Source organism: Methylicorpusculum oleiharenae (genome assembly GCF_009828925.2).
Classification (GTDB): domain Bacteria; phylum Pseudomonadota; class Gammaproteobacteria; order Methylococcales; family Methylomonadaceae; genus Methylicorpusculum; species Methylicorpusculum oleiharenae.
The window spans coordinates 4,554,564-4,612,234 of record NZ_WUTY02000001.1 but is presented as its reverse complement, the minus strand read 5'-3'; the positions used below and the strand labels follow the sequence as shown (position 1 = coordinate 4,612,234).

Below are 57,671 nucleotides of genomic sequence, written 5' to 3'. Positions count from 1 at the left end.
CTGGAAAAGTCACTTTCATCCAGTACACGGTGCTGATAAATGAATCCATGGTCGGCAGTGATCAGTAAATTATTGGCGTTGGCCGCGGCAAGTTTTTTCACCAAACGAACCAGATCATCAAGCGTTTGCTCTGCGGCTTCAAATGCCTGCCCTTCGGAATGCATCTTATCGCTGGTGTGATCAATCCGATTGTGGTAGATGTATACCACATCGTTAGCCTTGAGTAGCTCGCGTGCATCATCACGGTTCATGGACATAAAGTCTTCAGCGGTTACAGCCTGTCCTCGACCTTTGAGTGCGGCCTGCAAAATCTTGTTACGACTGGCCGTCCCTTGGGAACTTTGACCATCGACCAGCACCGTGCCGGTATCATTGTCGGTAATCGCTAGCGTTTTATTGGGTAACAGCGCTGCCATACCCAATTGGGTGTAACTCGGCAGCATAGCTAATGCGACCTCAATCTCTGCGCTATAGCGGTCTTCCTGACGGATAAGACTGAGCAGTTCATCGCCAATTTCATAACGCATGGCGTCGGAAATGATCACGCAAACCTTGTTATCCTTCCGCAAAAACGGCCGTACCCAGTGTTCGAAGAAATTTCGTTGCAAAGTAATCGGGCGGGCGTTCCAAACCTGGACCTCATCGACACAGGCCTGAAAGCAATCGTTGATCTTCAGCAAATAATTATTGGTGTAAAGATTTTCGATTTGTTCAGTCAGGATGCTCATCAGCGACGCTTGACCTGACATCCGCACATGAAAGGTGAACTTACGGTAAAGTTGATCTAGTTGGTACCAAAAGCGGCTGTAACGTTGCACACCGTCCACCAGACCATCCATCGTAAGATTGGCTTCTCCGAGTGTATTGATAAATTGCGCGGCGTAATCGATTGCTTCGTATAAATGCCGAAACTCTCTGTACCAGTGTCCCTGCCGACGCCGACGCACCCATAACGCCACATCCCCCCCGGAAACGGTCCGTTCAACCACCACTTTTACCAGATCACTGATAATTTTTTGGTCGATGAGGCGAAAGTAATCCAGCTCGATCAGCTGCCGAAAATCCCGCTTGGCAAGATCCTGCTCAATCCCGAGCAATTCAGCTACTTCAGCAGAAAGTTTTTCAAACCCCGTTTCAAATTGTCGGCTATCTTTCCAGCGTTTGATAAAAACCTGTATGTCTTGAGACATCCGTGAAGGTAAGTTCTCACTCCCGTGGACTTGTTTTCTCAGGTCGGCGTATTTTCCGGGTTCAAGTTCCATTTCGTAGCAGTCATGAAACAGCTTGATCAGAAAATCTTTAAGACTTTTCTCTGGAGAATGGTAATCGTAGATTCTTAACAACTGTTCCCACAAAAAAGCATCCAGTCCACAGCGTTCGATCAGTTTGCTTTTATCGTTGCGGCCATCCGCCAATTCCTGAAATAAGTTTTCAATGACGGCGTCTATGCGCGCCTCGCAGCCCGCACAGACCGCTAGCATTTTCACGCGAATCAGCCCATTGGTGTCGTCAGGCTTCAGCCACTTTTTGAGGGCCTCTCTACGCTTAATGGCTTGAAAGAATTCGGCATGCGTTTGGACCAAATCGACAAACTGGAAGCCAAGTTCCAGCTCGGACAGCCACAATGCCGCTTGATCGGTACGAAACTCACCGTGAGCCAACTGCACATCCAGTAGCCAATTGTCTAAGTCGACCGGTTGCGGACCCTCCCGATACAGCAGGAATTTTTGTTCAGGCTGCTCGCGCAATATCCGGTATTTGATTTCGTACTCATTGTTGAGTAGTTCAAGCTTCTCAACGCCGGGTAATGCTAGGGACTCAAAATCGTTGCGTAATTCCTGCTTGGCATCGTACCAAAACACAATCCGATGCTTATCAAACAAACGCTCCAATGCGAGCGCAATCTTGTTTTCACTCATTAGATAACCAACTCCGGTAGATCAATGAATTCGGGGGACACTGTCCCCCGAATTTCGGGATACGTCAGATAAAACGCACGGCAGTGGCGCAGTTCGCGTGCGTGATAGCCAGCTTCCCGGTTTCCGCCAATGTTTGACTGAGGCGTTCCAGCAAAGCTTCGCCGAATGGGACCCGATCAGAGCCTTTTTGTCCATACTCACGGATATAAACGCCTATCAACCAATTTCGTAAAGTCAGGCTGATATTGACAGCACGCGCGGCTTGCTCGGCCAAGGAATGGTGAATCCCGGCAATAGTGGCTACCAGCGCGGAGAAATCCGCCGCTACAAAAGGCTTAGTCATGCCTTAATCCTCCGGTGCATCCAAACCAACAATCTTTTTCAATGCGGAACCGAATTTGACATAGTTGACCTTAACACCATCATCCAGATTAATTTCTTTCTGTTGAGTAGCCAGTGGGTATAGGATTTCGCGCTCATACTCTTCCAGCTCCGCGATGATTTTATTGATCTTCTCGATTTCCTTCAGGGCCTTGGTTTTCTCAACTGGGGCGGCACTGGCACTGATGCTGACCGCTTCCAGATGGCTTTTATGGGCTGTGAGTTTGGTGCGGAATTCGCGCAGATAGTCGTTGAGAACTACGCTGACTGTATCCGGGCGGTAACGGTGCATATAAATCAGGGCATTGAAGCTGCCTTTAGGGCTGGAAAACAGCCAGTAGATGGGCCGCTTTTTGTAGCGTTTGACATGGTCGATATAGAACTCACCTAGGAAATAGTCACGAATGCTGTATTCACGTTTACCTTTGACGTTAAGCGCCTGCTCGACGAACTTCAAGTTTTCCTCGTAGTGTTCCTCGCCAAAGGCCACGCGCAGAAACTGGCGGAAACGTTCAGTGATGTCGTCGGTGAACCAATCGCCATCGAGCATGGGGATGACGTTATCGTCATCGGCTGGGAAGCTTGGCTCTGGAATCTGTTTCAGGTAGTTAGAGAGGGTTTCACCTTGGTTTGCCAGAATCAATCCAGACTTATCCAACGCATAGCGACCGAACATGCAGCCCACTGCATAGGAGACCAGTTCGCGAAGGGTATCGGCCAGTAGCAGCGCTTCCAGCTCTTCCTCGGATTTGCCATTGCTGTAGCGGTAGTGCGGGTTGCAGGTCAGGGTGATTACATTGAGCGGCACCACCGACGTTAACTCATTCTGAAGACCGTAGGCATCGATGAAGATGCGATTGTTCTCTTTCTCCAGCCGCTGCATCTCCAGCGTCATTTCGCGCCAATGTGCGCGGAGCTTCTGATAGGTGGCTTTCAGAGTTGGCTGGAAATGGTTGGGATTAAGCAGGGGCAGGTTGGTGAAGTCCCAGGAGGTTTCGTATGAGTCCCAATCCGAGCGAGAAAGTGTGATCAACTTTTCTACTTCAGAAAGAACAGATTTATTGACTTCAATTATTGGTAATTTTCCAATAGCACCTTCGCTGTAATCAACTGTGGGCGAAAGAGCAGAAATAAGCCGATCTACTACAACGGAGTTCATGAAGCCCAAAATGCTTAACGCAGTATCGTTGTCCTGTATTGGCGATGCAGATCCCTTGCTTTCAAATGCAAAATTCTTCGGCAAACGCCGAGCGGAAAATGAACCAATCGTGAGACTAGACCATGTTATTCCTCCAAAAAAGAAATACTGTGTATTTTGAGGTCGGGAACGTAATTTACCGTTTTCATCCTTATAATTTCGGATTTCATAACCGTCATTCTCCCAATTGAGGAGGTATTCAAAATTACCATACCATCGACGAAACGAGCCACCCTTAGTACATGGAAACCATTTCTTTTGGCCAGTAAGGGCTTCAATTTTCTGCTCATCCAGCGCAGCTCTCGAAACATCAACTTCTTGCCAAAACCTCAAGAATCTATCGTTGTTACCAGTCTTGATACCCTGTTTTGCAGGCGCAATTTCTAAGAGTGGAGTTCCATCTGAAAATGATCTAATGGCATTTTCGCTCAACCAATATGCAATCGGTTCATCTGGAATTGCCATCAATGAACCTTGCTTAATGTTGAATCTGCCATAATTTTTGTCGAGAAATAGCTTCTCTAATTCTTCGTTGGTACGAACGATAGAAAATTTTTCAAAGAGCTTCCTTGCAATCATTCTAGTTTCCGAAAATGGTTGGCTATTCGATACTGAGAATGCGACCGCACCAAAATCTGCTCCAAAGGTGCCTCGCCCAAGGTGAATTAATGAAATGATTTTCTGTGAATTCAAAAGATGTGTGCGAAGTTTTCGGTAAGATCCAAGAAACATCCAAGAAGGAAGATTGATCATGCTCCAAGTTCCATGTTGAATAACAAGCAGCCGACATCTTTCCATAAATGCAGTCATTAGGTCTGAGCAAGCGGAAGGGAATTGCTCACTCAGCCAAACCGCAAGTCTATTATTTAATCCCTTAACACCGGCATACGGTGGGTTTGCGACTACCACATGGTATTTGGGACTCAGGTAATCGGCCTGCCGCAGGGCTTGCAGTACCTTATGGTGAGTTAGACTGAGGAACAGATGCCCGGAGACGTTCTTTGACGCCAAGGTTTTGAGTATTTTGTCTACATCAGTGACATCGGGGCGAATCAGAGAGCCGAAGTTGTCGGCTTCTTCGAATTGACTCAGAGCCATTTGCAGCGGAGCAGTAAACAATTCACGCCCGACAAAAGTCATATACTCACTCAGTTCAGTCTCGTCGAAACGGACATTTTCCAGCACGCAAATGTTCGGCTTGATCCCTTTGTTGAAGAATCGGCGCTGCTTTGCACGAGCTTTCATGGTTAGCGCGAATGCTGCCAGCTCGCCAGCGCGTTCGTCGATCTCGATGCCGAACAGATTATGGGTGAGAATTTTCTCCGGGATCTCAGCAGGCTCGTAGCCTTCCTCCTCATAGATGGCGTAAAGCAGGTCGAAGGCGTAGGTCAGCATGTGGCCGGAGCCGCAGGCCGGATCACAAACTTTGATCTCTTCTGGTTTGCTGATGCGCAGGAAGTCCGTCTCTGCTTGTTCGGGTTTGATGTAGTAGTCCATCTGCTTAGCCAACTTCGAGCCTGGGCGGTTGAGCAGCCAAAGGCGACCGAGTGAATTTTCTACCAAGTAGCGCACGATCCAGTGCGGGGTAAACAGCTGGGTGGCGGCGGGGATGTTTTCGGGCGTGATCTTCTTGTTTTTCTTCAGCCCGTCGAACACCTCGTCCTTTTTCTCGGAGATGTAGAACTGGTAAAGCCAGCCGATAACTTCGACTTCCAAGCCCTCAGTATTCAGTGTGCAGTTATCAGCAGGTTCGTGTTCATTACTGATAACTGATAACTGATAACTGATTGCTTCGCGCATGTGCGCGAGAATGGAGTTGCTCGAAAGCAGGTCATCGGGCATTAACAGCTCGGTGTAGTCTTCGATACGCTGGAACAGGAACGGCATGGCCTTGTTCCAGTAGTTACACGCAGCGACGACCAATAGCCGATAGGCCTCGCCTTGCGGATCGCGACTGGGCGCTTTGCCATCGAGTAGCGCAAAGACTTGCTGCCGAATCTTGATAGGCACCATCTCGTCATCGATATGGCCCATCTTGGCTTCGGCCAGGATCTCGGGCTGGAATTGCCCAGGGTCAGCCGGAGAAACAATGCCGACTCGATTGTAGCGGTTCACGTCCATGAAGCGCAGTGCACAGAAACGGTTAAACCAGATGTAGGCTACCCGTTCAATCACCTGGTCTTTACCCTGGTTATGGATAGCCTCTTCGAGCTTTCTGATTGCAGCTGCACTTTCACGTCTGGCGGCACTTTCCTCAACTAATACTTGATTGAGTTTGGTTTCGACTTGATCCTTGAGACTGCGGCGAGCGTATTGGGCAAAACGCTTGAGCTTGGTGGTTTCCATTGTTAGCCAATTATATGAAGTTGAGTATGTCTAATTGTTCGAGTAAATCGCCCCTTCTAAATGTTGCTGACAATTGTTGTAATGAAACGTCTCTATTTCCATAGCAATAATTCAGAGCGTCTCTTAATTCTTGGATGGCTTTTTGGTGATATTCGATTTGTTTTGCTTCAAACGCTTCCAGTAATTGTTTGAAATTTCGATGGGAAACATCTTGTAAACTGATACCTTGCTCGGCGAGCAATTGTTTACCAATCAACATGCTGATGTAATGGGACGCATAGGGTAAGAAATCAGCGGGATTCTGCTGGGAGGGCCGTTTACGCTCATTCTCTACCGTTCGGAAAATCAAGACGGATAACAACGCTTGTGCTGCGTTCAGCCCCTGAAAAATATCTTGGTATAACTTGCCGAAGTGTTCTTTACGCCGAAATTTGGCTTGATGGGGTTTATCTCGCCAAATTGCTAACACCGATTCGGCAACAATTGTGCTGGTAATTACACTGGAACCACCACCACCTTCTTCCCGCTGACGTTTGTAACTGTAACCCAAATCCTCAATGCCCATTTCCAGTTGCTTTTGTATCTCGTCATTGGAACGTAAATCGCGCAGATCGACTGGATTTTGGCTATTGGTGGCATAAGTAATATCCCTGACAAAATCTTTTTTCGATTCGGCTAACTGATAGATGCGGATCATCACATACGCCGATTGCGGCACTGAGAATAAATCCTTTTGCGAGTTATTTAAGGTCTCCTGAATGGTACGGCAGGTTTGCCCACCATTGATAATCTGCATGTTTTTGATTTGAACTTGGTAGTCTTCCTTTTGAAAGGCGTTGTAATCAAATTTGTCGCAAACGACGGTTATACCATTGTTATAGAAGTAAAACTTATCGGATTTACTGGGATCAGTCAGCGTTTCATGAATAGCCAGATTAACCCGATTGGCGTGCAAGCCTAAATAACGGCGAATGTTTCTTTCGAGTAATTTGTCGCCATGCTGATTAAACAGTCTTTGTATTTCCTGTACAGATACTCTGCCAACCAATACTCGAAGAAAATTCATGTCTTCCACAATGGCCTTGCCATTTAAGATCAATTGGGTATCGACTGATTTGCTGCGCTGTAAAACGTTAACAATAGAGTCGTGATTGAAATGAGTGAAACTGACTTTGTCACCATAGTCCTTTTCAGCCGCATTAAGCCACTGCTGGGCCTCTTCTTTCCAAGCAGCCCCGTTATTGCACAAGACCACGCGGACAGTCGGAATATAGGCGTCTCTGATCAGTGAGCGTATCTCTTCGATTTTAGGCTCGATTTTTTTATTTAAAGCCACTTTGCGCGAGGGATCGAATAATACTTGCACCGTGTTGATGGCTTTTTGTACGCCATTTTCAGGAAAATTGGCTTCGCCCGATAAATCTCTTTTGTATTTTCCTTGAAAGATAGTCACTCTAAATTCGCCGTCTTCTACTTCACCGACATGCAAACCATCTACACCCGCATCTTGTCCACCATCGGTCAAAAGCTCTGCCGCTTCATCTAAATCCATATCTAATGTCGTGGACATACACAATAAAACAAAGGCCGCTGATTTTTTCTTATCCAGATCATTGCCTTCTGGTAGCCATTCAGGATGACCATCAATGATCCCGCTTATTCGCTGGTCTATGATACTTGCGTTGATGTTCATGATGTTTACCTTGCCTTATATTTGAATTCTTTTTCCATTGCGGATTTCATTAATCAGAGCCTCGCGCATCGATTCCAGATAACGATCCACATCGCTCTCGTCAGCCAGCCACGGTTTATCGAATCGAATACTGATTTGACGTGACGTAATATATTGCGGTTGTGGCTCTAAAATTTGTTCAGCGGGATCAGCTTCTGAGACATCCGTTGACTTCCCACCCGCAGCCGGTTTGGGCGCCGTTAACTCAATGAGTTTTGTCAAGAGTTTTTGATAACCCTGTTCTTCGAAATAGCGCAAACGGTCGTTGATCACTGCAATCAGGCTTTGCTGTTTGATATGTTCAATCAAGTCCTGATAAGGCGCATCAAGTTCTGCCATTCTGAAATCGGGTAACTTTTGAAACTCTTCCAGCCCGTGCATGCGTTGCTGCAAGGTTTTGAGTTTATCGATGGCCTGAGTGCGAACTTCTGCAACTTTTTGATCGATTTCCTGTGTTAAGCCATCCAGCTCATTTTTCATTTGCTGAATAAGATTACCTTTAAAACAGGAGGGACTACTAAGTAAAACTCGCAAGCCTTCAGCCGATTTTTGCTGATTACCGAGTACTGATGACTGATTACTTAAATAGGCAAAATTAGGTTCTTGAGATTGCACAAATTTACGCGCGTCATCAAAGATGCCTTTTTGCGGGCCGCTCATGAACTTACGGATGGGATCGATCACGTCTTCCTTGATGGCAAGCAGACTGTCTTCTTGCCGGGCGAGCTCAGTCAGATACCAGATGTAAGGTTTACCATTCAGCTCTTTTAGCTTCTCAAGCACCGGATTGAGTGCGCTCAAGAAAGGATATTGAGAGACCAAAGCCATTAGGCTTGAGAGCTGCTGACTTAGCTGTTTGAATGCCTCAGCGGTTTCACTGCCAAGTGCTTTGGCTTCGCTCGCATGAGGTGGGGTATCGAAGAAATCTTCATAAAATGCTTTGAGCGCACGTATCTGTGAGGCGGTGAACTCAACCTGGGGTTCCAACACCAGATTGCCATGACCATGGGTATTGCGAAGCGCCCGTTCCAATTCGTATTCTTCGAGAAGATTACCATCAACGCGCATCTCAACCTTTCCACGCGCGCAAAGGCTAGCCAAGGTACAAAGTACGGCCGCAAAATACCAGCCGTAGGGCTTGCGTTCGAATTTTTCCAATAGGGATTTTACGGTAGTACGTACACCGCCCCGATTATTGCTTTGGATAAACGCCAGTAAATCTTGCTCTGACTCGGCTAAGGCAGCGACATCATTACCGAAAATCCCATCTTGAGAGGCTTTAAGGCATTGGGCGATGTCATTTTCGGTATAGGTAATGCCACGCAGCATCCGCAGATTTGGATAAGTGCGCGCTATCAGTTCATGGAAGCCCCGAACTATCCGAGACTGAGCACCTTCGACGCCTATTTCTATTTCGTTTCCCGCGACGTAGAGTTTGGATTTACCTAGGAGTGTTTGCACGCGCTTTTGTAAGGCGTCATAACGCTCTCGGTTTTGAAAACCCTTGTCGTTCAAAATCCGTTTGACTGCTTCCTGTTGAGTGATGGAGATATTTTGACGAATGTATTTCTCCGTTCGTTTGTACATCAAAATGTCACGAACCAAGCGGTCGTCGGGCGGCATAACGACCAATAACTCATCCCTGCCAAAAGAATGCATGACCAACGAAGTTTGGTTATCGGCGAATTCATGAAAAGGGCTGATGATATGAATACACAATTCGGATTCACGACCGAATAAGCGTTCATCCAATTTTCGGGTAAAGGGATAATCCTGGCCATTATCGTCGTAACGGATTTTTTTATTTTTTATGACATGGTCGAATACCAGTTTTTCGAGTTCGGCAGCGACATCATTAGACTCAACCTCGGTATTTTTAATTTCTTCCTCAACGTCTTTCTCTTCGTCCGTGAGGTATTCGTAAAGCTCGCCATTACGCTGAATATAAGTCTGTTGCTCCAGCAGGTTTAGAGCCTCTTCAACTTTTTTGCGAAGTCCGGGTAGATCTTGGTTGAAAGCCTCCAACATCAAAACACAAAGGTTGCGTAAGCTGGGTTTGAATGCTTTGACATACTTAACCAGAAAGAGGGCTTTTAGTAGGCGTATGGCTAATGTGTTTTCCAGCTGTTTTTCCGCCAAAAGAATCGCCCGCTGAGTATTGGCTTTAAGGGCTGTTCTGATACCTTCGAACATCAAGTCAAAGGTGGCAAGCTGGCCAATCTGATGATCACCAATCTGAATTGCTACTTGCTGAAACACCCCCAGCATCGACCGTTCACCCACCGAGCTGTGTTTACCTTCAAAGGCATTGTGCTGCGACAAGTTCTGAATGGCTGATTGGAATAGAGCGAACTGGTAAGGAATGAACGGGTAGCCGTGAATAAAGTGGTCCCGATCTTGGAAGTTACGGTAAGTTTGAGAGCCATCTGCAAAATCGAACAGGGTTTTGAAATTGTTCGCTTGCGCGTGGTAGATCTCACCTAGTAATTGAACACCTTCCTCATTCTTCATGAGTAGGCGCTTTTGGATAACTTCAGCCACGTCGGCGCTGGTCAGTTTCATGCGGTTGGCAAACCGAGCCTGAATCTTGGAAAAGTCGTTACTTTGCTGCTTACCCATCTCACCGACAACAGTCGCCATGTCCTCTTGGGCGGTGACGATGACCCAAGCTCGCCCACGACATTTAGTGGCTAAACTTTCTGCGATGGTTTGCAGGTTTGTCATGAGCTTCACATTGTCGGAGACATATTGCCCTACTTCATCGACGAAAAAGTTCAGCCTGAATTCTGGGGGTTGCCTTTCGATGTAGGCATTGACTTGCTCAGCAAAGTCCTCGATGGAGACACGGTATTGACTTCGGTATTTATCGAGAATGCCGAGTCCGGCAGTTTCATCGCCAGACGTAACTTCTGCATAAGCTTTGGCAATGTTTTTCGCCTCCAGCAGTGCTTGCTCGCGACCTTTGTGCCAGCTTTTATCTGCAAGAGTTTGGTAAGCCTTTTTAAATGGCTCATACAGGTCACGGCTGTCGAGATCGCGTTCGAATTGTGCGATATGCCCTTGTTTACCGTAGTAGCCGCAGGTTTCATCAAAGACTTTAACGAAAACAGCCAGGAGTGCATCAATTTGGGTTTTACTGATGACATCCGCTTTCTGGTCAATATTAAACAGAATACTTTTGGAAGGAATCTTTATGGCTCGGTTAAGGTCGCCGCGAAGAATTTCATTTTCCCCACACTTAGGTAAAAACAATTCAAGGGCGGTAACGCCATCTATTTGGCGATTCTCCAGCAGCAGTGCCAGCATTTTCAGTAAATGCGATTTACCCGATCCAAAAAAGCCTGATACCCAAACCCCGTTGGCCCCTTCGTAATTGTTATAGGCATCAAGAAAAGACTCTAGGCGTTTTTCAACCTCGTTGGTGAGGACGTACTCTTCGATTTCAAGGCGCAGGCTTGCTTCATCATCGGCTTTGATAACGCCCTCTATTGGACGGTCGACCGGCTTATGGAAAATGGTCTTAAGAGTCATTACGCTTCCTTCGTTTATGCTTCACAATGAAATAGGTTAAATGCGCGGTAATACTTGTCGTCATGGAGTTTGCCAAATAGATCGAGCGAGGCTCCTGATTCCAGCGAGTGGGTGTAGGCACCCGGAAAAAATAGGACGGTTGGCTTTTCTTTTGCGGTGCTCTGTAAGTTATTCAAGACATTATGTGAGCGAATATAAGGGAACACCTCGCCAACGCCTGAAAGGAATAGCACATCAAAATCACTGTCCCTTAGTTTGACGGCAATGGCCGGGGTAAGATGAGCCTCGGGATCAAGCACTCCTTGTAACAATTCCTTAAACTGATCCTTGGAAACTGATACTTCCATATCAAGAACCTGTTCCCAAATTTCCCGACTTTTGAGTATTTCGATAGAGAGGTCATACAGGTTGATCTCTAATATCCGGACCCCCGCCTGCTCTAGCCGATTAACTAATTGGCGCTGCAGCTTGTCCATCTCATTAGCTTCTTCGGGTTTAAAGGGGCAAATGAAAAAAGGCACCTCGTTTCCTAAGCCTTGTTTATTAAGAAATCGTTGTCCGGAGATCACCGCAAAGAGATGTTGAAATCTCTCCTGCATCGATTTTTTTGCACTATCTGTCCTCACCTTGTCATTCCTTTTAAGTCAGATTCGAACGCTGGAAAAAATAAGAGGTCATTACGCTTATCAGGCGGTATTGCTGCCAAAATCCTGTAACTCAGTATGGCCGCATTGATGCTAATTTTTGGCGTTAGGAGTTCTGCTTCTCTCAGAATCTTGAACAGAACCTGGCGAAGTTTATTTCTGGTAGTTAGGCTGATGTCATCAAGCTCGGTATGCCATTCCGATTTTTTGTTGAAAAAGAAATCAAAGTCTTCATAACTCAAATGGTTTTTTAGCGTGATGTATCGCTCTCGAAGAACTTCAATAGCAAAGTCACCAATAAACCGGTACCGACGACAAATTGCGAGCCACAAAAGATAGCCTTGCTCTTGCGAATTAGTTGTTACAAGCAAGTCCAGCTCAGTAGGGCAAAGATTTTTTAACCGGGAAATGATTTCTCGACAGACACGTTTAGAAGTACTGAGTGTTCTGGCTTGTAATAAATTTTCCGAGAGGACTTTATCTCGAACAATAGTCCAATCATTAAGCTCAAGGTACAGTACAGCAAATATCACCGATTCTCGGCGAAAAAGTCCGCCGGTCGTAAATGACATACTATACCTGTCGTGATTCATTCTGTATCCGGATGCCTTTTTGTCTGCTCAGCACCACCACCGGCCTCAACCCAGGCATCAACTTGCTCTTTCTTAAATTTCCAAAGCCGACCAACACGATGAGCAGGCATCGATTTGTCATTGATCCACTTGTAAACCGTATCCCGCTTTACGCCGAGATAATCACAAATTTCATCTACGGATAGCCATCTGTCTTCCATCGTCTTTGAACTCAGCGCTGAATGTTTTAATGGGACTCATTCTAAAAGAAATAGTATAGCAACGGAACCACATAAAACAGGTTAAATCATTAGTAATCGTTACAAATTGGCAGGATTTCAGAAAGGGGGAGATTGTTATGAAGACACCGGTCATGGTCCACTGCTTCATTACCTTGTAATCGGCTACCATTCGATCATCGTTGGGATAAAACTCCAGTTTTTGTCGCATCAATACCTTCATCATATGCGCCATCACCAGAGATACCGGTGGATGCTCTTGATCGTTGAGCGCCGTTTCCAAATCCCTTGCCATTTCCTCCTTTAACACCGGCATGCTCATAAGAAACTCAAGTGCCTGTTCGGCGCGCTGCTCTTCAGGCATATTGGCTATATTCCAGGCAGCAATAGACAGGATGATCAGCTTTTTATAGTCATCAAATGACAAATCGTCATAATCATAGGGCTCACTGATTTTCATCAGGGCTTCGAACAACTATCCTGATACAGGGGGAAACCGACGAAAACGAAAACAATAACGTGCTCAAGAACCACGGTTATCATTTCGACCATAACTTCGGTCACGGTCAACACCCTTTAGCGAATTTGATGGCCACACTGGTGCTACTCGCCTGTTTGCTTCATACCACGCTGGATTGGGTCGATGCCAATTACCCTGGTATGCGCGGTTTTCTACCCTCACGACGGACTTTTTTAAAACATCTTCGCGCTTTAATGCAGTATCTTCCATTCGATGGCTGGGATCATTTGGTGCAGTTTATGCCTAAAGGACTCAACGGCACAATTCCTCTCCGGGTAGGGTTTTAAAATGAGAATTGCTGAATTTTTGGAGACTAATGTAAATTTCGCTGGCATCCAGGGCCAATACGATAAAATTAATACCGAGACTATCAATGTCTATTAAACCAATCCGCAGTGACGAGGATTGTTTGAGGCGTTTCAACGACTTTAGTTTATTTTTCAAGAAGAGTGCAAACCGGAAACGGATGAAATGGAAATACGGGTGGCTTTGATTGAGGCTTATGAAAACTAGTATTACTAGATCACGCCGCTGGATCCTATTGATGAGAATCCTTTGGCCAATTAAAACCTCATCTTTGCCGGTCTGGAAAAACCACTTACCGATACGTTCGCTTAAAATATGTTTTGGAACGAGCAACCGCAATGTCAACGACAATAAATCAACAACCTATGAAATCGCTAAGTTACCTGGGCGGCTATCCGGAGCCGGTTATTGAGCGGGTCAAGTCATTGATCAATGCCGATCAGTTGGGTGAGCAAATTTTAAAGCGCTATCCTGCAGCCCATGAAATCAGGACTGACAAGGCTTTGTATCAATATGTCATGAGCCTTAAAAATGAACGTCTCAAAATGTCATCGCCGCTGAGCAAAGTGGCTTATGACGATAAAATTAGCGTGCTAAATGATGCATTGGGCCTGCATACCCAGATTTCGCGCGTTCAAGGTTCACGGCTTAAAGCTAAGAATGAAATCCGGGTGGCGGCTGTCTTTAAAAAAATGCCGGTTGAGTTTCTCAGAATGATTGTGGTCCACGAACTGGCCCATTTGCGTGAAAAAGACCATAACAAAGCGTTTTACCAACTGTGCGCGCACATGGAGCCGGATTATCATCAGCTGGAATTTGACACCCGTCTCTATTTGACGCATGTCGAGTTATCCGGCACGCTTTATTAACGATCTAGCGACATTTCAGCAAGGCTGACAGCCGTCATTTTTGAGTCTTGTTTACTCGTTGCTCATTACTTTGGGCTACTTTAAAACGCTCGAAAATGGTAGGATGGTCAGCTGAAAAATTGCCTGCGACTTAAGCCTTTTTATGATGTCAAAAGTCGGCGCAATCATGCAATTGACAAGCTTCGCTGTCGAGCCCATCTTTTTTTCTTCATCACCACTTTATCGACCACATTTCGGATACAACACCTTGATTTCTACTGCCAATATCACCATGCAATTCGGGGCTAAACCCCTCTTCGAAAATATTTCCGTCAAATTCGGCGAAGGCAACCGCTACGGCCTAATCGGCGCTAACGGATGCGGCAAATCCACCTTCATGAAAATCCTGAGCGGCGATCTCGATCCGACACAGGGCAATGTCAGTACGTCGCCAAACGAGCGTATCGGGAACCTGCGTCAGGATCAGTTTGCTTTTGAAAACTATACCGTTATCGATACCGTCATCATGGGCCACAAAGACCTGTGGCGGATCAAACTGGAACGTGATCGTATTTACGGTTTGCCGGAAATGACCGAAGAAGAGGGCATGCACGTTGCCGAACTGGAAGTGCAGTACGGTGAAATGGACGGTTATACCGCCGAATCCCGAGCCGGTGATTTGCTGTTGGGTCTCGATATCCCGATTGAGCAACACTATGGCTTGATGAGTGCCGTTGCACCGGGCTGGAAGTTGCGCGTGCTGCTGGCTCAAGCCTTGTTCGCCGATCCTGATATTTTGTTGCTGGATGAGCCGACCAACAACCTGGATATCAACACGATCCGCTGGCTGGAAGGTGTGTTGAGCCAGCGCAACAGCACGATGATTATCATCTCGCATGACCGGCATTTCTTGAACAGTATCTGCACCCACATGGCGGATATGGATTACGGCGAGTTGAGAGTTTATCCGGGTAATTACGACGAATACATGACCGCCGTTACGCAAGTACGCGATCGCTTGTTGTCGGAAAATGCCAAGAAAAAAGCCCAGATTGCTGAATTGCAAACATTCGTCAGCCGTTTTTCGGCGAATGCCTCCAAAGCCAAGCAGGCCACCTCGCGGGCTAAATTGATCGATAAAATCAAACTGGATGAAGTCAAACCATCCAGCCGGGTTAATCCGTTCATCCGTTTCGACCAGGATAAAAAACTGTTTCGATTGGCGGTGGAAGTTGACAATCTCACCAAAGGCTATGGCGCAGAGCCCTTATTCAAAAACCTGAATTTAATGGTCAGTGTCGGTGAGCGTGTTGCCGTAATCGGGCCCAACGGTATCGGCAAGTCCACGCTGTTACGCACACTGGTGGGCGATTTGACACCCGATGCCGGCGAAATCAAATGGTCGGAGAATTCCGATATAGGCTATTTTGCCCAGGATCATGCCTCCGATTTTGAAGAAGATCTAAGCTTGATCGAATGGATGGGGCAATGGCGCAAAGAAACGGATGATGACCAAACCATACGCGGCACACTGGGCCGGATGTTGTTCTCGCAAGATGATATCAACAAATCGGTCAAGGTGGTTTCGGGCGGAGAGCAGGGCCGGTTATTGTTCGGCAAGCTGATATTGCAAAAGCCCAACATCATGATCATGGATGAGCCGACCAACCATTTGGACATGGAATCGATAGAATCATTGAACAATGCCCTGGAAAATTATCCCGGTACGCTGATTTTCGTCAGTCACGACCGTGAGTTCGTCTCATCGCTAGCGACCCGCATCATTGAATTGACACCGGACGGCATTAACGACTTTAGTGGTAATTACGAAGATTATTTGTTGAGCCAGAATATCAGTTAGATCAAAAAAAAGTAGCCCGTATGCAGCGTAGCGTAATACGGGTTTCCTATTATTCACCATAATGTTCAGCATTTTTGGAGGACGAGATGGCCCAGTTTTCCGGAAGTAAGCCGAGCCTGACGTAATTATGGAAAGAAGAATGAGGCCAGTCTGTTGCACTTTGAGTCAATCCATGTTTTATGGGATTCCAGTGAATGTAATCGACATGCCGGTTAAAATCGTTGTCGTCACGGATGGTGTGTTCCCAAAACCGTCTTTGCCATAATTGATGCTCACCGCGTTTATCCTGAGTCAAAGTTAATCCGGTTTTTTTGAGTTGAAAAGTAAATTGGGCTTTGATGGCTCTCCATCGTCCTGAGTAATCGGCATCACCTTTGGGAAGTGTCCAAATTGTATGTAGATGATCCGGCAAAATCACAACTGCATCAATCGTAAAAGGATGTTGCTTCTTTACAGAACGAAAAGCCTCTCGCAAAAGTTCAACATGCCGTACCAGAATATCCGATTGACGATTTCTCAGTGTGACCGTGAAAAAATACGTTCCACCTTCAATTCGATTTCGTCGGTATAAAACCATTGCTAGGCCTCTACGTTTTTTGGGTGGACGTGGATTCGGCCCGGATTCCGCTTTGCTCCATCCAGGCTACGTTTGTTTAAACGGCAGCAGGGTTTGTGCGTAATCACGGTATTGTTCTATGTGTTTTTGCTCGCGATCAAGAAATCGTTTGATGGCCTGCGCAAAGTCCTGATTTTGCAGCCAGTGTGCGGAATGGGTCAAAACCGGCTCGAAACCTCGGGTGATTTTGTGTTCGCCCTGAGCACCGGAATCAAAATGGCTCAGCTTATTGAGAAGGCAATAATCGAGGCCTTGATAGTAGCACGCCTCGAAATGCAGGCTGTTAAACTCTTCGTAACATCCCCAATAACGGCCGTAAAGTGTCGTTTCGCTGAGTAGACTCAATGCTGCACCCACATAGCGCTCGTCTTTAACGGCCAGGATAAGTAATAAATTCTCCGGCATTGTAGCTGCAATGTTTAGAAAAAAATCCAGCGGCAAATAAGGCCGCATGCCGCGTTTGATGTAAGTCATTTGGTAAAACAGGTAAAAAGCGGTCCATTGTGATTCGGAAATCTCGCTTCCTCGCAGGTGCAGAAAGTGAATGCCTTGTTCGTCTACCCGGCGCCGTTCGCGTTTGACCTGCTTGCGTTTAGCGGAAGAAAAACGCGCCAGATAATCGGCAAAATCCCGGTAACCCAGGTTATGCCAATGAAACTGCACGTCAGATCTAAGCAGTAAACCGGCTCCCTCTAGCAATTCGGCTTGGTCGTTGACGGGAAACAGACAATGCCAGGATGAAATGCCTTGTATCGCGGACTGTTCCTGTATAAAAGCAATCAGTAACGCGACGACTTCTGATGAGTTGACTGTGTTCTGAATAATGATTCGGGGACCCTGACAAGGTGAATAAGGAACCGCGGTCAGCCATTTGGGATAATAGTCCTGGCCTTGTTGCTGATAAGCCTGAGCCCACTGATGGTCGAACACATACTCGCCTTGGGAGTGATGTTTAAGGTATAGCGGCATCAGTGCGATCAGTTCATTATTTTCATAGACCAGCAGATGTTTGGGTTCCCAGCCGGTTTGCGCGCAGACTGCACCGGATTGTTCCAATGCGTTCAGAAATTCGTGTCGCAGAAACGGGTAAGTGAAACCGGTCAGGCTGTTCCACTGGTCTTTATCGATTTCACTGAGGCTGGATAGCTGTTTTACAATCATCTTTAAAACTGACGGGTTAAATCGGAGTTAGTTAGAGATTATCACTTTTTGGAGCATTTGCGTTTGAATCAGCCTAAACCCTTCTCTCAGGCATGTGAGAATAACAAAGAACCTATTTTGCACGTATTGCGACAGATATTCGTCAAGCCGCTAACCGTATGGGAAATCGGCAGCGGGACAGGTCAGCATGCGTGCCATTTTGCCGGTCATCTGCCGCATGTGATCTGGCAGCCTGCTGACAGAGCGGAGTATTTGCCGGGTATCGAGCAATGGATAAGTGAAGCCGGCTTGAGTAACCTCAAGTCACCGGTGGCGCTGGATGTGAATGATGCGGTCTGGCCATGCACCCGTATTGAGGCGTTGTTTACCGCCAATACATTGCACATCATGTCATGGCAGGATGTGACGGTATTGTTTGCCCGCTTGAAATCCTTGTTGGCAGAGGATGCAACAGTCTGTATTTATGGGCCTTTTAACTATAACGGGCAATACACCAGCGCCAGTAATGAATTTTTTGACCAGTCGCTTAAAGCGCGGGATTTATTAAGTGGCATCCGTGATTTCGAGGCGGTTGCGGCTGAAGCGCAAAACGCGGGAATGAATCTTGTCGATGATCATGCGATGCCCGCTAACAACCGGCTGCTGGTGTTTCAGAAAATCCGTTTGGAAACAGGCTAACCGAACTTAAGCCGATCGGATTTGGAATCCCGGATGCCCCGGTCTTCGGGCTAAGATTTGTTTTCAGTTGATGTCTCGACGGCGCTGGGTTTGCGCCGTTTGCCGATATTTTTCTTATCGCGTAATCGCACTTTCTCTTTCTTGACCGGTTTTTTCTCTGGCGCCGACTCTTTTTTCTTGGTGCCGGCCGCTTTACCGGATGATTTGAGTTTTTTCGGACCGGTATAGTGGCCTTCCATGCCTTTAATGGTTCTTCGGGTCAAGCGTTGATTCAGATAGCGTTCAATTCCGGCAAGCTGATTCCATTCCCTTGAGTTGATCAGAGAAATGGCCACACCTTCATTTTCTGCGCGTCCTGTTCTGCCGATCCGGTGCACATAATCGGTGGCATTGCGAGCCAGATCGAAGTTGATTATCAGATCGACGCCTTCAATGTCCAGGCCCCGAGCAGCAATGTCGGTAGCAACCAGGATATTGATAACGCCATCCCTGAAGAAAGTCATCACCTTGTTTCTTTCACTCTGATCCATATCCCCATGCAGGCTGCCGACTCTTAATTTATGGCCGCGCAACGGTCCACGCAGTTTATCGACGTTGATTTTGGTGTTGGCAAACACCAGCGCTTTGCCGTAGGTTTCGTTGCTGAGCAGCCAGGTGAGTAATTTTTGTTTGTGTTCAAAATCATCGGCCAGTACCATTTGCTGATGAATCTGGCTGTGGACTTCCTGAATGCCGTTGAGATAAATCGGTTGAGGGTCGTTCAGGATGGTGCGGGCAACACCTTTTAAATTGGGATTGAGTGTCGCTGAAAAAAACAAGGTCTGACGCGTTTTGTTGCATTGCTCGACGATGCTGACAAGGTCATTGCCATAACCCATTTCCAGCATGCGATCGGCTTCATCAACAACCAGCACACTGATGTTATTGAGATTGGCAGAGCCCTCATTGATCAGTTCCAGCAAACGGCCCGGCGTCGAAATGACGATGTGCGTATCGTTACGGAACAGTCCGGATTGTTTTTTAAAATCTTCACCACCGGTGATCAGGCCGGATGTTATTGAAGTAAACTCGGCCAGCAGTTGGCATTGTTTATGGATTTGACGGGCCAACTCACGGGTAGGTGCAAGAATCAGGGCGCTGACGCCCGAAGCATTAAGACGTTCATCAAGAAGACGCTGCAACAGCGGCAGAAGGTAAGCTGCGGTTTTCCCGCTGCCGGTTTTGGCGGCTACCCAGAGGTCTTTACCTTCCAGCGCTGCCGGAATGCAATGCGCCTGGACTTCGGTCGCTTGTTTAAAACCCATTTGCTCAGTGGCTTTTAACAAGCAATCATCAAGATTGAAATTTATAAAGGTAACAGGCGATAACGCAGTATCGGAAAAGTTTGGCATAGATAGTTAGGGATTCGATTGAATGTGCGACTTTAAAACAGAAACAACAGCGATGTAGGGAGCCCCTGAGCTTAGGATATATTCCGTCCTGGCCTTGGCAGTGATCAGGTAAAGTGATAGACACGCGGCGCAAAAAAGTGTGCAACGAAAGCGGTATCTATTATCGACCGGGCAATTAACAACAAAAGCCGTGTAAAGGTTGTTACGTAAAAAATGCCCCATGGTACGCGTAGAAGCCTGAATTATCAACTTGTCTAAAGCGCTGAATTGTGCGTAATGGATTCAGTGATAAGCTACGTAACGTTTAATTTTGTTTTGGTCCTAAAAGCTTTGCCTTTTGATAAAAATAACGACAGGAGTGTCAATATGAAATTGTTAGCCGGCTTTGTCATGAAGGGCCCATTTCAGGCGATTGCCGTCGCCGGTATGCTGGGTGCTTTGTCTCAATATGTGTTGCCTTTGGGCTTGATCAGTAGCGGAGTCATCGCTCTTTGCGTACTGACGCGAAAAGACCTTGAATGGTTAATTGTTTTATCGGTGACCGTTTTGATCGTATTAATCAGTCAGCAATTTGTGGTTCCACGACCCGGGTTGGGCTATCCGTTGATCTTGTTTTTGCTGGGACCGGTCGTTGTTTGTGCCAAAACGCTTAAAGTGACCGAATCGCAGTCTGCAGCTATTTTTTTGGCCGTGATATTTGCAGCAATCACGGCTTTATTCGTTCAGTTTGCTTCCGGCAACGCCGTTCAATGGTGGTCGGACTGGCTAAAAATTGCCGTCGAAGGGGTTAAAGAAGCCGATTATGACGGCTTTGTAAAAAGCGGTACCTTGCTGTTAATGAACGGTCTGATCGGGATGCTGTTTGCTTTTGCGATCAGCGCATCCGTATTTATCGGACGGTGGCTGCAGGCCGGTCTTTATAACCCGGGCGGATTTGGCAAGGAATTCAATCAAATCAAATTTACCTGGACCCATGTGATATCGATGGGTGTGGTTGTTCTGTTAGCAATGTTAATTAAAGAGCGGCTGGCGAATGATCTGATTCTGATTTTTGCGGTTGCCTTCTTTTTTCAAGGAATGTCAGTTCTTCATTACACCGTAGCGGCTCAGGATAAAAATAAATACTACCTCTGGCCGCCTTATCTGTTATTTTTTGTCATGCCTCACTACGTTGTTTTTGGTATGGCTACGGTTGGAATTGTTGATGTTTTGTTGAATTTTAGAAAATCTATCAGAGTAATTAAACGATGATACCTATCAGAGATACCGCTCCCTGCAATTCAAGACCTTATGTCACATGGACGTTGATGGCGATATGCATCGTGATATTTATTGCGATGAAACTGATGCCCTTTGAGCAAAGTAATCGCTTGCTCTTCCTATACGGTATGGTGCCTTTGAGATATGGCAATCCGGAATGGGCTGTGCATTTTGGCTTGCCGAATGATTACCATTTTTCGTTTATAAGCAATCTGTTTCTGCACGGCGGGTGGTCACATCTGATTATCAATATGTGGTTTATGTGGATATTTGGCGATAACGTCGAAGATCGGATGGGCAAGTTCAATTACCTGTGCTTTTACCTGCTCTGCGGCTTGCTGGCTACTGCCATGCAATGGTATTTCGATCCCATGCTGGCGATTCCGGTAGTAGGGGCTTCCGGGGCGATTGCCGGTGTCTTGGCCGCTTACTTTTTTCTGTATCCGATGGAAAGAGTTATTTTGTGGGTGCCGATTTTCTTTTTGCCCATCATTATCCATGTGCCCGCTATCGGTTTTCTGGGTTTGTGGGTGATTATTCAGCTATACAAAGGAAGCACTTCTGTCATCTTTGAAGGCGGTGCGGCAGATGTTGCCTGGTGGGCGCACCTGGGCGGATTTATTGCCGGCGGGTTTTTGTACCGCTTCTTTCTTAAAAAAGAGCCTCCGCAATAATGCATGAAATAAAATCGCTTTTATGTATAATACACCCCTTTTAATTAGCGCCTTTCATGCAATGAAAGTCAGATTTGGCTGGCTTGTGAGGTTTCTCGATCCTGCCTGGGAATAGAAAAAATGAATAAATTAAATGTTGGGCTAGTAAGACTTTTTCAGTTTATTGTGTTTGTAGTATTTGTGTTTGTCGTCATCGTTTACTTTGGCGCGATGGTCTTGTTGCCTTTGGACGCCATTGTCATGTTAATCAAGTTGTTTAGCGTGATTGGTTTAAATGCCTTTATCTCCGCTTTTATTGCCATTCCCGCTATCGGCTACCTGGGCCTTATCGTCTATAAAACACCCGGTTTGTGCAAGTTGGTTGTGGACACGGGCGTTGAACTGATTACGCTGGGTAAAGCAAAAGTCGAAGCGTTTAACGCCATAGCCGATTCCGTCAAATCATAAACTGCGTTATTCAAAAAAACGTTTCAAATAGTAGCCTGTATGGGAGTGTTCCTGTCTGCATATCTCGGCAGGCGTCCCTTGGGCTACTAGCATTCCCCCCCCATCGCCACCCTCCGGTCCCATATCAATCACCCAATCTGCGGTTTTGATAACGTCAAGGTTATGTTCGATGACAACCAGTGTATTACCGTGATCCCGCAAGGTATGCAGTACTTTAAGTAATTGCTTGATGTCATGAAAGTGCAGGCCGGTCGTCGGTTCATCGAGTATATAAAGGGTTTTTCCGGTATCCCGTTTTGACAACTCCTTCGCTAATTTAACCCGTTGCGCTTCGCCGCCTGACAGCGTGACTGCATTTTGCCCCAAGGTGATGTAGTTCAAGCCCACTTCAGTCAACGTATCCAGTTTTCGTGCGAGCATCGGCACCGCGCTGAAAAAATGCGCAGCATCTTCTACCGTCATATTCAATATTTCGCTGATGGTTTTGCCTTTGTAACGAATTTCCAGTGTTTCGCGGTTATAACGTTTGCCCCCGCAATTGTCGCAATTGACAAAAATGTCGGGCAGAAAATGCATTTCCACTTTGATAACACCATCGCCTTTGCAGGCTTCGCAGCGGCCGCCTTTGACATTAAAACTGAACCGGCCGGGTGTGTAACCGCGTGAACGCGCTTCCTGTGTGGCGGCAAACAACTCGCGTATGGGAGTGAAAATACCGGTGTAAGTGGCCGGATTGGACCTGGGTGTGCGGCCGATGGGGCTTTGATCGATGTCGATGACTTTATCGAAAAAATCAAGTCCTTCCACATTGTCGCAAGGAGCCGGTAAAGTGCCGGCGCGGTTAATGGCGCGGGCCGCAAAGCGGTAGAGCGTGTCATTGATCAGTGTCGATTTGCCGGAACCGGAAACACCGGTTACGCAGGTCAGCAACCCGACCGGGATTTCGATGTTGACCTGCTTCAGGTTATTGCCGTGTGCGTTGCAAATAGTGATTTTTTTATCAGGATTGACCGGCGTCGTGGTTTCGGGAATGGCTATCGTTTGAATGCCGGCCAGATATTGACCGGTCAATGATGACGGATTGGCGATAATTTCATCCGGCGTACCTTGCGCAACAATTTGTCCTCCGTGGACACCCGCCCCCGGACCAATGTCCACAACATGCTGAGCGGCGCGGATCGCGTCTTCATCATGTTCGACCACAATCACGGTATTTCCCAGATCGCGCAGCCGGAATAAGGTTTTCAGCAGACGTTCGTTATCGCGCTGATGCAAGCCTATGGACGGTTCATCCAGTACATACATGACACCGACCAGACCTGCGCCAATCTGACTCGCCAGCCGGATGCGCTGCGCTTCTCCTCCGGAGAGGGTATCGGCACTGCGATCCAGCGTTAAGTAATCCAGTCCGACATTGACGAGAAATTCCAGTCTTTCGACGATTTCCTTGACGACTTTTGCGGCGACTTCGCCGCGTTTGCCGGGCAGATCAAGCGTTTCGAAAAAGCTGAGCGATTTGCGTATAGGGAAGCGGGTGGCTTCATGCAAGGGCAGTTCATTGATGAACACATTACGCGCTGCCAAATTCAGGCGTGCGCCGTTGCAGGTATTACAGGGTTTTTGCGAAAGGTATTTAGCCAGCTCTTCCCGTACCATTTGCGAATCGGTTTCATGATAGCGGCGTTCCATGTTGGCAATAATGCCTTCAAACGGGTATTTCCGGGTTTGGTGTCCATGGGGGCCGTTCATAAATTTAAAATGAATGACCTCCTGTCCGCTACCGAACAGCAAGATGTTTTGTAGGGTTTCCGGTAATTCCTGATAAGGCTGTTCCGGATCGAAGCCATAATGCTCGGCCAGCGAACAGATCATTTGGAAGTAATATCCGTTGCGCCTGTCCCAGCCTCGAATAGCACCGCCTGCCAGGCTGATTTCCGGATTATGAATCACCAATTGCGGATCAAAATGTTGCTTGACGCCCAAGCCATCGCAACTGGGACACGCGCCTTTCGGGTTGTTAAACGAGAATATGCGGGGCTCAAGTTCGGTCAGGCTGTAGCCGCAGTGAGGGCAGGCATAGCGTTCGGAAAAGAGCAGGGTGGTTGAATCGCCTTCTTCCATGCTGACTGCCAGAGCAATACCTTCCGAGATGCGTAACGCGGTTTCAAAGGACTCGGCCAGACGCAAGCTGATATCTTCGCGGACTTTAAACCGGTCAACGATGACTTCGATGGTGTGTTTCTTTTTCGGATCCAGCGTGGGGGAATCGTCCAGGTCGACAACGACGCCATCAATGCGGGCTCTGATAAAGCCTTGCGAGCGTAAGTCCTCGAATAATTGCAGATGTTCGCCTTTTCTGTCGTTAATTACCGGTGCCAGCAGCATCCAGCGCTGCCCTTCGGGCTGGGCCAAAACGGTATCGACCATTTGACTGATCGTTTGCGCGGCCAGCGAAACCTGATGCTCAGGGCAACGCGGGGTTCCGGCCCGGGCATACAGCAAGCGCAGATAATCATAAATTTCGGTGATGGTGCCGACGGTGGATCGCGGATTGTGCGACGTGGATTTTTGTTCGATGGAGATGGCCGGAGACAAGCCTTCAATATGATCGACATCCGGTTTTTCCATCATCGAAAGAAACTGACGGGCATAAGCAGAGAGCGATTCCACATAGCGCCGCTGGCCTTCAGCGTAAATCGTATCAAATGCCAGTGAAGATTTGCCGGAGCCCGAAAGGCCGGTAATCACTATGAGCTGATCACGAGGTAAATCCAGATCGATATTTTTGAGATTATGGGTTCTAGCGCCGCGTATGCTGATGGTGTCCATTAATTGTCCGTATATAAAACAGCCTTGTACTATAAGGCTTATCATCGCTTAATTCAAAACTAAGGACATAGCTTGAATAACTTAATGGGTATCTGATCACCCCGCACCTACGTTACAAGCCTATCGATTCATTACGATGGCCTTAACTAAAAGGTACCTCCCATTTTATAAGGTTCAGAAGCCATGGATGGTGTTGGACTTTCCCATCCTTGCAACCTGATTTTCTCGGCTCATACCAGCAAGAAAACGCTGCAATTCGTGCTAAATGCTCTTTTTCGGTTTGCATTTTACTATTGCCGATATACAGCGTTGCAGCAGTTTTCGCGTTTCTTCCAATACTAATACTGATGCCGCAATGCCCGTAGCCAAAAGCCAGTCGTTTAATGTCAACGGCACGGTATGAAAAATGAGTTGCGCGGGCGGCCAGTGTACAACCAGGATTTGCAATAACACGACGCAAACCAGAGCCAGCCAGAGCATGTGGTTCATGAAAAATTGCCGGTTAAATGCCGAACGTTTTTCCGAGCGGGCGTTAAACACGTTGAATATCTGAAACAGCACAAAAGTGGTGAAAGCCAGAGTGATGGCATGACTTTTATCGCTATTTTGCAGGCTGTAAGCCAAAATGCCCAATGTGCCGCAAGCCATGGTGAGACCATAACTGAACAAATTGCCAAAGCGCGGCAATGACAGAATTCGTGACTTGGGTGGGCGAGGGGGCTCGTTCATGCAGGCGGGACGCGATGGATCGATTCCCAAAGCAATGGCGGGCGGACCGTCCATAATGATATTGATCCACAATAACTGAATCGCCGAAAAAGGCACAGGCAGACTCAGTAGCGGCGCTGCGGCAACGGTCAATATAGCGCCAATATTGGTCGACAACTGATAGCGTATAAATTTAATCATGTTTTCGTACAGGCTGCGTCCTTCCTGAACAGCTCTGACAATGGTTGCAAAATTGTCGTCCGTCAGAATCATCGACGCTGATTCGCGGGCAACATCCGTACCGCTGATGCCCATGGCTACTCCGATATCGGCATGTTTGAGTGCGGGCGCGTCATTGACGCCATCTCCGGTCATTGCGACGACTTCGCCGTTTTCTTGTAAGGCAGTGACAATGCGTACTTTCTGTTCGGGAGCAGTGCGGGCAAATACTGCAATATGATCGATTTGTTCAGCTAACGCCTGATTATCCAGTTTCGCTAATTCATCACCGTCCATTACATTACCGCTTAGACCTAATTCATCAGCAATGGCGGTTGCCGTCACTTTTTGATCGCCGGTAATCATTTTGACCTTGATACCTGCCTTGCGGCACAAAGCAATTGCCTCTCTGGCTTCCTGTCTGGGCGGGTCCATTAAACCGATCAAGGCAATGAATCCGAGATTATTGATGTGGCTTAGCAAATCGCCTTGTGGATTAAAGTCTTCAGCGGCAATATCGGTCATGGCGACAGCGAGTATACGCAGCCCTGTCGCTGCCATACGTTCGTTTGCATTGATGATTTTGACATGCTCGACCGGGTTGTTGGAGCCTGAGGCATTCAGTTGATAGGTGCAATGCGATAACAGTATTTCGGGCGCGCCTTTGATAAATACCACGACCCGTTCACCTTGTTCGTGGAAAGTTGCCATAAACTTGTTTGCCGCATCGAATGGGATTTCAGCCAATCGTTTGAATTGCGATTTAACCGCCGCACTATCCAGTCCGCCTTTTGCCGCCAAGACCAGCAAAGCGGCTTCCATAGGGTCACCTATGACTTGACCCTCGCGCAATTGGCTGTCATTGCACAATATCAAGGCGTTTAACAGCGGTGCAAAGTCGATAGGAACGCTGTCGCTGTCCAGCTTGATTTCGCCCGTTAAACTGTAGCCTTGGCCACTCACGCCATAGTGATTGTCTTGATAGTGTAAGGCTCTTACCGTCATTTGATTATGGGTTAACGTACCGGTTTTATCGCTGCAAATAACCGTCGTGCAGCCCAGTGTTTCGACGGCCGCCAGGCGTTTAACGATGGCGTTTTGCCGGGCCATCCGGTGCATGCCCAAAGCCAGCGTGACGGTTACAACTGCAGGTAAACCCTCGGGAATTGCGGCCACTGCCAATGCAATGGCGGTAAAAGCGGTCTTGATTAAAGGTTCGCCGCGAAGCAGCGCACTTGCGAATAAAAGTAAAATAATCACAAATGCACTAAAAGCCAGCCGCTTGCCCAAACTGTCAAGCTGGACTTGCAAAGGGGTTGAGCTTTCGGATGAAGAAGCTAAAAGATCAGCTATTCGGCCGATTGCGGTCTGCATGCCGGTTTCGGTGACTATCATTTCTGCCCGGCCGTGAGTAACGACCGTATTCATGAACAGCCGATTGCTTTGTTCGGAAAGAGGACTATCCTTTTTTTCCAGCTTGCCGGCCCTTTTAGGGACAGGAATGGATTCACCGGTTAATGAAGATTCGTCAATTTCCAGGCTATGGGCATTGACGATAAGCCCGTCTGCTGGGAGTTTGTCCCCTGCTTCCAAAATCACTAGATCGCCGGGTACCAATTGAGTGACGAACAGTTCCTGAATATGCTCATCCCGTTTGACTTTGGCTTTTAACGCCAGCATTTTTTTGAGGGCGGCCAGGGATTGTTCGGCCCGGTATTCCTGATAAAACCCCAAAAATGCGTTGATCAGCACAACGGTTAATATGACGAGTCCATCCCGTATATCCCCTATCGCTGCTGCCAATAACGCCGCAAAAATCAGGATAACGATCAGAAAATTTTTAAATTGAGATAATAACAGGTAGCCAATCGAGGTCGGTGGCGCTTCCATCAATTGATTGGGGCCAAATTTAATCAAGCGTTCGTCTGCTGATTTTGACGACAAGCCCTGAGCAGAAGCATCCAGGCGCTTAAATACTTCGTTGATTGCCAGGGTATGCCAATCGAGAGATTTGGGTGGTGGCTGGGATGGTTGTTTTAGATGATGTTTACCTCGCCGGCGCCTGACTAGAAAAACAACTGAGAGTCCGACACCAAGGATTAATACCAGGATGGCGATAGCTTTTATTGTTGCCGGGTTTAGATCGTTAAAATAAACAAGCCATTTATTCATATATATTTATGCTGTATTGCCTTCACTGATAACTATGTACACTGCCGAGGTTAATGATTGAAGCTGGGATGCGCTGATAATGAAGGGGGGCATCAGATAAATCAATCGTCCGAATGGCCTTAACCATACTCCTAGCTCTACCAGTCTGGCCTGAATTTTGGCAACAGCGACCGATTCCCGCATTTCAACTACACCTATTGCGCCTAAGACCCTGACGTCATTGACTCCCGGTAAATCGCGGCAACGCGACAGACCTTTGTTTAAGCCGCGTTCAATCATCGCTGTATTGGCTTGCCAGTCTGATTCCAGTAACACATCGATGCTGGCCGAGGCGATACGGCAAGCCAAAGGGTTGCCCATAAAAGTAGGGCCATGCATGAAGCACCCGGCTTCACCATTCGATATGACTCGGGCAATAGCCTGGCTGGTCAGCGTCGCAGCTAAAGACAAATAGCCGCCGGTTAACGCTTTTCCGATACATAAAATATCCGGTGAAATATCGGCATGTTCACAAGCAAACAAACGGCCGGTGCGGCCAAATCCCGTGGCGATTTCATCAGCGATCAACAGCACTTGATAGCGGTCGCAGAGCTCGCGCGCTGCCTTCAGATAACCGGGATGATAAAACCACATCCCGCCTGCACCTTGAACAACAGGCTCCAGAATCAAGGCTGCACAGTTGTCGTGGTTGGCTTTTAACAGCGTTTCCAGTTGAACGGTATCATCAGGGTGCCAGACGGCGCCAAAACGGCAAGCAGGGCGAGGCGCAAATAACTGCTTGGGCATCACATCGCCAAATAAATGATGCATGCCGGTGACCGGGTCACACACCGACATTGCGCCAAAGGTATCGCCATGATACCCCCCGCGCAACGCAATAAACCGGTGCTTATGGCTTTTTCCCTGCGCCTGCCAGTATTGAATCGCCATTTTTTGAGCCACTTCTACACTGACTGAGCCGGAATCACAATAGAACACGGCATCAAGATTTTCAGGTGTCATCTCAATTAAACGCTGCGCAAGCTCAATCGCAGGAGAATGAGTTATGCCGCCGAACATGACATGCGACATTTTGTTTAATTGATCGCTGGCCGCCTGATTTAAACGCGGGTGGTTATAACCATGAATCGCGGCCCACCAGGAGGACATGCCGTCGATCAGCTCTCGCCCATCTGTTAATTTGAGCATAACGCCTGCAGCAGATTCGACCGCATAAACAGGATCCGGAGCAGTCAACGACGTGTAAGGGTGCCAAATATGCTGACGATCGAAAGCCAACATCGAGTTATCTGAAGTAAAAGTATCTGTCATGCGTTATGCGAAACCAGTGGAAAGCACGCTTAAAGGTCAACCATGTTGAGTGAGGTAATCATCTTACCGCTAATCAACGGGAAAGTGAGTGTCCAGACGCACAAAGGATCAGTTAATTAATTGTTCCCGGTTTGCAGTAGGGTTTTAGCATAGGCGAAATAGAAGACTCGCACTATACTCATGGCACTTTGAATTTAAGTAAACGGTTTAGGTTTGAGTTGTATTCTGTTGGCAACCTAACAAGAAACTGAATTGATATACGAACATCCCTTTAAATGGAAAAACAACACGAAATTATCACCGTCTATACACCCAATGCTCGCCGTCAGTCCGGTCTTTTAGTCTGGGTGATCATGGTTAGATCTGTCTGGCAAAGCAGGGAGCTCATCCTGAGGTTGATGAAAAGAGATTTTGCTGTCCGCTACCGGCAATCGATTTTGGGTTATGTCTGGGCCGTTCTTCCGCAAATTGTCACAGTAGCTCTATTTACCTTTTTGGCTAAACACAGGGTCTTTGACATGGGTGAAACCAGTTTGCCTTATGTCTTGCACGCATTATGGAGCTTATCCGTTTGGCAGCTATTTTCAAGTTGTTTGGTGGGTAGCACCAACAGCTTGGTTAATGCCGGTTCATTGGTGACAAAAATCAACTTTACCAAAGAAGCCCTGGTGTTTGCTTCAGTTGGGCAGGCAGGTATCGATTTTTTGATACGTTTGGTACCGATTGCTGCTGTATTCATCTGGTACGGTTATTTGCCTTCAATACATGCTTTGGCCATTCCTCTCATCTTGATTTTGGTCATTATGATGGCGCTCGGTATCGGTTTTTTCATGGCCATACTCAACTTGGTGTTTCGTGATGCGGGTAATGCAATCAGTATGATCCTGACGTTCGGCATGTTTTTAGCACCAATTCTCTATCCGCCCCCGATCAGAGAGCCCTTTGTATGGGTAAATACGTTAAATCCGTTCAGTCCTCTGGTCATCGCTACTCAGGAATTGTTGGCCGGCCAAACGTTAAGTCAAATGACAGCATTGCCGGTTGCAGCGGGAATAGCCATAATGGTTTTATTATTGGGCTGGCGGGTTTTTTATATTACCCTGCCCAGAATTGCCGAGCGGGCTTGAATACCATTTACACCTGAACGTATCAACGGGAGACTCAAATGAAAGGCACCTCAATCAATATAATCTCCGCAATGCAAATAGGAGAATTCCGCATCAGGCTCATTTTTGATGACAACACCTCACAAGAAATTGACTTCAAATTATTTCTTTCCCGCTCACATCATCCCGACATTCGAGCATACTTGGAACCGGCCCGTTTTGCGGGTTTTAGAGTGGAATATGGTGAATTAATTTGGGGCGATTACGAACTTTGCTTTCCAATCATTGATCTCTATCGCAATTCGATTGAACACAATCAAACCACAAACGTTTCTGCATGATGGGTATTGGAATCGAAACGGAATTAAAATGTGATTCAACCAATAACAAAATAGACAAGTCACTGATGACCATCGCCAATGACGTTGAAGAAACGATTATCGAATCAGAGGCCACTCCAACAAGACCTATGGCTCTGGAAAGCTCAATGATTGAGGATTAGTGAAATGGGGATGTTTGATTCGTTCCACATCGAACTGGATGGTCGGGACTTGGAAATCCAGACTAAACGTTTTGACTGTATACTGGAAACATACCGTCAGGGTGACTGGATCGCTGGCGCAACTTTTGGAATAGCAGTCTATTTCGATGTTTTGCACCTCGATGCCGATGGCAGACTGGTTTATAGCCCGGACGGCGTGCGAGTGCGTACGCTGACATTATTTGTCGTTATTGCGCATGGTGTCTTTGTGACTTATCAGTTATGCGATGGTGAATTGACATCTGAAGCGATAGCACAGAAGTTACGACAATTGAGGGAAGAATGGCGCAATTCGTCTCGCTTGCATAGCGTTCTGGTGGAGTCGCTGCAAACCAAACAGGAGCAGATTCGCTTATTGCAAGCGCGGCTCAATCGTGCCGCAGCGGTTATAGACAGCGCTAGGCGACTACGAAGCGGTGATCCGCTTAATGGGATTTTCGATCGCTTTAGAGAGGAAACGCAACGATTGATCAAAGGAGATGAGCCACTTGATGTGGTGGCCTGGGTATTGGCAAATGACGAGGCCGCCACAGGTTCGTTTCGCGATAATGCCGGTTCCGATCCATTGGCCGAATATCGGCTCTGAACTTAGCGAAAAGGGTGAGTTCCATTGTTGTGCTAGCAATTACAAAATCTCAAATAACCGAGAAACGCCATGCAAATCCTTATCAATGTGCCACCCAATCTGCCCGGTGCGATCCAATGCACACCTGAACAATTTGCTCGTGAAGCCAAAATAGCCATGGCTGTAAAGTTATTCGAAATGAAACGACTCTCATCAGGCATGGTGGCTACACTTGCGGACATGGAGCGTGTGTCTTTTTTAGCGGAACTACAACGCTACAATGTGGCCATGATCGATCTCAATACCAATGAACTCCATAGCGATATAAACAATGCATAAAAATGCGAAAGCAATACCGGGTCAGCCTCTGTTTCCGGCCGATACCCAGAGCTATAAGCATAATACAGTCTCATGGGGATAGGTTTAAGCCAGCGGGTTATTGATCATGCACTTGTTAGTTGAATACGCGAAATTTAATAAATTAATCCGACCAGTCATCCAAAATTCAGACGATGTCTTAATCAAAGTCGATAACGTCTTGAAAAAATGCTGCCGCTCGCTGAAACGGTCTATGCTTTATGGCATCGAAGACACCAATCACGACCTTCTGCATTTGCCGAACACCTCGGACAAATTACACAGAGATGAATTTTGGTCTATAAATTAAAAAAAAACACATGTCAACATCGTGCTGTACAAAGGCAAAGATGCAGCGTTGATTAGAGTTTGCGCGGGCTGTAACCTGATGTAGGCCATGCGCGCGCATATCTATGTCAATGCTACTATCCTTGATTGCTATTTAGGAACAAAGCCATGCTAAAAACCATACACGTTGAGATTGACCCAACTGGTCATATCCAAGCCTTAGAGCCGATCATGTTCAAGTTAGAAGGTAAGGCGCTGCTTACGCTATTGGAAAGTGATACGAACGAAGAATCCGATGCAACGATAACCGAAACTAAAGGAAGTGTGTCTCGCACACTAAGACTTTTGGCATCTCCTCGTTTCCAGCACCGTCCAAGAGCTAATCTAGAAGAAGTACAACGACGAATTTTTGCTATTCGGGATGAATGGAATAACGACTGATGCCCCGACTCATTTATCTTGACACGTGTTGTGTCATTTATTTGCTGGAAGAAGCACAGCCTTTCAGCGGCCTTATTCGACAACATTTTGCAAATAACCTAGATGCATATTTTATGCATTTCATCATTAGTCCGCCTTGAATGCCTGGTAAAGCCGTTGATTGAAGGTAATCAAATACTCGTTGAAGATTATGAGTTATTTTTGGCTGACCAACGATGGTTAACCATCAATGACACTGTAATTGCCAGAGCGTTAAACTTGAGAGTCAAACATAAAATAAAAACACCCGATGCGCTTCAGAATATCCATATGTCATAAGATTGGGAACACGCGGAAACCTTAGCTGATGAAAATCTATCTTGATATGTGTTGCTTTAATCGACCTTATGATGACCAAACTCAGTCTCGTATTCGAATTGAAACGGAAGCTAAAATTGTGATTCAACAAAAGCTCAAGGATCGTGAGCATGAACTTCTGTGGTCTTCAATTCTCGATTTTGAATGCTCGAATAACCCGTTCCAAGAACATCAAATCGCCATACTCAATTGGCGAACTATAGCATCTACCGTGATCATGATCGATGACAGCATTATTGCACGAGCCACAAACCTAATGACAATGGGCGTAGCTAAATATGATGCGTTCCATGTGGCTTGTTCCATTGCAGGCGGTGCAGAACTTTTCGTGACAACGGATGATAGATTACTAAAATATTTACGCGTGGTTGATGATACATTGGCACTGTTACCACAAAATGCCTTGGCTTATATAGAGAAATGGTATGAAAACTGAAACTGAAATTCGCATGGACGGAATGAATGCATTGATACAAGCATTGGGCTTGGTAGAAGCCGAACGCTTTTTAATGGCAATATCCCGTGAACGTTTTAATTACACTGAATGGCGGCGAACTAGATTACCGGATGTATCCATAGAGGAACTCGCCCGATTAGCGAACCTCGAAGCTGAAAAAAACAACCAACTATTCGGTGAAAAATAGCTTGTATTGCATGTCGCGTTCCGTATGGAAGCGTCTCATCAAATTAGCGCAGACCACTTTATGCAGTGTTTAATTTTTGCTAAAGCGCTTAAGCAGTGGGGTATAGAAAATCGATTAATTTGCCGCGTTTTGACGACAGATTACTTTGTTCCCACTTTTACGCATACTCTAAAGAGCATAAGTGGGGATATATACCGATCTTTGCGCAGTTGCCAAGGAATGGGATCTCACGCCGCACCATGGGAAGTTTAATATTTCAAATGATGATCCTATAACACGATACCTCCATGTCAAACTCAGACGACGTCTTAATCAAAGTCGAAAACGTCAGCAAAAAATTCTGCCGCTCGCTGAAACGGTCTATGCTTTATGGCATCGAAGACATCAGTCGCGACCTGCTGCATTTGCCGAACACCTCGGACAAGTTACGGGGGGATGAATTCTGGGCGGTGGACGATGTGTCGTTTGAAGTCAAACGCGGCGAATGCCTGGGTATTATTGGTCGTAACGGCGCAGGGAAGAGCACCTTATTAAAAATGCTTAACGGTATCATTCTGCCGGACAAAGGCAAGATCACCATCAAAGGTAAAGTTGGTGCTCTGATCGAAGTCGGCGCCGGATTTCACCCGATGTTGACAGGGCGGGAAAATATCTATGTCAACGGTGCGATTCTCGGCATGAGCAAACGTGAGATCGACAAGAAATTCGATGAAATTGTAGTGTTTGCTGAGTTGGAAGAGTTTATCGATATGCCGGTTAAGCATTATTCGAGTGGAATGTATGTGAGATTGGGGTTTGCTATTGCAAGCACTATCAGTCCCGATATTCTTATTCTTGATGAGGTTTTAGCTGTAGGTGATGTTTCGTTCCAGATTAAGTGTCTTAATAGAGTTAGGGAGCTAGCTAGCAGCAGCGCGGTCATTTTTGTTTCGCACAACATGCAACATATTGCCTTGTTATGCTCTTTAGTATTTAAGTTGATCAAAGGAGAACCATCATTACCTTCTGAAGATATTAATTCGGTAATAGCTGATTATCTTGCTAATAATCAAATAGGAGAAAATCGTTCAGGAACCCTAGAGGCAAAGGTTCATCAAATGAAAATAATAATTGATGAACAAGATATTGAGTCGGCTCATTCAAGTACAGTTAAATCGGGTGAATACGTGGTGATTGAAATGGTTGTTGAAATTTTTCAGCCGCTTAATAAATGTTACTTTCTTTGCGCAATAATGGATTCACAAAGAAACGCTCTAATTTCTATGCCTTTCCAGATCGTCCAATCGACTGATATTCAAGCTTTTGCTCATCATTCATTCTATCGTCTTCGTTTCAGCTTGGGTGAAATGCATTTAAACTCAGGATGTTATTCATTCATGTTTGCTGTAAAAATGAAGAAAACTCACCAAGTCCTCCTCCGCCATGAAGGCCTATCCCCATTTAAAGTAATTTCAACATATCCTGATCTCGCAGGAAAACTTATCAAGGAAACGGAGCTTCAAATTGACTGCATATCTGGTGCTCCTGGCAAGAGTTATGTGATATCCCGTGAAAATATAAGTTAACCATGTGATTATTCTGTAATTCAAAATATCTTTAATAAATTGAATTTTATCTTATGTCAAATCACCCAAAGACCAACAAAAAAATAAATATTTCACCTTATGAATAAAATAGCAAACGGTGCTATGGATTTGATGAAAAGATCAATATTAATGATAAAGAAGAAAGCCCTAGTGTTGGACTGGATTAGAAAATTAGCGCGATGGGCGTGTAATTTTATAAATATTGCGGAAACACTAAACAGTCTCTCAAAAAATCTAGAGGTACTGAAATTTAGCGTCGAGCGATTAGAAGATACTATCAACACTATCTCAAGCTCACGCAATTTTAACCAACCGGTACGCGTTGTTTTTCTCGTGCATCACGCTACCTCTTGGCTCGCAACAAAACCAGTGTTAGAGCATTTGACAAACGATATTCGCTTTGAAGTTATCGCCATTTCGCTCCCACACATAAAGTTGATGGCTGCTTCACACGAATTATGTGGTGAAGAAGAAATTCATAAAATGCTTGTCTCGCAGAATATTAAACACATACGGATTAGCGAGGGCGAAATATCGCATGCTTTGAGGGTCGTGAAAGCCATTAAGCCAGATGTGATCTTCAGGCAAACGCCATGGCCACACGATTTGCCTAGTTCGCTGGATGCTGAATCACTATCCTTTACCAGAATTTGTTATATACCTTATGGATATATGACTGCGGCAATCGAAGATAAGCAGTTTAATCAAGATTTTCACCAGCGCTGCTGGAAAATTTTCTGTCCAGATGAGGCGCATTTAAAGTTGGCAGAAAAATATTGCCTGATTAACGGGATTAATTGCGTCGTTACTGGTTATCCAAAGTTCGATTATCTTACCGACAAATCGACCAAAAAATGGCCGATTAATTATGCGAACGAAAGAAGCAATAACTTTAAACTTATTTGGGCTCCCCACTGGAGCTTTATGGATAATTGGCTAAAGTTCGGTGCATTTTCGCAAACGTCCGCTACGATATTCAACTTGGCAAAAGCCAAAACAAATCTACAAATTGTACTGAGACCTCATCCTGTTTTTCTCGAGTACATGGACGACGCCGAGACGGGGTCAGAGATTGAACAATTCATTAATGAATGGAACCTGTTGCCGAATACTTTCATCTCTCGAGAAGCAGATTACGCTCCCCTGTTCGCTGCATCCGATGCGCTATTGACTGATGGCTTGAGTTTTCTTTCTGAATATCAACTTTTTGACAAGCCTCTGATTTTTTTTGAACGGGAGGATACTATCGGATTTAATTCGGCAGGAAAAAATTTGCTTTCTGGACTTTATAGATTGCAAAAACCTGAACAAATCGAACCTCTGCTGAATAAACTTATGCAGGGGGAGGAGGATGATAGTATTGTCGATGCGCGTTGTCGTGTGGCGAAAACTATACACCCATACCCTCAACAAGCTGCATCGCGAATTGCAGAAATAATTAGTTCTGAAATTAGTTACTCAATGCAATCAGCCTCTTATCAAAGGGTTTAATAAGATGAAGGATAAAGTTTATCTGTTCGACCTGGATGGCACTTTGATCTCGACGGAATTACTGCCTGTGATAGGAGCAGAGCTTGGAGTTTTTGATGAAATTAATGAACTAACTAAGGCAACCATGGCGGGTGAAGTTCCATTCGATCAGAGTTTTCGTCATCGTGTGGAATTATTAGCGGATGTTCCTATCGAGAGGGTTGCGGAAATCATTCTCGCACAACCAGTACATGAAGAGTTAATGGAATGGGTTCTAGCTAAGCGAGATTCATGCTGTGTAGTTACAGGTAATCTAGACTGCTGGGTAAATCCATGGTTAAAAAAACATGGTCTCCGTGGTTTTACCAGCACGTCAGATATTACTTCCGGCAGATTGAAAGTAACAACAGTTCTGCACAAGGCTTCAGTATTGAGTTATTTCCCTGGATTTAAGTCGATATTCATAGGCGATGGTGCAAATGATTCTGAAATTATGCGTAGCGCCGATATCTCAATTGCCTGTTCGCTTATTCATCCAGCATCGCAGGTTTTGCTGGAAGTTGCCGACTATCTTGTTATGGAGGAATCCTCACTATGTCGTCTTCTCTCACGGTTGTAATTAGTGCTGCTGGCCTGGGGTCGCGTTTAGGACTCAACAGACCCAAAGCATTAGTTGAAGTTGGCGGTACACCTATACTAGCTCACCAACTTGAGCTATTACAGGATGTAGCAGAGGTTGTTGTTGTAGTCGGATTCAGGGCGGAGAGTGTCATAAGTCTTGTTAAAAAGCTTCGGCCAGATGCAATTATTGCTTTCAATCATGACTATAGAAATTCTGGAACAGCACTAAGCGTGTCATTGGCTGGGAAAATTTCTGCTGATTGGGTAGTATCTTTGGATGGTGATTTATTAATAGAAAAGCAGTCGCTCAATTCTATTCTTCAACATTCCAATGCTTGTCTTGGGCTTTCTTCTGTGGTTTCTCAAGCCCCTGTTTATGCTCAACTTAATAAGCATAATAAAGTAGTGTTACTCTCTCAATCAATTGAAATGAGATCAGCTTACGAATGGACCGGTATTGTCAAAATACCATCAAAGTCTGCTATTCAGTTGGGAAGAAACCATGTCTATCAAGGTCTAGTGAACATGCTTCCGATGGATTGGTTACCAGTAGAGACTGTTGAGATTGATGAACCAGATGATCTGATAAAAGCCTCTCATTGGCTAAAATGTAGGGAAAATAATCTATAGCATGCGAAATATGATCGACAAAGAAATTATTAAAAAGTTTTGGACAGAAAAATCTAAAGAAAAATCTAACAGGTGGTCCGGAAATACTATATTGGAATATGAACGCAATCTTCTTGCTCCATATGCAAAAAGGGCTAATAAAGTAATTGATCTTGGTTGCGGTCATGGAGAATTAAGTCGTAGCATTGTTGATAGACATACTTATCTTTTAGGTGTTGACTATATTCCAGATTATGCTAATTCATTTGATAAGCCTAATCAGAGTTTTGTCTGTAGTTCCCTGACCGACTACAAACCATTTAATGTTTTTGACCTCGCTCTATTGCTTGGTGTTGTAACTTATTTAGACTTGGAGGAGGAAAATAGCATTTATTGTTTACTATCAAAATGTATTTCTACAACGGGATTAGTTGTCGTAAAGAATCAATGTTCAAATGAAAAAGAATTTGTATTTAATGGGTATTCTAAATTTCTTAAAACAAGTTACTCTGCACGCTATCCAGAATATGATACACAAATTAATAGATTAAGTTATTGGTTTAATAATATTAACGCAGTTAAGTATCCTGAAGAATTTAATACATGGAAAAATACTTTTCACGTGGCTTTTTTTTGCTCAAATAAATCATAGCCATAAACACTTATTTCATATAGCAGCCTTATAAAAATTTTAATAAAAAAACCGTTTTTCTGCATCTATTTTTAAGATGAACTCATTTGCAAAACAAAATTGTTTAAAAATTAAAACTATTGCAATCGTTTTACCCCAATTTCACCCCATTCCCGAAAATAATGTGTGGTGGGGAGAAGGCTTTACTGAATGGACAAATGTTGTTAAAGGTAAACCACTATTTAAAGGGCATTATCAACCTCACTTACCAAAAAATCTCGGCTTTTATGATTTAAGGCTTGCAGAAACAAGAGCTGCACAGGCTGCATTAGCCAAAAAATATGGTATTTATGGTTTTTGTTATTATCATTATTGGTTTAACGGCAGAAGAATCCTCGAAACGCCAGTAGATGCAATATTTGAATCTAATACACCTGACTTTCCTTTTATGCTTTGTTGGGCAAATGAAAATTGGTCACGAAACTGGGATGGTGGATTTGAGAAAATACTTTTAGAGCAAAAACATTCTGTCGAAGATTTTGTGGCTCACGCACACCATCTTGTCAAATATTTTCAAGATCAACGGTATATTAAAATAAACAATAGGCCTGTATTTGCTATATATAAAGATTTATTGATTGAAGATATCGAAAATTGCATTAACGCATTTAGAAATACGCTGAAGGAATACGGCTTGGATGTCTTTATATGTCGTTTTGAGAGAGGTATAGGCACATCAAAGAATTTTAGTAAAGCATACAGGTTTTTTGATGCAGGGATCGAGTTCCAGCCACTTACAAGACAATTCTCTGATCTTACAAAGGCAAAAAAAAACAGCTTTGAAAAATATTTAAAATTATATAATTATTACAGAGGCATAAAAAAATTACTCGGCCTAAATGTTAATCCAAAAAATATAATTATTGAGTATAAAGATCTTATAAAAAATGATTTGAACCAACACTTTCAGAAGGGGTTGCCAATATTTCCTGGTGTATGTCCTAGCTGGGATAATTCAGTACGCAGAAGAAATGGGGGTGCTTTAATTGTCAACAACTCAACTCCTAGTCTTTTTCAAAAATGGGTGACTGAAAAGATAAAAAAAACCAACTGGAGCTTATTGCCGGAACGATTTATTTTTGTCAATGCATGGAATGAGTGGGCGGAAGGTAATCATCTTGAGCCATGTGAAAAATGGGGGGAGCAATATCTTGAGGCAATAAAACAAGGTATAGATGATGCTGATAACCTAAATAGCGAATCCAGTGAGTTGTTATGAATTAATATGACTATCCGCATTTCAATAGCACTCGCTACTTATAACGGCGAAAAATACCTTGTAGAACAACTTCGAAGTTTTTGTAATCAAACTCGAATGCCAGATGAACTTATCATTTGTGATGATTGTTCACAGGACTCAACTTTATCAATAGCATATGATTTTGCAGCTAAGGCCCCTTTCACAGTAAAAATTATTGTTAATCAGAGGAATTTGGGGTATGTGCAGAACTTTTCCAATGCGTTTTCATATTGTAATGGTGATATTGTATTTATTAGTGATCAGGACGATGTTTGGCTGCCAACAAAAATTGAAAAGATGTCTCAGTACCTCGATTTAAACCCTCATATACAATTAGTAATTCACGATCTTGATTACTGCAAAGAAGATTTGAGACCAATCGGTCAAACAAAAATCCAGAGGATGGAAAATAATTTCGATCTTAACTGGTATTATGTCGTAGGTATGGCCACTGCGATTCGAAACCCATTTCTTAAGCTGTGTATGCCGGTTCCCAATTCTGGATTGATTACACATGACATGTGGTTACACCATTGTTCGCATTCGATTAACCGTAAAGCCATAATTACGGATGTGCTAGCGCTTTATCGTCGGCATCAATCAAATGTTACAATCGAAGGTAAACTTAACGTTGATTTTGTAACTACAGCAAGTTATTTTAAAACTACTTTGTATAAAAAGATAAAAAATGTTAATAATCTCAAAATAATACTTAAAGAATTGCTTGATCAATCTTTAATTCAATGGTTAGTAGATAAAAGAGATTTACTTATCGAAAATAACTATGTTTCATCTGTGGAGTTGGAAATAGTTATTGAGCATTATAAAAATTACTTTGATAGTATTAAACAAAGGTGTCTAATACTTTCTTTGAAACGTAGGCAAAGATTTTTTCCAATTATTTATCATTACCGAAAAGGTGGTTATGATTATTTTGATGGTTTGCGTACAGCTTTTGGGGATTTTTTGCCTAAATAACAAAGTTTTCCTTGCTGAATGTGCAACAATTTAGAGGCCCTTAATGCAAATCGCCATCGATCTTCCCAATGACTTTGTCGAATTTCAAACCGAAAACGACATTAAGCAAGAAATCCGCACCTCCTATGCTGTTTGGCTATATCAACACGAGCGCGTAACGCTGGCAAAAGCGGCAGAACTGGCGGGGTTCGATCTTTATGAATTCATGTGCATTTGTAAAGCAAATAAGATTCCTATCATCAACATCACACATGATGAAATTCTTGAAGAACTGAGCTGTTTCAAAACACCATGATCTTGGTCGCCGACGCTTCTGCTTTGATTGCACTTGCTTTCCGTAATAGTCTGTCTTTACTCGATAAACTTTTTGGCGAAGTCCTTGCACCCAAACTGTTTATTCCGAAATTTCTAAAGTTGATAAAGCATACTCCTCTTGCTTGCAATCGTATCTGCAAGGCAGGGTACGAGTTGTAGATACACAGCGGTTTGTTTATTTGGATGCTTTCGCTGACGCGGGAGAAACAGAGGCTATGCTTCTTTACAAGGAGGTGTCTGCGGATTATTTGCTCATTGACGATAAGCGCGGCCGTAAAGTTGCAAAAATAAATCAAATCAAAACTATTGGATCACTTGGCGTCTTACTGCAAGCCAAACGCGCAGGACATATTCAATTAATTGCGCCCTTATTAAAGCTAATTGCCTCAAGCCCTGTATACATCAGCGAAAGTTTGATAAATACAGTACTCGAGTTGGCAGGAGTATCTCAATAACTTTAAAGTCTGTTTTAAAAATCCTGAAAACACTATTAAATCGACTCAAAAGACTCTTGCATTAAAAAATATTAACTTGTATGCACAATCCAAAACCGCTTGTTTCTGTCATCATCCCAACTTTCAACCGCCCACAATTCTTGGCAAGAGCAGTGAATAGTGCTTTGGCAGGAATGGATAGGAAGGATGTTGAAGTCATTGTTGTTCCGAATGGTCCTGATCAGTCTTGGAGCAAAGCGTTGCAGCCATTTAAAAACAACCTGGCCGTACGAGTTATACCGATACCGCAAGCCAGTGGAAATGCAGCTCGTAATGTAGGCATGCTAAATGCCCATGGTAAATATATAAGATTTCTTGATGACGACGATTATCTGATATTTGCCGGGTGTGTAAGGCAGTATGAATTGCTCGAAAGCGATAACTTTGATTTTTGTTCGGGTTTATTGCTCAATATCGATATGGAAAATAAAGATCTGGGGCAAGTTAATTTTCCTGTTTCACGCGACTTTGTCTGCGCAAGTCTTATCATTTCTGGATTCACATTGCCTATTGGTAATGTTTATTTACGATCCTCTCTTAAGGAAGCTAGGTGGAATGAAAATGTTGTGCGTATGCAGGATAATATATGGATGATTGATTTGGCCGGATTAAGAGAGTGGCGATGGGTACACCTTGATGAGATTGTTGGCGTATGGTTTCAACATGACCTAGCTAGAGTTTCAAGTATGAATTTCACAAAAGACATCCCTTTTGATCTTGTTACATCTATTTTTACGCTCCATAATTTACTTTTGGAGCAAAACAGATTATTGGACATTAGAAAGCAAGTCATAGTCAGAACTTTATGGTTTTTTATTCATACCTTTTTTCCTTATGCCCCTTATTATTGGCATCAAGTCGTAAAACAGACCAGAAAAATAGATAAAGACTATAAACCGGAAAATATCATTTTTTCTCGTCCTTTTTTGCGACATCTTGACCCATTAACTGTTGAATGGATGATATTTCTATTACGAAGAGTAAAAAACTTTTATATCAATAAAAAAAGAGTTGCTCTTAAAGACTATAGAAGAATATTGTGACCATCCAAAAATTGGTGGCTCCATGGCCTTCATATTACTTTCCATTTTTGGACTTTCGGAATCTATTTTCATGCCTTCCAACGTTTTTGCTGTAATCGTTACTTACAATCGCCTTCCCCTACTTCAGCTCTGTGTTGGGGCCATCCAATCACAGACCAAATCTCCAGATCACATATTAATTATCGATAATGCATCCACAGACGGCACTGATGCATGGATTCATGGAATCTCTTCAAACATTATTTACATTCGGTTGACTGACAATCGTGGAGGAGCAGGCGGTTTCGCGGAGGGTATCCAACAGGCACTTGTTCATGGGGCTGACTGGATTTGGATGATGGATGATGATGCCGAGCCGTTACCCAATGCATTGGAAGAATTATTGTTTGTTTCGAATAACCCAAGCCATATCTATGGTTCGGTCGCTATTAGCGGAGAATATACTTCTTGGGGTTTGAGCTTAGTTAACAAAGGTAATTTAGGCGTTGATCTGATTGAAGATATTCCTGATAGAGCTAGAGTACAATTCTTACCATTCCTTGGCTTCATGATTCATCGCGACTTGGTGAATAAAATGGGTTTGCCGGACGCAGGTTTTTTCATTGCTGCAGACGATGTTGAATATTGCATGAGGGCGGCGAGTTTTGGAGCCCAAGTCATCGTTGCTGGCAAAAGTCGTATTAAACACCCCAAAGCTATTACTTATACACTTCAACTGCCTGGTCGAAGTTTTACTTGTTTACAACTTCCTCCGTGGAAGCGTTATTACGATACTCGTAATCGCTTGTTTATTGCTCGACAATTCTATGGCTTGCGTTTCTGGACCCATACAATACCTGCATCATTTCTGAGATTATTCGGCGCGCTACGTTATGAACCTCGTAAGTTAGCGCAACTTTGGGCATTTTTTACAGGTTTTTATGATGGTTTATTAAACATAAAAGGAAAACGACATACTTTTTGGCATATTAACTAACTTTTTGCAATTGTATGGTTCTATTGAATATAGCTGATCCTAAATACGTTAATGGATGGCGAGCGCCGAACACATCCTTGTGCTCTGGATTCCGGCAATCCCTACCGGAAAGACGTTGTTGCTGAAGCAGCTTTATAATCAGGATAACATTTGAGCATAACGCTTTCTTTCGGGCATAATTTATTGTCTTTATAATTAATTTCTTGGCTCAATTGGCATTATCATGAAGATAGTTTTCCTAACCAAGCGCCAATACATGCATAAGGACGTCATAGACGATCGCTATGCCAGAGTCTATGAACTGCCGAATCAATTTGCACAACAAGGCCACCGGGTACGTGGAATTTGTCTCAGTTATAGTAAGCGTAAAGAGGGGCGCTTTGAACACTACCATGAAAATGGCGGCTTACTGGAATGGTATTCTTATAATTTGGGGCATTTAATAGCGCCTGGATTTTGGCGTTACTTACAAAATGCCGAAGTATTGCTACGTGATTTCAAGCCTGATGTCTTGCTGGGTTGCTCCGACTGCCCTCATGCTGTGATTACGGCCTATTTGGCGCACAGATTTAATATTCCTTATTTCATCGATCTTTACGACAATTACGAAAGTTTCGGTTTGGCAAGAATACCCGGCATGTTGCGGCTTTATCGAAGCGCACTCAAAAACGCAACCGGAGTCAGTTGCGTCAGTGAGCCTTTGTCAGGCTACATCAGGCAGCGTTACAGACATGCTAATGTACTGACGCTGGAAAGTACGATTAGCGGTGGTGATTTTTATCCACGGAATCGGTTCGAATCACGCAATCGATTCAATTTGCCCGAAAATGCCAAACTAATTGGTGTTGCCGGATCATTGCACCGAAACCGGGGTATCGATTTGCTCTATGACAGCTTTCTGCAACTGGCCGAATGTGATCCCGCATTGCATTTAGCTTTGGCCGGACCTAATGATGCCTCTTGCCCTATACCAGAACATCCTCGTATTCATTATTTGGGCTTGTTACCCCATCATGACGTTAACATTTTTTATAATGGGCTCGATTTAGCCGTGGTATGTATGCGCGATACCGAATTTGGGCGCTATGCTTTCCCCCAAAAAACGTATGAAATATTAGCCTGTAAAACGCCGATATTGACGGCACGTCTAGGTGCTCTTCAGCAAACCTTGAAAGATTACCCCCAATGTCTTTACGAACCTGAAAATCAGGCGGACTTATCAGAGAAGATAGTCAATTTACTTAATAACCCTTGTGCCGTGGATATTCCTATTCCTACCTGGAAAGATCAAGCTAAGCGTTTGGCCGAATGGCTTAATCCATGAAAAAAAACATTTTAGTTGTCGGAGCTGGATTTGCCGGTGCAACGGTAGCCCGAGAATTAGCGGACAGTGGACGATACAAAATTCATATCATTGATAAGCGCGATCATATTGCCGGTAATGCTTTTGATCCGGTTGACGACCAGTTAAAACTTCGAATACATCGTTATGGTCCGCATATTTTTCATACGAATGACCAACGCATTTTTGATTACTTATCGAGATTTACTCGATGGTTACCTTACTCACATCAAGTCCAAGCCTTAGTTGAGGGAACTGGATATGTGCCTTTGCCAATCAATCGCATCACACTCAACAAAATTTATAATAAGTCGCTGGCTGATGAGGCTGAGGTTAAAGCTTTTTTGGAAACTTTGCGCTGCCATCACTCGCAACCCGCCAATGCTCGAGAAGTGGCCGAAAACATCTATGGCGTGGAACTGACTGAATTATTTTTTGCCCGTTACACGCAAAAAATGTGGGGAATGTCATTGTCAGATTTAGCCTCGGAGGTGTTGGCCCGGCTTCCGGTTAGATACGATGATAACGTCAATTACTTCAATGATAAAATTCAGGCCATGCCCGCGCATGGTTATCTCGGTTTATTTGAAACGATGCTTGATCACCCGGAAATATCAATATCGCTGTCTTGCCAGTTTGAAAAAGCCATGGAGAAAGACTACGAACATGTGTTTAATTCCATGCCTATAGATGCTTATTTCAATGAGCAGTTTGGAGCTTTACCTTATCGCTCCATCCAATTTGTCCACGAACAAATTGAACAACACCATCAGCCAGTACCCACCATAAATTTTACCGATCAAAGTATTTTTACTCGCCAAACCGATTGGCGTTTGTATCCCGGATGTGATTTAGGTGCTAATCAAGCGTTTTTGACTAAAGAAATTCCGTGCAGTTATGAAGAAAATAATTTCGAAAGATATTACCCTGTCAAAACAGTCGATGGTGCCCCACAACGCTTGTATCGCCGTTATTGTGAAGAGGCTAGGAAATTAGCGCATATGACCTTTATTGGCCGTTGCGGTCAGTATATCTATTACGATATGCATCAGGTAGTCGCAAATAGCTTGAAAATTGCTAAAGGATATTTGAGCAGCTAATGGCTCACGATTTTCAAAAAGCTGGCGTAATTGCCGGCTGATTTAATGGCTGATAGCGGATGTGATTTAGGATTTCGTCAAAAAGTGCATTACCGGAATGCATCAATCGAAGTGAGTTTTTACTGATATTTGTCCGTGAATCAACTGAACAAGGCAATCAGTCCCTAACCACTATAAATTTTCCTGATTAGCAAGATGTTACAGCTAAATCCATTGGCCCGTCATGCCCGCCTGGAAACGGGCATCCATAGCCATGGATGGTAAGCTTCGAGCTATCCATGTGATCTGGATACCCTTGTGCGGTCTAACGGTTCCGGCAATCTCTGCCGGAACGAAGGCTTGGTTAATCTTATTAAGCAGATTAGGGTTCCAACTTTTTCTTCAGCCCGCTTAAACCGTTTTTGAAAAATTCATTCATCGCCTTGATAGCCGCTTCATCATTCAAGTTTGCGGGTGGCGTGTTGCCGGTATCGCCACGGTAGAAACGGCTTTTGAAGGTCACTGTCGTGCTGCTTGCATCTTGTCCCGGACTCACTTGAAGTTCAATGGAGTAGGAGCTGACCGGTAAGGCCTGGACATTTTCGGTTTTTAGCCGGTAGCTGTATTCGTGGTCTTTGTCGCTGTAATAATCCAGTTCATCAATCAGATCATTACCGTTTTGCAGGGTTACAGTCCTCAATCCGCCTGATTCGTGTTTGCTGTCGCCTTTGCTGGCTTTAACATCCGGATGCCACGAAGCGATGCCGTCAAATTGTTTAACAGCATCCCATACCTGTTCGACAGATGCGTTGATGACGATGCTTTCCTTGGCTTTTTGCGGTGTCGGCCCGTGTGCATGAGCAAAAAGTGGAAACAAGAAAATACTGATTAACACGGTCAATGGATAGTTCATGGATTCACGTCAGAGTGGTTAAAAACACTATTATGGGTAAAGCATGGCGTATTGACGTGGGTAAGTTTCCTGAATAAACCCGGGACATTGTCACGACTTTGCTCAAGCGTGTCATTCGTCAGCTGATGTGGGCGGGTTGATCAAAGCACGCAAGATCAGCAGAATAATTCAACCGGAGTGATCATGATAAACGCTCATTCAAACCATTGATCAGACCTTGCCGGGACGCTAACAGTGTCATTTCTGCAACCGTTTTGACACCCAGTTTTTCTTTGATTGAAGTCCCGTGATTACAAATGGTTTTGTAGCTTAAGCAAAGTTTTTCGGCGGCTTTTTGGGTGGTATAGCCATTGACCAGCAAACAGAACACATCAAATTCTCTGGGCGAAAGCGATTTGATTTTGCTTTCTTCATCATCGCCCGTAACCATCGACATGGCGAGTTGTTGAGCGAGAATCGGGTCTACAAAAGTGCCTCCTTGTGCAATTTGGCAGACTGCGGTGACCAGAATTTCGGGAGCGCTGTTTTTGTTGATGTAGCCTTTGGCACCGGCTTTGATGGCGCGTGTGACATAAATCAATTCATTGTGGATGCTGAAAACGAGAATTTTACAATGCGGATCGCGGTTAATAAGCCGTCTGATCGTTTCAAAACCGCCAATTCCCGGCATGGACAAGTCTACGACGACTATATCCGGTTTGTTCTTTTCATAAACCTGGCAACCCGTTTCACCTTTGTCTGCTTCATAAATATCACCTATTTTATCGGACAGCGATAAGTAGGTTTTATAGCCGGCCCTTACCACGGCATGGTCGTCGACGAGTAAAACGCTGATCTTGTTGGACACCGCTAAAAGCTCCCTTGAATGAATAACTTAGCATCATGCCCGTTTCCATTCATCAAAACTATGGGATGTTTTCCTGAATTATTGACCTTGATGATAGGTATTTTAATAATTCAGTGCGTCAACAGTGGGTGTCGCCCCGGGACGGATTGCCGGGGGTCCAGGAGCCAAGGATGAGGTAAACAAACTCGAAATTCACTCCGCTCAGAATTCACGAAATTATTGATAACCGGTCACTTAAGTTCCCAAGTATCGGGAAATCTTCTTGGGATATAACTGACATATTCCCGGCTTAATTCAAGCCTTCTTCCGTAACGCCTGCAAAACGATCTGCGTAGAATTTGCTCGCAGTGTAGCCCTGTGTGTCGACCCCCCTTGCGAACTTTGATCAAGTAAGTTGGTTAACATAAATCGAATCATCGATATGCAGCGGCTATGCCTTAATTCACAGCAGAACAATAACTCGGAGGAATTATGCAAATGTTGAAATTTGCACGTAACGTGGGAACGTCCGCATTAATGGCTAGCGCCATTCTGGCATTGCCGCAATCGGCGCAGGCCAATAAAGAATTAGATAAATTGTCCCGTCAAAATACCAACTGGGTAATGCAGACCAAGGACTACAGTTCGACTCACTTTAGCGAGCTTTATGACATCAATATTACCAATGTCAAAAATCTGAAAGTTGCGTGGTCTTTCTCAACCGGAGTTCTCAATGGCCACGAAGGCGGCCCTCTGGTTGTTGACGGCATCATGTATGTCCACACGCCTTATCCGAATAACGTATTTGCTATCGACTTGAAAGAGCCCGATAAAATTTTGTGGCAGTTCAAGCCGAAACAGAACCCGGCTGCCAGAGCGGTAGCTTGTTGTGATGTTGTCAATCGTGGTTTGGCTTATGCACCTCAAGGTAAAGATTATCCCGCGACTATTTTCCTTAACCAATTAGACGGTCATATCGTTGCACTCAATGCAAAAACCGGTGATCTGTTATGGAAAATGGAAAATTCCGATATTGCCATGGGTTCTACACTCACCATCGCTCCGTTCGTAGCTGAAGATAAGGTGATTGTCGGCACTTCCGGTGCTGAGTTGGGTGTAAGAGGGTATGCAACCGCTTATAACCTGAAGGATGGAAAACAAGCCTGGCGTGTCTATGCGACAGGTCCTGATGAAGACATTAAATTGTCCAAAGATTTCAATAAAGCCAATCCGCATTACGGACAATTCGGTCTGGGTCTGAAAACCTGGGAAGGGGATGCCTGGAAAATCGGTGGCGGAACCAACTGGGGTTGGTATGCCTACGACCCGGATTTACAAATGCTCTATTACGGATCAGGTAACCCTGCGCCGTGGAATGAAACCATGCGTCCAGGCGACAACAAATGGACGATGACCATTTGGGGACGGGATATCAAAAGTGGTGAAGCAAAATTCGGTTATCAAAAAACGCCTCATGACGAGTGGGATTATGCCGGTGTGAACTACATGGGCTTATCCGAGCAAATGGTTAACGGTAAGATGACCAAATTGCTGACACACCCTGATCGTAACGGTCTGGTTTATACCTTAAATCGCGAAAACGGCGACCTGGTCAATGCGTTCAAAATCGATAACACCGTCAACTGGGTCAAGCATGTTGACTTGAAAACCGGTTTGCCGGTACGTGATCCAGAATATTCAACCCATATGGATCATGAAGCCAAAGGTATTTGTCCTTCAGCGATGGGCTATCACAACCAGGGCATCGAGTCCTACGATCCCAATAAAAAGCTGTTCTTCATGGGTGTGAACCATATTTGTATGGATTGGGAACCGTTCATGTTGCCTTACCGTGCAGGTCAGTTCTTTGTCGGCGCCACGCTGAATATGTATCCAGGCCCCAAAGGCACACTGGGTCAGGTTAAAGCAATGAACTCGGTAACCGGTGAATTTGAATGGGAAGTTCAGGAAAAATTCGCGGTTTGGGGCGGTACAACTGCGACAGCCGGCGATCTAGTGTTCTACGGTACGTTAGATGGTTACATCAAAGCGCTTAATTCCAAAACCGGGGAAGAGCTGTGGAAATTTAAACTGCCTTCCGGCGTAATCGGTCATCCAATAACTTACAAACATGACGGTAAGCAATATGTTGCTATCTATTACGGTGTAGGCGGTTGGCCTGGCGTCGGACTCGTGTTCGATCTTAAAGATCCGACAGCCGGTTTAGGCGCGGTGGGCGCGTTTAAAGAATTGGCACATCACACTCAAATGGGTGGTGGCGTCATGGTGTTCTCGCTCTAATTCAGAGGTAGGCCGGGCCAGTTCATTAGAGCTACCCGGCCCGCGTAGCAATGTATTTTGAGGAAATAATGAAAATACAAATTTTTGTTTTGTCTGCAGGTTTATTGCTGATGGCTGGTTGTGGATCACAACATGTCATGGCTGAACAGCAAACATTGAAAGTATGCAATGCCGAAAATGAAATGCCTTATGCCAATAAAAAAGGTGAGGGCTTTGAAAATAAACTGGCAGAAATTGTTGCGGATGAGCTTGAGAGAAAAGTCGAATGGGTAATCTGGACTGACCCGCGTTATCTCGTTCGTGATTACCTGGACAAAGGCTTATGCGATGTTGTAATCGGTATGGATGCCGGTGATCCCAGGGTGTTGACTACTAAGCCTTATTACCGCTCCGGCTATGTCTTTATTACCCGTACGGATGATACCCCGGCAGTCGATCAATGGGACAGTGACGTGTTGCAAAAAGCCGAGCGTATCGCCTTCGTTCCGGGAACTCCGCCGGAAGTGATGATGCGATCCATCGGCCGTTACAACGATATGTTCAACTACATGCAGGAGCTGGTGGGTTTTAAATCCCGTCGTAACGAATACATCAAATACGAAACGGACAAACTGGTTTCCGAAGTGTCATCCGGCAAGGCAGAGGTGGCTGTTTTATGGGGCCCTGCTGCAGCGCGATATGTCAAAGCGTCGGCTACACCGTTAACTATGTCATTGATACCGGATAACAACACCCGGGCAGATGGCGAAAAAGTCGGTTTTCATTACAGCACTTCTATGGCGGTTAGGAAAGACGATCAAGCACTGCTGACAAAACTTGAGAAAGCGTTGAAAAACCGGATGGATGACATCACGCAAACATTAAAAGCCGAGGGGATTCCGTTGGTAGAGGAACCTGACCAGGTATTAGTATCAAAATGAGGAACTATTAAAAAATGAAAATCAAAAAGTTAACGGCAGGCTTCTGTGTGGCTCTGGCTTTGACCAGCACACTGGCTAATGCCGACATCACACTTCGTCATGCCTTGACAGGCGAAGCCCTGGATCTGAGTTTTGCCAAAAAAGGCGGCGATACCGACGCATTTAAGGAATTCCTGAAAACCGGTAAAAACCCCTATAACGGCAACGAAAAAGTCGTGGCAGAGGGTAAAAGCTTGTACATGACTGGTTGCTCAGGATGTCATGGCCATGAGGCCGAAGGCAAGTTAGGGCCAGGCTTGGCAGATGACTACTGGACCTACCCCAGCGGTTTGACGGACCAGGGTTTGTTTGAAATTTTATTTGGTGGCGCCAACGGCATGATGGGGCCTCAGTATGTCAATTTTTCAACCGATCAGATGCTGCAAATTATGGCGTTTCTCCGCTCGATTTACACCGGTGACCCCCAAAAAGCGAAATGGTTAAAATAATTTAAGGAGTTAAACATGAACAAATTTATAGCTATCAGCATGATGACATTAGCTTCCGTATTGTCATTTTCGGCCTCTGCATATGACGGAACCAATTGTAAAGAACCGGGAGTTTGCTGGGAACCCAAACCCGGTTTTCCGGCGCAGGTAGCGGGCAGTAAATACGATCCCAAACATGATGTTAACGAATTGAATAAACAAGCCCAATCGATCAAAGAAATGGAAGCCCGTAACGAAAAACGCACGAAGCATTTGATCGAAACCGGCAAATTTGTTTACGAAATAGAAGAAAACTAGTTTTTTGCAAGATGGAGTCAATAGTGCGCAGATTGGGTCAGGGTGAAAATTCCGCTCATCTTGCGAAACGTTATCCATCAGGCAAATACCGATTCTGCAAAGGACTGCGGATCCTAAATATAAAAGTAATCTGAAATTATCAAGCTTGGATTGGGGGAGTAAGCAGTACCCCAGCGATGTGTTTTACAGCATCGGTTGATGTCTTCGCACAATGGTTACAGGAATCTTTTATGTTTTCTCCGAAACCCAAACGCCGGCAGTCGTTGACGGTTTCAAATGTGTTATTAAGACTAATAGACCTTATAGCCCCGGCACAGCCATGTATCGGGGCTTTTTTTAAAACTATGAAAACAGATTCTTTATTCACAGACTGGCGCGCTAAAGCGCTTCAGTTTGAAAACAACATCAATGAGGTTGTCATCGGACAAACCGCCACAGTAAGAAATGTGCTGATTGCAATTTTTGCACGAGGCCATGTATTGCTGGAAGGTGGCGTCGGCGTCGGTAAAACCACTTTGCTGAGAGCGGTTGCGCAGGGACTGGGAGGCAGCTATCAAAGGATTGAAGGCACCATTGACCTGATGCCCGCCGACCTTATTTATTACACCTATTTAAACCATGAAGGTCGGCCGTGTGTCGACCCTGGCCCCTTACTCAAAGAAGGTGAACAGCTTTCGACTTTCTTTTTTAATGAGATCAACCGGGCACGGCCTCAGGTCCATTCGCTGTTATTGAGAGCCATGTCTGAAGGCAGTGTCAGCGCCTTTAACCGAGAATATCGTTTTCCGCATATCCAGGTTTTTGCTGATCGCAATCGGGTTGAAAGAGAAGAAACTTTCGAATTACCGGCGGCTGCCCGCGACCGGTTTTTGATGGAAATCAATGTCAACACGCCGGCTGACGATGCCGTTCTGGATGAACTGATGTTTAACCCGCGCTTTCATGACGTTGATTCATTGATTGACGGTATTCAGCGCGATTCGCTCAAATATTATGATCTTAACGAGATTTCCGGTCTTATTCAGAAAACACTGGAGCCCAGCCCAAGACTTCGAAAATATGCGCTGGATTTATGGAAGGCCAGCGCTGATCCTGGTCAATACGGTGTGAAATTAAGTGACGTGGACATGCCTTCATTGATACAGGCAGGAGCAAGCCCGCGCGGTATGAGTTATTTCATTAAAGCCGCAAAAGTCAGGGCCTGGCTGAATGACAGAACTGTATTGCTGCCAGAGGATGTTCAAGCGGTTTATCACGTGACAATGGCGCATCGTATTTTTCTCGCGCCGGTTTATGCCTACCGTAAAGATGAACTGATGCCTCAGCTGGTCAACGGCATTCTTGACGCCGTGGCTGCACCCTAACCGTTCATGAAAGTCCTGCATTCGCCCCGTCAAATGAAAGTACCAGGTGTTAAGGAGAGAGCGGTCACTCGCCCGACAGGACGCCGTGAATATGTCCATGTAGGCTTGACGGCGGCTCCCTGCCGCCGACACCTGTCGATCGAGCAACCGCTCCCTCTTCGCTTCGTGTACTTTCACGGTAACGTTCATGAAGGATTGGGTATCACTCCGGCAAATGAAAGGCCATTGGAGAGCGGAAAAGGCGCCTGCCGCATTCACTTATCCATCTTGCCAATTGGCCACCCTGAATTTTTTTGGACCTGTTTTTTCAGACTAACCGTAAGCCCATGAATTATCAAAAATACTTGGCGATTATTATTCCCAAAGCAGGATTAACGCATCTAAAAGCAACTTATTTAACCTGGGCCGGTGTCGGATTCATCGGCTCTTATGTGGCTACAGCGCTGGATGAATATGCGGAGGTGGCTTATGCAGCTTATTACACCAATGCGGTCAATGACGCGGTAGGTTATAAATTCTGGATTTTGCTATCGGTTATCGGCTTGTTGTTACTGTGTGTCAATTTACCGTTGGTCTATCTGGCCGAACATCTCAAGCGATTTGAAAAGGTAGCGACCAGGTTGAGACAATTGACCTATACCTTTTTCGTCGTGGCTTTTGATGAAGGCGCGCTGATGATCGGTATATTGGTAGCCAATTTCTTTCATGCCAGCGAAAAAGCATCGCTGCTGGCGTCGAAGTCATTTTTATTCAGTGATATTGGATTTCTTGCGTTGGTGGGGCTTTGTCTGGCCAATACGTTACTTTGGTTGTTGGGTGAAGCACTTTATAACCACAATGATCAACAGGTGTCCGGCGTCATTGATTGGCTGATAAAAACACCGCTCAAATATGCTTTACCGGCTTACTTGGTGATGAGCGGTTTATTTGTTCATTTGATTACCCATCAATAACGCATCTTTTCTGGCTTATCGATGATTTCTACCACTCCGTTTATTTACCGTTTGGGTCAGCCGTCAACCCATGTTTATCCTGGAGCGCATCCGGGACGGCTGACAGGCGCCGGGCAGTTGTTCAAAGCTCATGTGCCGTTGATGGCCAGTCCCGACACTCGGCGCATCGATTTGAGAGCCAGTCTGCTTAATCCATTCCAGTCCTATTGGGTCAAAGTCTTTCAGCAACACACACAAACTACACTTTACATGATCGCTGATTTGTCGGGGTCCATGGGGATTGAAGGACAATCAAGCGTGATGCAGGTCATGTCTCAATTTATGCTTTCTGCTGCGCTTTCGGCTTATCAGACAGGCGACCGCTTCGGGTTTATTGGTTGTGATACCGGTATCAGTTCGAAGTGGCATATTCCGGCCGGTCATCATTGGGGCATTGTCCAAAAAATGGCCGGACAGTTGGCTGATTCAAAACCGGTTGGGACCAGTTCCGGCTTGCTCAATACACCTGCACTCATAACTTCACAACGCGCATTGATTTTTTTGGTTTCCGATTTTCACTTTGATTTGGCTGTGCTTAAGGCGTTGCTGCCGCAACTGAACAGGCATGCGGTCGTTCCTGTTGTGTTGTGGAACGAAGTAGCTTCTTCGGATCTGCCTGAGTGGGGGATCGTTAAATTTAAAGACAAGGAAAACGGAGTTACCCGTACTTTACTGATGAGACCGGCGTTCAAAAAACAGATTATCGATGCCTTCGCGCAACGAAAAGCCGATTTGCAACAATGTTTCAGATCGTTAGGTACCGAGCCGTTGTTTATTAGCCAAGGTTATCAAGCCGAAGCAGTGACCCGGTATTTTCAGGCGAGAGCATTATGAAATCGTTACCTTTCCTGCATTGCAAAGACACCGACTTAAGCCACCAAATAGTAAAATATGCCCGCTCTATTCTGGTGTATTCACTGTTTTTACTGGTTGCCTGTTCAGAAGGCTTGCCGCCTCCTATCGAACGATTTGAATTTGAGACGCCTAAACCTTTTGGCTATGTCATTGGCGATAAAATTCGGCATCGGATAGTGATTGGAACCCGTTCCGGTATTCAACTGGAACCTACGAGTCTCCCTGCCAAAGGTGATCTCAACCGTTGGTTGTCAATCGATCAAATTACTGTTCGGCCAGTTTCAAAGCATCTGACTGAAATCGAGTTGACATACCAGGTCTTTTACGCGCCTTTGGAAGTCAAAATGTTGACTATTGCGGGCTTTAAACTTCGGTTCAAACAAGGTGACCAGGCTATTGAACAGGTTGTGCCCGAATGGTCATTTACCGTTTCACCGATTCATGAATTGGCTGTCAGAAAAGAGGAGGGCAACACGTATCGTCGGCCCGATGCAACACCCACCCTAATTTCTTCGCAAAACGCTTTGCGCCTGTTATCGATCAGTGTGGCGTCAGGTCTGTTTTGCGGCTTGTTATTGGCGTTTCGTTACGGCTATTTCGTTGGTTTTCCAAGGCGCAGTTTTTTTAGCCGGGCAAACGGACGAATAAAGAAAATGCAGCCCAATGAACTGGGTTTGGCTTTGGTGATTATTCATCAGGCTTTCAATCAGTTGAATCATAAACCCCTGTTTAAGCACCGCTTGTCAGAGTTTTACAGGCTAAGGCCGGAGTTCAAAGAAATAGGCCCCGAACTGGAGTGGTTTTTCAATTTTTCCAACGACTATTTTTTCGGTGGAAAACCGTCTGCCGGTGCTGATGAGTGGGACGCTCTGAAAAAAATGTGTCAACGCTGTGTCGAACTGGAAAGAGGCTGATTTGTGCTGATTAATTTCGATACACCGTGGCTTCTTTCCGGATTGCTTTTGATGATGGTGCCTCTGCTGAGAACCGGCATCAAATCGCAAGCTTATCCGTGGCTTGCTATCCTGCCTGAGGATACGCTCTCTTCGTTGCTTTCGGTTTTGATCCGCATCATCGGCATGGCGGCAATTGGCTTGCTGATTCTGGGATTGTCCGGCGTTTATTTAAAAGAACAACGCATCGAGCGTATTGGTCGGGGTGCGCATATCGTGCTGCTTTTAGATAGAAGTAACAGCATGGACACGACCTTTGCGGGAAAAGCACCGATGAATGATCAGGAAGAATCCAAATCTGCAGCCGCAAGAAGGCTATTGACTGAATTTATCGACAAACGCAGCCATGATTTGATGGGTATCGCCGAATTCAGCACCGCACCGCTGTTTGTCATGCCGCTGACTGAAAATAAACAGGCACTGCATGCTGCCATTGACGCGACAGCGACTCCCGCATTGGCTTATACCCATATCAGCAAAGGCCTGGCCATGGCCTTGTCATTTTTTGACGAACAGCCGACAAACGGAACCCGTATTGTCGTTTTGGTTTCCGACGGGGCTGCAGCGATCGACTCTGACAGTGAGCAAGCGCTGCGAACATTAATCAAGGATCAGCACATCCGTTTGTATTGGGTATTCCTGAGGACGTCAAACAGTCCCGGTATTCATGAAAAACCTGAAAATACCCGTGATGACAATGCCCAGGCCTTGCCGGAAAAGTATCTGCATTTGTTTTTTTCGAGTTTGAATGTGCCTTATCAAGTTTATGAAGCCGAGTCTCCTGAAGGTTTGCAAGCGGCTATTGACGATATCGATAAGCTGGAAAATCGTCCGTTACATTATTTTGAACGCCTACCCAAGCAGGATCTATCAGGGCTCTGTTATCAATGGGCAAGTCTGATGATTGCTCTATTGCTGGTGTTGAAACTGTGCGAGGTGAATCGGTCATGAGAATAATAAAAAATACTGTGTTGTGGGGAATATTCAGCGTCAGTACGCTGGTTTTTATTATCCAGGCCTGGACATTGCTGCAAATTCACAATGAGAACGCCTGGATAAACCGGTTGCTGTCGGGTCACGATATTGCCATTGAGAAAGTCGTGAAGGCCTCGCCGGAAGTGCGTTTGGCACGAGCCGTCTATTTAAGGGAAAAAGGCCGGTATGATGAAGCACTGGCGACGCTCAATTTAATTCTGGATCAGGGCAGCCCAAGCCTTCAGGCTAAAACCCGTTATAACCTGGGTAATCTTTATTTAACGCAAACAGTTGAACGGGCTGAAAAAATGGCGATCAACGATGCACTTCCCCTGGCGGCATTGGCAAAGCAGGCTTACCGGCAAGCGCTTGCGCTGGACAGTCAGTTTTGGGATGCGAAATACAACCTTGAGGTGGCGATGCGCATTGCGCCGGAAATGGACAGAATCACTGTCGAAGCCGATGACAAGGAAAACCGGAA

General features: G+C 45.2%; 55 protein-coding genes (2 of these 55 cut by a window edge). 38 read left to right on the top strand and 17 right to left on the bottom strand.

What is annotated here, in order from left to right; translation table 11 throughout:
* From pglZ to GO003_RS20495, 9 genes are all read right to left on the bottom strand, one after another.
* A protein-coding gene (gene pglZ, locus GO003_RS20535; protein WP_159653274.1) for a BREX-1 system phosphatase PglZ type A crosses the window boundary here: on the bottom strand, positions 1 to 1,919 show its 5' portion. The gene continues 631 nt to the left of window position 1, outside the view; 1,919 of the gene's 2,550 nt are visible here — the first part of the coding sequence; its start codon is at positions 1,917 to 1,919; the stop codon falls past the left edge of the window.
* Between the two features lie 64 nt (positions 1,920 to 1,983).
* Positions 1,984 to 2,262 carry a DUF1016 N-terminal domain-containing protein gene (locus GO003_RS20530; protein WP_159653272.1) on the bottom strand — a complete coding sequence of 93 codons (279 nt, stop codon included), beginning with the start codon at positions 2,260 to 2,262 and terminating at the stop codon, positions 1,984 to 1,986.
* Between the two features lie 3 nt (positions 2,263 to 2,265).
* On the bottom strand, positions 2,266 to 5,844 hold the full coding sequence (gene pglX, locus GO003_RS20525) for a BREX-1 system adenine-specific DNA-methyltransferase PglX (protein WP_159653270.1): 3,579 nt from the start codon (positions 5,842 to 5,844) through the stop codon (positions 2,266 to 2,268).
* A 10-nt stretch (positions 5,845 to 5,854) separates the two neighbouring features.
* Complete coding sequence (locus GO003_RS20520) at positions 5,855 to 7,537, bottom strand: AIPR family protein (RefSeq protein WP_159653268.1); 1,683 nt, start codon at positions 7,535 to 7,537, stop codon at positions 5,855 to 5,857.
* Positions 7,538 to 7,552: 15 nt separating this feature from the next.
* The gene (brxC, locus tag GO003_RS20515; protein WP_159653266.1) at positions 7,553 to 11,107 is read right to left on the bottom strand and encodes a BREX system P-loop protein BrxC; all 3,555 of its coding nucleotides are present in this window, start codon (positions 11,105 to 11,107) and stop codon (positions 7,553 to 7,555) included.
* Positions 11,108 to 11,121: 14 nt separating this feature from the next.
* The gene (locus tag GO003_RS20510) at positions 11,122 to 11,733 is read right to left on the bottom strand and encodes a DUF1788 domain-containing protein (protein WP_231089112.1); all 612 of its coding nucleotides are present in this window, start codon (positions 11,731 to 11,733) and stop codon (positions 11,122 to 11,124) included.
* A complete protein-coding gene (locus GO003_RS20505; RefSeq protein WP_231089111.1) occupies positions 11,730 to 12,323 on the bottom strand; it encodes a DUF1819 family protein in 594 nt (197 codons plus the stop codon). The genes GO003_RS20510 and GO003_RS20505 overlap by 4 nt, the downstream gene beginning before the upstream one ends.
* Positions 12,324 to 12,340: 17 nt before the next feature.
* Positions 12,341 to 12,544 carry a methylation-associated defense system helix-turn-helix domain-containing protein MAD1 gene (gene mads1, locus GO003_RS20500; RefSeq protein ID WP_159653260.1) on the bottom strand — a complete coding sequence of 68 codons (204 nt, stop codon included), beginning with the start codon at positions 12,542 to 12,544 and terminating at the stop codon, positions 12,341 to 12,343.
* Positions 12,516 to 13,022 (bottom strand): hypothetical protein, encoded by a 507-nt coding sequence (locus GO003_RS20495; RefSeq protein ID WP_159653258.1) that lies wholly within the window; start codon positions 13,020 to 13,022, stop codon positions 12,516 to 12,518. The genes mads1 and GO003_RS20495 overlap by 29 nt, the downstream gene beginning before the upstream one ends.
* 59 nt (positions 13,023 to 13,081) lie before the next feature.
* Here GO003_RS20495 and GO003_RS26695 point away from each other — a divergent pair, with 59 nt between their 5' ends.
* The 3 genes from GO003_RS26695 (at position 13,082) to GO003_RS20480 (ending at position 16,097) form a co-directional block, all read left to right on the top strand.
* A complete protein-coding gene (locus tag GO003_RS26695; protein ID WP_159653256.1) occupies positions 13,082 to 13,369 on the top strand; it encodes a hypothetical protein in 288 nt (95 codons plus the stop codon).
* Positions 13,370 to 13,726: 357 nt separating this feature from the next.
* The gene (locus GO003_RS20485; RefSeq protein ID WP_269144431.1) at positions 13,727 to 14,257 is read left to right on the top strand and encodes a M48 metallopeptidase family protein; all 531 of its coding nucleotides are present in this window, start codon (positions 13,727 to 13,729) and stop codon (positions 14,255 to 14,257) included.
* Between the two features lie 166 nt (positions 14,258 to 14,423).
* On the top strand, positions 14,424 to 16,097 hold the full coding sequence (locus tag GO003_RS20480; protein WP_231089110.1) for an ABC-F family ATPase: 1,674 nt from the start codon (positions 14,424 to 14,426) through the stop codon (positions 16,095 to 16,097).
* A 49-nt stretch (positions 16,098 to 16,146) separates the two neighbouring features.
* On the opposite strand, the gene GO003_RS20475 is transcribed toward GO003_RS20480, so the two are convergent.
* Positions 16,147 to 16,674: an REP-associated tyrosine transposase gene (locus GO003_RS20475; RefSeq protein WP_159653254.1), complete on the bottom strand. Its 528-nt coding sequence runs from the start codon at positions 16,672 to 16,674 to the stop codon at positions 16,147 to 16,149.
* A gap of 66 nt (positions 16,675 to 16,740) precedes the next feature.
* Entirely contained in the window at positions 16,741 to 17,874 is a 1,134-nt protein-coding gene (locus GO003_RS20470) for a GNAT family N-acetyltransferase (protein WP_159653252.1), read from the bottom strand.
* 63 nt (positions 17,875 to 17,937) lie between these two features.
* Between GO003_RS20470 and GO003_RS20465 the strand changes: the two genes are divergently transcribed.
* Positions 17,938 to 18,552, top strand: a complete 615-nt coding sequence (locus GO003_RS20465; protein ID WP_159653250.1) for a DUF938 domain-containing protein — start codon at positions 17,938 to 17,940, stop codon at positions 18,550 to 18,552.
* 50 nt (positions 18,553 to 18,602) lie between these two features.
* Here the strand turns inward: GO003_RS20465 and GO003_RS20460 are convergent, their stop codons facing one another.
* Positions 18,603 to 19,877: a DEAD/DEAH box helicase gene (locus GO003_RS20460; protein WP_231089109.1), complete on the bottom strand. Its 1,275-nt coding sequence runs from the start codon at positions 19,875 to 19,877 to the stop codon at positions 18,603 to 18,605.
* A 432-nt stretch (positions 19,878 to 20,309) separates the two neighbouring features.
* Here GO003_RS20460 and GO003_RS20455 point away from each other — a divergent pair, with 432 nt between their 5' ends.
* From GO003_RS20455 to GO003_RS20445, 3 genes are all read left to right on the top strand, one after another.
* Complete coding sequence (locus tag GO003_RS20455) at positions 20,310 to 21,194, top strand: hypothetical protein (protein WP_159653248.1); 885 nt, start codon at positions 20,310 to 20,312, stop codon at positions 21,192 to 21,194.
* Complete coding sequence (locus GO003_RS20450) at positions 21,191 to 21,877, top strand: rhomboid family intramembrane serine protease (protein WP_159653246.1); 687 nt, start codon at positions 21,191 to 21,193, stop codon at positions 21,875 to 21,877. Before GO003_RS20455 ends, GO003_RS20450 begins: the two co-directional genes overlap by 4 nt.
* Positions 21,878 to 21,997: 120 nt before the next feature.
* Entirely contained in the window at positions 21,998 to 22,324 is a 327-nt protein-coding gene (locus GO003_RS20445; RefSeq protein WP_159653244.1) for a hypothetical protein, read from the top strand.
* 6 nt (positions 22,325 to 22,330) lie between these two features.
* Here GO003_RS20445 and uvrA read toward each other — a convergent pair whose 3' ends face one another.
* The 3 genes from uvrA to bioA all read right to left on the bottom strand — a co-directional run bounded on the left by uvrA (position 22,331) and on the right by bioA (position 29,563).
* Positions 22,331 to 25,153: an excinuclease ABC subunit UvrA gene (gene uvrA / locus GO003_RS20440; protein ID WP_159653242.1), complete on the bottom strand. Its 2,823-nt coding sequence runs from the start codon at positions 25,151 to 25,153 to the stop codon at positions 22,331 to 22,333.
* Between the two features lie 261 nt (positions 25,154 to 25,414).
* Positions 25,415 to 28,252 (bottom strand): calcium-translocating P-type ATPase, PMCA-type, encoded by a 2,838-nt coding sequence (locus GO003_RS20435; RefSeq protein WP_159653240.1) that lies wholly within the window; start codon positions 28,250 to 28,252, stop codon positions 25,415 to 25,417.
* Positions 28,253 to 28,258: 6 nt separating this feature from the next.
* Positions 28,259 to 29,563: an adenosylmethionine--8-amino-7-oxononanoate transaminase gene (gene bioA / locus GO003_RS20430; protein ID WP_159653238.1), complete on the bottom strand. Its 1,305-nt coding sequence runs from the start codon at positions 29,561 to 29,563 to the stop codon at positions 28,259 to 28,261.
* Between the two features lie 275 nt (positions 29,564 to 29,838).
* On the opposite strand from bioA, the gene GO003_RS20425 reads away from it, so the two are divergent.
* From GO003_RS20425 to GO003_RS20325, 21 genes are all read left to right on the top strand, one after another.
* Positions 29,839 to 30,690: an ABC transporter permease gene (locus GO003_RS20425; RefSeq protein WP_159653236.1), complete on the top strand. Its 852-nt coding sequence runs from the start codon at positions 29,839 to 29,841 to the stop codon at positions 30,688 to 30,690.
* A gap of 38 nt (positions 30,691 to 30,728) precedes the next feature.
* On the top strand, positions 30,729 to 31,010 hold the full coding sequence (locus tag GO003_RS20420; RefSeq protein ID WP_159653234.1) for a DUF2442 domain-containing protein: 282 nt from the start codon (positions 30,729 to 30,731) through the stop codon (positions 31,008 to 31,010).
* A gap of 171 nt (positions 31,011 to 31,181) precedes the next feature.
* Positions 31,182 to 31,796: a hypothetical protein gene (locus GO003_RS20415; protein WP_159653230.1), complete on the top strand. Its 615-nt coding sequence runs from the start codon at positions 31,182 to 31,184 to the stop codon at positions 31,794 to 31,796.
* 69 nt (positions 31,797 to 31,865) lie between these two features.
* A complete protein-coding gene (locus GO003_RS20410) occupies positions 31,866 to 32,114 on the top strand; it encodes a UPF0175 family protein (protein ID WP_159653228.1) in 249 nt (82 codons plus the stop codon).
* A 474-nt stretch (positions 32,115 to 32,588) separates the two neighbouring features.
* A complete protein-coding gene (locus tag GO003_RS20405) occupies positions 32,589 to 32,861 on the top strand; it encodes a hypothetical protein (RefSeq protein ID WP_159653226.1) in 273 nt (90 codons plus the stop codon).
* Between the two features lie 102 nt (positions 32,862 to 32,963).
* The gene (locus GO003_RS20400; RefSeq protein ID WP_159653224.1) at positions 32,964 to 33,179 is read left to right on the top strand and encodes a PIN domain-containing protein; all 216 of its coding nucleotides are present in this window, start codon (positions 32,964 to 32,966) and stop codon (positions 33,177 to 33,179) included.
* 28 nt (positions 33,180 to 33,207) lie between these two features.
* Positions 33,208 to 33,654, top strand: a complete 447-nt coding sequence (locus GO003_RS20395) for a PIN domain protein (protein ID WP_159653222.1) — start codon at positions 33,208 to 33,210, stop codon at positions 33,652 to 33,654.
* Positions 33,644 to 33,862: a hypothetical protein gene (locus GO003_RS20390; protein WP_159653220.1), complete on the top strand. Its 219-nt coding sequence runs from the start codon at positions 33,644 to 33,646 to the stop codon at positions 33,860 to 33,862. The genes GO003_RS20395 and GO003_RS20390 overlap by 11 nt, the downstream gene beginning before the upstream one ends.
* Positions 33,863 to 34,149: 287 nt before the next feature.
* Positions 34,150 to 35,427 (top strand): ABC transporter ATP-binding protein, encoded by a 1,278-nt coding sequence (locus GO003_RS20385; protein ID WP_159653218.1) that lies wholly within the window; start codon positions 34,150 to 34,152, stop codon positions 35,425 to 35,427.
* 99 nt (positions 35,428 to 35,526) lie between these two features.
* Complete coding sequence (locus GO003_RS20380) at positions 35,527 to 36,939, top strand: CDP-glycerol glycerophosphotransferase family protein (RefSeq protein WP_159653216.1); 1,413 nt, start codon at positions 35,527 to 35,529, stop codon at positions 36,937 to 36,939.
* A gap of 4 nt (positions 36,940 to 36,943) precedes the next feature.
* Positions 36,944 to 37,537, top strand: a complete 594-nt coding sequence (locus GO003_RS20375; RefSeq protein WP_159653214.1) for an HAD-IB family phosphatase — start codon at positions 36,944 to 36,946, stop codon at positions 37,535 to 37,537.
* A complete protein-coding gene (locus GO003_RS20370; protein ID WP_159653212.1) occupies positions 37,513 to 38,169 on the top strand; it encodes an NTP transferase domain-containing protein in 657 nt (218 codons plus the stop codon). The genes GO003_RS20375 and GO003_RS20370 overlap by 25 nt, the downstream gene beginning before the upstream one ends.
* A 10-nt stretch (positions 38,170 to 38,179) precedes the next feature.
* Positions 38,180 to 38,800 carry a class I SAM-dependent methyltransferase gene (locus GO003_RS20365; protein WP_159653210.1) on the top strand — a complete coding sequence of 207 codons (621 nt, stop codon included), beginning with the start codon at positions 38,180 to 38,182 and terminating at the stop codon, positions 38,798 to 38,800.
* A gap of 76 nt (positions 38,801 to 38,876) precedes the next feature.
* Complete coding sequence (locus tag GO003_RS20360; RefSeq protein WP_159653208.1) at positions 38,877 to 40,058, top strand: glycosyltransferase WbsX family protein; 1,182 nt, start codon at positions 38,877 to 38,879, stop codon at positions 40,056 to 40,058.
* 6 nt (positions 40,059 to 40,064) lie between these two features.
* On the top strand, positions 40,065 to 41,057 hold the full coding sequence (locus GO003_RS20355; protein ID WP_159653206.1) for a glycosyltransferase family 2 protein: 993 nt from the start codon (positions 40,065 to 40,067) through the stop codon (positions 41,055 to 41,057).
* Positions 41,058 to 41,100: 43 nt separating this feature from the next.
* On the top strand, positions 41,101 to 41,352 hold the full coding sequence (locus GO003_RS20350) for a UPF0175 family protein (protein WP_159653204.1): 252 nt from the start codon (positions 41,101 to 41,103) through the stop codon (positions 41,350 to 41,352).
* A 199-nt stretch (positions 41,353 to 41,551) separates the two neighbouring features.
* Entirely contained in the window at positions 41,552 to 41,827 is a 276-nt protein-coding gene (locus GO003_RS20345) for a DUF3368 domain-containing protein (protein WP_206444592.1), read from the top strand.
* 80 nt (positions 41,828 to 41,907) lie between these two features.
* A complete protein-coding gene (locus GO003_RS20340) occupies positions 41,908 to 42,909 on the top strand; it encodes a glycosyltransferase family 2 protein (protein ID WP_159653202.1) in 1,002 nt (333 codons plus the stop codon).
* A gap of 22 nt (positions 42,910 to 42,931) precedes the next feature.
* The gene (locus tag GO003_RS20335) at positions 42,932 to 43,885 is read left to right on the top strand and encodes a glycosyltransferase family 2 protein (protein WP_159653200.1); all 954 of its coding nucleotides are present in this window, start codon (positions 42,932 to 42,934) and stop codon (positions 43,883 to 43,885) included.
* Between the two features lie 223 nt (positions 43,886 to 44,108).
* Positions 44,109 to 45,209: a glycosyltransferase family 4 protein gene (locus GO003_RS20330; RefSeq protein ID WP_159653198.1), complete on the top strand. Its 1,101-nt coding sequence runs from the start codon at positions 44,109 to 44,111 to the stop codon at positions 45,207 to 45,209.
* The gene (locus tag GO003_RS20325; RefSeq protein ID WP_159653196.1) at positions 45,206 to 46,327 is read left to right on the top strand and encodes a UDP-galactopyranose mutase; all 1,122 of its coding nucleotides are present in this window, start codon (positions 45,206 to 45,208) and stop codon (positions 46,325 to 46,327) included. The genes GO003_RS20330 and GO003_RS20325 overlap by 4 nt, the downstream gene beginning before the upstream one ends.
* Positions 46,328 to 46,688: 361 nt before the next feature.
* Here GO003_RS20325 and GO003_RS20320 read toward each other — a convergent pair whose 3' ends face one another.
* Positions 46,689 to 47,219, bottom strand: a complete 531-nt coding sequence (locus GO003_RS20320; protein WP_159653194.1) for an SRPBCC family protein — start codon at positions 47,217 to 47,219, stop codon at positions 46,689 to 46,691.
* Positions 47,220 to 47,400: 181 nt separating this feature from the next.
* Positions 47,401 to 48,066: a response regulator gene (locus GO003_RS20315; protein ID WP_159653192.1), complete on the bottom strand. Its 666-nt coding sequence runs from the start codon at positions 48,064 to 48,066 to the stop codon at positions 47,401 to 47,403.
* A 471-nt stretch (positions 48,067 to 48,537) separates the two neighbouring features.
* Here GO003_RS20315 and GO003_RS20310 point away from each other — a divergent pair, with 471 nt between their 5' ends.
* The 10 genes from GO003_RS20310 to GO003_RS20265 form a co-directional block, all read left to right on the top strand.
* Positions 48,538 to 50,346: a methanol/ethanol family PQQ-dependent dehydrogenase gene (locus tag GO003_RS20310; protein ID WP_159653190.1), complete on the top strand. Its 1,809-nt coding sequence runs from the start codon at positions 48,538 to 48,540 to the stop codon at positions 50,344 to 50,346.
* A 68-nt stretch (positions 50,347 to 50,414) separates the two neighbouring features.
* Complete coding sequence (gene moxJ / locus GO003_RS20305; RefSeq protein WP_159653188.1) at positions 50,415 to 51,266, top strand: methanol oxidation system protein MoxJ; 852 nt, start codon at positions 50,415 to 50,417, stop codon at positions 51,264 to 51,266.
* Positions 51,267 to 51,280: 14 nt separating this feature from the next.
* Complete coding sequence (gene moxG / locus GO003_RS20300; RefSeq protein WP_159653186.1) at positions 51,281 to 51,754, top strand: cytochrome c(L), periplasmic; 474 nt, start codon at positions 51,281 to 51,283, stop codon at positions 51,752 to 51,754.
* Positions 51,755 to 51,769: 15 nt separating this feature from the next.
* Positions 51,770 to 52,051 (top strand): methanol dehydrogenase [cytochrome c] subunit, encoded by a 282-nt coding sequence (locus GO003_RS20295; protein WP_159653184.1) that lies wholly within the window; start codon positions 51,770 to 51,772, stop codon positions 52,049 to 52,051.
* A gap of 344 nt (positions 52,052 to 52,395) precedes the next feature.
* Complete coding sequence (locus GO003_RS20290; RefSeq protein ID WP_159653182.1) at positions 52,396 to 53,415, top strand: AAA family ATPase; 1,020 nt, start codon at positions 52,396 to 52,398, stop codon at positions 53,413 to 53,415.
* Positions 53,416 to 53,741: 326 nt separating this feature from the next.
* Complete coding sequence (locus GO003_RS20285) at positions 53,742 to 54,368, top strand: MxaP protein (protein ID WP_159653180.1); 627 nt, start codon at positions 53,742 to 53,744, stop codon at positions 54,366 to 54,368.
* 21 nt (positions 54,369 to 54,389) lie between these two features.
* Positions 54,390 to 55,241 carry a DUF58 domain-containing protein gene (locus tag GO003_RS20280; protein WP_159653178.1) on the top strand — a complete coding sequence of 284 codons (852 nt, stop codon included), beginning with the start codon at positions 54,390 to 54,392 and terminating at the stop codon, positions 55,239 to 55,241.
* Complete coding sequence (locus GO003_RS20275) at positions 55,238 to 56,176, top strand: nonribosomal peptide synthetase MxaA (RefSeq protein WP_159653176.1); 939 nt, start codon at positions 55,238 to 55,240, stop codon at positions 56,174 to 56,176. Before GO003_RS20280 ends, GO003_RS20275 begins: the two co-directional genes overlap by 4 nt.
* A gap of 3 nt (positions 56,177 to 56,179) precedes the next feature.
* The gene (locus GO003_RS20270) at positions 56,180 to 57,166 is read left to right on the top strand and encodes a vWA domain-containing protein (RefSeq protein ID WP_231089108.1); all 987 of its coding nucleotides are present in this window, start codon (positions 56,180 to 56,182) and stop codon (positions 57,164 to 57,166) included.
* Positions 57,163 to 57,671: the 5' portion of an MxaK protein gene (locus GO003_RS20265; RefSeq protein ID WP_159653174.1), read on the top strand. Its footprint extends 49 nt past the window's final position; 509 of the gene's 558 nt are visible here — the first part of the coding sequence; the start codon lies at positions 57,163 to 57,165; its stop codon lies beyond the right edge, outside the window. Before GO003_RS20270 ends, GO003_RS20265 begins: the two co-directional genes overlap by 4 nt.

Coding starts and splice junctions, on each gene's coding strand:
- GO003_RS20415 (WP_159653230.1), top strand. CDS start 31,182: ATGTTTGATTCGTTCCACATCGAACTGGATGGTCGGGACTTGGAAATC.
- uvrA (WP_159653242.1), bottom strand. CDS start 25,153: ATGGACACCATCAGCATACGCGGCGCTAGAACCCATAATCTCAAAAAT.
- GO003_RS20410 (WP_159653228.1), top strand. CDS start 31,866: ATGCAAATCCTTATCAATGTGCCACCCAATCTGCCCGGTGCGATCCAA.
- GO003_RS20470 (WP_159653252.1), bottom strand. CDS start 17,874: ATGATTGTAAAACAGCTATCCAGCCTCAGTGAAATCGATAAAGACCAG.
- GO003_RS20395 (WP_159653222.1), top strand. CDS start 33,208: ATGAAAATCTATCTTGATATGTGTTGCTTTAATCGACCTTATGATGAC.
- GO003_RS20485 (WP_269144431.1), top strand. CDS start 13,727: ATGTCAACGACAATAAATCAACAACCTATGAAATCGCTAAGTTACCTG.
- GO003_RS20330 (WP_159653198.1), top strand. CDS start 44,109: ATGAAGATAGTTTTCCTAACCAAGCGCCAATACATGCATAAGGACGTC.
- GO003_RS20370 (WP_159653212.1), top strand. CDS start 37,513: ATGTCGTCTTCTCTCACGGTTGTAATTAGTGCTGCTGGCCTGGGGTCG.
- pglX (WP_159653270.1), bottom strand. CDS start 5,844: ATGGAAACCACCAAGCTCAAGCGTTTTGCCCAATACGCTCGCCGCAGT.
- GO003_RS20475 (WP_159653254.1), bottom strand. CDS start 16,674: ATGGTTTTATACCGACGAAATCGAATTGAAGGTGGAACGTATTTTTTC.
- GO003_RS20380 (WP_159653216.1), top strand. CDS start 35,527: ATGAATAAAATAGCAAACGGTGCTATGGATTTGATGAAAAGATCAATA.
- GO003_RS20350 (WP_159653204.1), top strand. CDS start 41,101: ATGCAAATCGCCATCGATCTTCCCAATGACTTTGTCGAATTTCAAACC.
- GO003_RS20455 (WP_159653248.1), top strand. CDS start 20,310: ATGAAATTGTTAGCCGGCTTTGTCATGAAGGGCCCATTTCAGGCGATT.
- GO003_RS20280 (WP_159653178.1), top strand. CDS start 54,390: ATGATTTCTACCACTCCGTTTATTTACCGTTTGGGTCAGCCGTCAACC.
- GO003_RS20385 (WP_159653218.1), top strand. CDS start 34,150: ATGTCAAACTCAGACGACGTCTTAATCAAAGTCGAAAACGTCAGCAAA.
- GO003_RS20325 (WP_159653196.1), top strand. CDS start 45,206: ATGAAAAAAAACATTTTAGTTGTCGGAGCTGGATTTGCCGGTGCAACG.
- brxC (WP_159653266.1), bottom strand. CDS start 11,107: ATGACTCTTAAGACCATTTTCCATAAGCCGGTCGACCGTCCAATAGAG.
- GO003_RS20310 (WP_159653190.1), top strand. CDS start 48,538: ATGCAAATGTTGAAATTTGCACGTAACGTGGGAACGTCCGCATTAATG.
- moxG (WP_159653186.1), top strand. CDS start 51,281: ATGAAAATCAAAAAGTTAACGGCAGGCTTCTGTGTGGCTCTGGCTTTG.
- GO003_RS20450 (WP_159653246.1), top strand. CDS start 21,191: ATGATACCTATCAGAGATACCGCTCCCTGCAATTCAAGACCTTATGTC.
- GO003_RS20360 (WP_159653208.1), top strand. CDS start 38,877: ATGAACTCATTTGCAAAACAAAATTGTTTAAAAATTAAAACTATTGCA.
- mads1 (WP_159653260.1), bottom strand. CDS start 12,544: ATGGAAGACAGATGGCTATCCGTAGATGAAATTTGTGATTATCTCGGC.
- GO003_RS20355 (WP_159653206.1), top strand. CDS start 40,065: ATGACTATCCGCATTTCAATAGCACTCGCTACTTATAACGGCGAAAAA.
- GO003_RS20320 (WP_159653194.1), bottom strand. CDS start 47,219: ATGAACTATCCATTGACCGTGTTAATCAGTATTTTCTTGTTTCCACTT.
- GO003_RS20420 (WP_159653234.1), top strand. CDS start 30,729: ATGAAAGGCACCTCAATCAATATAATCTCCGCAATGCAAATAGGAGAA.
- GO003_RS20435 (WP_159653240.1), bottom strand. CDS start 28,252: ATGAATAAATGGCTTGTTTATTTTAACGATCTAAACCCGGCAACAATA.
- GO003_RS20295 (WP_159653184.1), top strand. CDS start 51,770: ATGAACAAATTTATAGCTATCAGCATGATGACATTAGCTTCCGTATTG.
- GO003_RS20365 (WP_159653210.1), top strand. CDS start 38,180: ATGATCGACAAAGAAATTATTAAAAAGTTTTGGACAGAAAAATCTAAA.
- GO003_RS20505 (WP_231089111.1), bottom strand. CDS start 12,323: ATGTCATTTACGACCGGCGGACTTTTTCGCCGAGAATCGGTGATATTT.
- GO003_RS20275 (WP_159653176.1), top strand. CDS start 55,238: ATGAAATCGTTACCTTTCCTGCATTGCAAAGACACCGACTTAAGCCAC.
- GO003_RS20290 (WP_159653182.1), top strand. CDS start 52,396: ATGAAAACAGATTCTTTATTCACAGACTGGCGCGCTAAAGCGCTTCAG.
- GO003_RS20425 (WP_159653236.1), top strand. CDS start 29,839: ATGGAAAAACAACACGAAATTATCACCGTCTATACACCCAATGCTCGC.
- GO003_RS20340 (WP_159653202.1), top strand. CDS start 41,908: ATGCACAATCCAAAACCGCTTGTTTCTGTCATCATCCCAACTTTCAAC.
- GO003_RS20530 (WP_159653272.1), bottom strand. CDS start 2,262: ATGACTAAGCCTTTTGTAGCGGCGGATTTCTCCGCGCTGGTAGCCACT.
- GO003_RS20520 (WP_159653268.1), bottom strand. CDS start 7,537: ATGAACATCAACGCAAGTATCATAGACCAGCGAATAAGCGGGATCATT.
- GO003_RS20400 (WP_159653224.1), top strand. CDS start 32,964: ATGCATATTTTATGCATTTCATCATTAGTCCGCCTTGAATGCCTGGTA.
- GO003_RS20495 (WP_159653258.1), bottom strand. CDS start 13,022: ATGAAAATCAGTGAGCCCTATGATTATGACGATTTGTCATTTGATGAC.
- bioA (WP_159653238.1), bottom strand. CDS start 29,563: ATGACAGATACTTTTACTTCAGATAACTCGATGTTGGCTTTCGATCGT.
- GO003_RS20390 (WP_159653220.1), top strand. CDS start 33,644: ATGAAAACTGAAACTGAAATTCGCATGGACGGAATGAATGCATTGATA.
- GO003_RS20445 (WP_159653244.1), top strand. CDS start 21,998: ATGAATAAATTAAATGTTGGGCTAGTAAGACTTTTTCAGTTTATTGTG.
- GO003_RS20405 (WP_159653226.1), top strand. CDS start 32,589: ATGCTAAAAACCATACACGTTGAGATTGACCCAACTGGTCATATCCAA.
- GO003_RS20480 (WP_231089110.1), top strand. CDS start 14,424: ATGCAATTGACAAGCTTCGCTGTCGAGCCCATCTTTTTTTCTTCATCA.
- moxJ (WP_159653188.1), top strand. CDS start 50,415: ATGAAAATACAAATTTTTGTTTTGTCTGCAGGTTTATTGCTGATGGCT.
- GO003_RS20335 (WP_159653200.1), top strand. CDS start 42,932: ATGGCCTTCATATTACTTTCCATTTTTGGACTTTCGGAATCTATTTTC.
- GO003_RS20375 (WP_159653214.1), top strand. CDS start 36,944: ATGAAGGATAAAGTTTATCTGTTCGACCTGGATGGCACTTTGATCTCG.
- GO003_RS20285 (WP_159653180.1), top strand. CDS start 53,742: ATGAATTATCAAAAATACTTGGCGATTATTATTCCCAAAGCAGGATTA.